Raw genomic sequence first — 57,671 nt, 5'->3', positions numbered from 1 at the left:
TACTTCCACCAGGCAGGTATAAAGTTTAAGGATGATGAGCGTGTTATCGACGTAGTAAAGAACGTAGCGGAGTTTATCACCATGGCCGATGGCAAAATGATATCGGCTTCGCAATTACTTACACAGTTCCTGTTTCCACCTAAAAAGCAACATGGCTTTGTATCTAATTTGAGCGGTGGCGAGAAGAAACGTTTGCAGTTAATGAGCATCCTGATCAAGAACCCGAACTTCCTGATACTGGATGAGCCTACCAATGATTTGGATATTGACACGCTGAATGTGCTCGAAGATTTCCTTACTTCATACACAGGTGTCATCATGATCGTATCGCACGACAGGTACTTACTGGATACCCTGGCAGAACAGCTTTTCATTATGGAAGGTGATGGCAACGTGAGGATTTTCAACGGCAACTATTCATCGTACAGGTTAGATGCTGAAGAAGCCAAGCAAGCGGCAAAACAGAAACCTGTAGCTGTAGAAACACCGAAACCTGTAGTAGAAAAGAAACCAAAACTAAGCTTCAAGGAACAAAAAGAACTTGAAACCATAGAGAAAGAGATAAGCGACCTTGAAGTAAAAATTAAGCAAGCAAACGATAAATTAAACGTGGCGGGTATTGATTCAGCTACGTTAAACAGCATTTTGGCCGATATAAGCACCTACAATAACGCTTTAGAGGGCAAAAGCATGCGCTGGTTAGAACTAAGTGAATTGAACGAAAATTAACGTTCCACGTGGAACATTGTATAAATGTTCCACGTGGAACACGGAGGAAAAGATGTTTAAGAAGTATAATGTTATTGTGGTAGGTGCGGGGCATGCGGGCTGTGAAGCTGCCGCTGCTGCTGCCAATTTAGGTTCGTCGGTATTGTTAATTACCATGAACATGAATACCATTGCACAGATGAGTTGCAACCCTGCAATGGGTGGTGTAGCTAAGGGGCAAATAGTACGTGAGATAGATGCTATGGGTGGTTATTCGGGTATTATAACCGATAAGACCTCTATTCAATTCAGAATGCTTAATCAATCTAAAGGCCCTGCTATGTGGAGCCCGAGGGCACAAAGCGACCGTATGCGCTTTGCCGAAGAGTGGCGTTTAGCGTTGGAAAGAACCCCCAATGTAGACTTTTGGCAGGACACCGTTACCTCTCTATTGGTAAAAGGAAACACCATAAAAGGCGTACGCACTTCAATAGGAATAGAGATAGAAGCCGATTCGGTAGTGCTTACGAACGGTACTTTTTTGAATGGTTTAATACATATTGGCGAGAAAAGATTTGGTGGCGGCAGAACAGGAGAGAAGTCGGCAACGGGTTTAACCGAGCAATTAGTAGAGCTTGGCTTTGAAGCCGGACGTATGAAAACCGGTACGCCACCACGTGTAGATGGCCGGAGTTTGAACTATTCGTTGATGGAAGAGCAGTGGGGCGATGATGTTCGTGGACGCTTTTCTTATACCGAAGTTGAGCAAATACAGGAGCAACGCTGTTGCTGGATCACCTATACCAATAGCAATGTACACGAAACATTGAAAGAAGGTTTTGAGAAATCGCCGATGTTTACTGGTAGGATCAAGGGTCTTGGTCCGCGTTATTGCCCATCAATAGAGGACAAAATTAACCGCTTTGCCGAGCGCGAACGTCACCAGATATTTGTAGAACCGGAAGGTTTAAACACCGTGGAGATCTACGTAAATGGTTTCTCAACCTCGTTACCGGAGGATGTACAGTACCGCGCACTTACCCAAATACCGGGTTTTGAGAACGCGAAAATGTTCCGCCCGGGGTATGCGATAGAGTACGATTTCTTCCCGCCTACACAATTAGGGCTTACCTTAGAAACCAAACAGATCAGCAATCTTTACTTCGCCGGGCAGATAAACGGTACCACAGGTTATGAAGAAGCGGCATCGCAAGGCTTTATAGCAGGTATCAATGCACACCAAAAAATACACGATAAACATGAGCTGATCATGAAAAGATCGGAATCATATATAGGTGTATTGATTGATGACTTGGTAACAAAAGGTACCGAAGAGCCCTACCGTATGTTCACTTCACGTGCCGAACACCGCCTGTTATTAAGGCAGGATAACGCCGATATACGCCTTACACCAATAGCGCATGAGTTAGGTTTAGTGAGCGATGAGCGTTTAGAAAAGGTAAATCAGAAGATAAAAAATTCAGATGCCATAGTAGCTTACAGCAGGAGCAAATCAATTGACCGGGCAAGCGCTAACGGATTACTGGAAGAGTTAGGCACCAGTGCCATCAGTCAAAATGTAAAACTGTTTAATTTATTGAGCCGTCCGCAGGTATCGTTTACTGATCTTAGAAAAGCTGATGAACCATTAAACGATTTGTTAAATGGTTACGATAAAGAAACTATTGAGCAGGCTGAAATAAAAATCAAATATGAGAGTTATTTTGAAAAGGAATTAGATATAGTTGAACGCATGAAGAAAATGGAAGATCGTGAGATCAACCCGGAATTCAATTATCATCAGCTGGTATCGGTTTCAAAAGAGGCACGCGAAAAATTGATGAAGATAAAACCACGCACTTTAGGTCAGGCTTCGCGAATTTCGGGTGTTTCGCCATCAGATATATCGGTTTTAATGGTTCATATTACCAGATAACACTTAAATAATTGATTATCAGTATATTATAAAATATCTTATTAAATCAATTATTTCCGACTTTTAATATCAGCGTTCATAAAAAATAGAAAATGGCTTAAAAGCCCTAAAAATGGCATCAAATAAGAAATACGGTATTTTTAGCAAATTTTTTTGGTTTGCAATCATAATTTTAGGTCTTTACAGCTGCGCAAGCATGCAACGACCGCAGGGTGGGCCCAGGGATCTTACCCCGCCCAAATTATTGAAGGCATTACCTGCAAACATGACCCGTAATTTTAAAGCCAAAGAAATAGAGCTGGAGTTTGACGAATTTTTTAAACTGAGCAATCAGTACCAGGAAATAACTTTGAGCCCCGCTACCGAAAAAGCGCCGGAGTACAAAATAAGAGGGCAGAAGCTGGTTATAGAATTTAAAGACACGCTTCAAAAAAATACAACCTATGTGCTCAACTTTGGTAAGGCCATTCAGGATGTAAATGAATCGAACGTGGTGAAAAATTTTACCTACGTTTTTTCTACCGGTAACCATATCGACTCATTGAGTATTTCGGGAACGGTGACCAACTCGCAAACACAGGAAAAGGAAAAAGACATTACCGTTATGCTGATCCCTGTTGCTAAGGACTCCGTGATCTTCGGTAAAAAGAAACCTTCCATTTTTACCACGACTGATTCATCTGGTAATTTCAGTTTGAACAACCTGCGCGAAGACACTTACAATATCTACGCCTTGAAAGAAGCCAGCCCGAATAAGATCTTCGATAATGATTTAGAGCTGATCGCTTTTCTTAAAAATCCGATCAAAGTAACCAAGGATACATCAAACGTAAACCTGGTGCTTTTTCAGCAGTCGCCCGAAAAATTCAGGTTTATAGAAAGGCGTTTTGATAATGATGGAAAGATCATGCTGTACTTCAATAAGCCGCTTGTTAATCCGTCTGTCAAAATAGTTTCGCCGCCGGCACTGAATGATCAGAAGATAGTGGACATCAATACAACCCGAGATTCGGCACTTGTATTTATGCGCACTATGGATTTTGATTCGGTAAAGATAGCCGTGTTTGAAAATAATAAGCCGTTGGATACTGTTACGTTGCGTAAGAGCCGTAAAGAAAGCTTTCAGAAAGGTGTTACGCTTAAATACAACATTACCGCCGATGGTAAATTAAAACCCGGTACAAACCTCCGTTTTATGCCGAGCATCTATACGGAAAACGTTAATCCTACATTGATCACCCTGAAAGAGGATTCGGCTATGGTAACTAATTTCACCGTCAGTAAAGACACTTCAAACGTTCGTGATTTTACCTTAAAATACCGATGGAAACAGAATGCCAAGTACGAGCTTACTTTTAATGAGGGAGCCATAACGGATATATTCGGTAACAAGAATAAAAAACAGGGTAAACAATTTACGATAGATAAACCCGAAAACTACGGTGTACTTACCCTTAAAGTGAAAGTACCCGAAGCAGGGAAAAACTATGTGGTACAAATATTCCGCGATGAAAAGAGCGTGCTGCGAAGCGACGTGATCACCAAAAACTCATCTATAGTATACGGCAATTACCCAACGGCAAAGTACCGCATAAAAGTGATATACGATACCAATAAGAACGGCAAATGGGATAGCGGCAGTGTAAAGCAAAAGCTTCAGCCCGAGCATATTTGGATATCAGATAAAGAGATAACCCTGCGCCCTAACTGGGAAGCTGAAGAAAGTGTGGATATACCTAAAGAGCCGGCTACTCCTTAAACCAGCCGGAGTACATGATATAATTATTGGGCAGTCGTTTTAATAGCTCGCGCTGCTCATCAGTTATGGGCTTAATTTTTTTTGCCGGTGTACCTGCGTATAAATAGCCTGATTCGCATATAGTACGTTCAAGTACCACGGAACCGGCCGCTATGATCACATACTCCTGTACATCGGCATCGTCCATTACAATGGCTCCCATGCCTATCAGTACATGATCGTGGATGGTACAGCCGTGCACTATCGCATTGTGCCCTACAGAAACGTTATTTCCTATATTGGTAGGCGCCTTTAAATAGGTGGCGTGTATTACCGCGCCATCCTGTATATTGGTATTATCACCTATCTTAATATAGTGTACATCGCCCCTTATTACGGCGTTAAACCATACCGAACAATTATCGCCCATTACTACATCACCTACAATGGTAGCGTTCTCAGCAATAAAACAATCGTTACCCCAGGTTGGGTTTTTATCTTTAACAGGTAATATTAAGGGCATATTTTTTATTATTTAATAAGCTAATTATTGATTTACTGAAGCTATTGCAGCTAACAAATTTTTATTATGTTTGATCAATATATAAGCGGAAATAGCTCAGCTGGTAGAGCATCAGTTTCCCAAACTGAAGGCCGCGGGTTCGAATCCCGTTTTCCGCTCATAATTAAAATACAGTATCCTCTAATACAGCCGCGTGTTCAGGATAATCCGTAGTATAATGCAGGCCCCGGCTTTCCTTACGCATCATGGCCGATTTTACAACCAGGTAGGAAACCTGTATCAAATTACGCAACTCGCAAAGCTTTACCGATAGTTTGGTGCGCTTATAAAATTCCTCTGTTTCTTCATATAATAAACCCAAACGGCGCATAGCCCTATCCAACCTGAAATCAGAACGTACAATACCTACATAGTCATTCATCAGTTTCTGCATTTCGCGGATGTTGTGGGTAACCAAAATATCTTCGTTTGATAGTTTAACCCCTTTTTCATCCCAATCAGGGATACCTACAGGTAATGTTATTTCCTCGAATCCTTTAATGGCATCATCATAAATACGATGGGCAAATACCAAAGCTTCTAATAAAGAATTAGAAGCCAAACGGTTAGCCCCATGCAAACCTGTAGACGAGCATTCGCCGCAGGCATACAAATTAAGGATGGATGAACGGCCAACATGATCAACCAATACTCCACCACACATGTAATGACAGGCCGGTGCAACGGGGATCATATCCTTGGTCATATCTAAACCTATATCCAAACACTTGGCATATATATTAGGGAAATGATTAATAATATCCGCTTTGCTGCGATGGCGAACATCCAGGTAAACGAAATCTTCACCCGATTTTTTTATTTCAGAGTCGATAGCGCGGGCCACAATATCACGTGGTGCAAGTGAACCACGTTCGTCATACTCATACATAAACTCTTCGCCATTGGTACGTTTTAATACACCGCCAAATCCACGTACCGCTTCTGATATTAAAAAGGAAGGATACTCACCCGGGTTATATAAGGCAGTAGGGTGAAACTGGATGAACTCCATATTTCTCACTTTTCCTTTAGCACGATAAACCATGGCTACACCATCACCGGTAGCTATGGTAGGATTGGTAGTTACCGAATAAATATGCCCCGCACCACCAGATGCCATTACCGTTACCTTTGATAATATTTTTTCAACCACATTAGTGACTGTATTAAAGGCGTAGATGCCATAGCATTTAATATCGGTAGATGATTTATCAACAAACTCGCCCAAATGGTGCTGTGTTATCAAATCTACAGCGAAATAGTGCGTAAGTATTTCAATATTAGGGTTTTGATGTATTTGTTCGAGTAAGGCACGTTCTATTTCGAACCCGGTAATATCTTTATAATGTAGTACACGGAACTCTGAATGGCCACCTTCTTTTGCCAAGTCATAAATACCTTCATTTGTCATATCGAAATTGGTACCGTACTCAATAATTTCATTGATGCGTTCTGGCCCTTCATTAACTACAATCTCCACAACCTGCGGATCGCATAACCCATCACCGGCGATCAGGGTGTCTTTTATATGTTTTTCAAAAGAATCCTCTTTTTTATCCACAACTACGGCGACGCCTCCCTGGGCATACTTAGTGTTAGATTCGTCCTCGTTCGACTTTGTAACTATCAGAACTTTACCATGTTTTGCAGCCTTAAGGGCAAAACTCAATCCTGCTATACCCGATCCGATAACAAGGAAATCCACATTTTTAGACATAGAATTTATATAAACTGTGTAAAAGTAGCACAAGTGTTAACAAGCCGTATAAAAGATGTTAATTTTGTGTAAGTAAAAAAGGAAAAAAACTCAAACCCGTGGATAACTCCTACTTTTGTACACAAATGGAACAATCTTTAAGCAACTTATAAGCGCTTTGCACTACGAAACTAACATTTTTAACACACGAATTTTATTAACAAAAACTGTTTTAAATAAAAAGTTGTTTATCACAGCAATCTAATATTCAGCATATTCAAATATGGAAAACTGTGTAAAAATGTTAATAATTATGGAAAACTGACATTTACACCATCTAAAATCACGAGTTTTAAACAAAATCAACACCCTAATAAACAATAGCTTTTTCTTATATTAAAAAGTAGTTGTTATTATTTACAATGTGGAAATGGATACTTTTGAAGAAATAAATATGAAGGGATTTGTGGAGGAAGAAATTGACCCCACCCTTGATCTGTTTGATGAAATTGAAAAATTAAAAAAGGAAAAAAATGCTGTTATTTTGGCTCACTACTATCAGGACGCTGATATTCAGGATATTGCAGATTATATCGGCGATAGTCTCGGATTATCACAACAGGCTGCAAAAACCGATGCCGACGTTATTGTATTTGCCGGCGTACACTTCATGGCCGAAACAGCAAAAATTTTATCGCCAAACAAAAAGGTATTACTGCCCGACGTAAAAGCCGGTTGCTCGCTGGCCGACAGCTGCCCGCCGCATTTGTTTAAAAAGTTTAAGGAGCAGTATCCTGATCATTTGGTGATCACCTACGTGAACTGTACTGCCGAACTTAAAGCATTGAGCGATATTGTTTGTACCTCCAGCAACGCGGTACAAATTGTAGAAAGCCTGCCTAAAGAACAGAAGATAATTTTTGGCCCCGATAAAAATTTAGGTGCCTATGTGGCTAAAAAGACAGGCCGCGACCTGGTATTATGGAATGGTGCCTGTATGGTGCACGAGATATTTTCGAGAGAAAAAATCACCAAACTGAAGGAACGTTACCCGGAAGCTAAATTACTGGCACATCCTGAATGTGAGGAGGTTATATTGCAGATGGCAGATTATATAGGATCTACCACCGGTATATTAAAATATGCTACCAGCCGCCCTGAAAAGGAATTTATAGTAGCTACCGAAGCAGGTATTTTACACCAAATGCAAAAGGATAACCCGGATAAGGTATTTATACCGGCCCCGCCGAACAATGCCTGCGCGTGTAACGATTGCCCGCACATGAAAAGAAACACGTTAGAGAAATTGTACCTGTGCCTCAAAAATGAATCGCCGGAGATATTTGTACCGGCAGATATTATAGAAAGAGCCGTAAAACCAATTGAAAGAATGCTGGATATATCAGCACAGTTGGGATTATAATTTTTTTTTGGATTACACCGATTATTTGAGTGATTGCACCGATTGGAAAATTTGCATTGCGAGGTACGAAGCAATCGCGAACAATACAGAGCGGATTTGTACAGCGACGTGATTGCTTCGTACCTCGCAATGACAATAAATAATATAAAAAAGCACCGATCCTTTTTAAAGAATCGGTGCAATCACTCAAAAGAAATCTGTGTAATAAAAAAATTAAATAGCTTTAGCCAACCACAGTGAAGCATTTAAATGTAATGCCGGGTGAGAGGTAAACCCTGACGGTGAATCGCCCGACCAGCCATTGAAAAGGTTATCGTTAGGGTCGCCGGTGCCATCGTCAGATGGTGAACTGTCGCCTACAAATACTACCCTGCCGCTTCCATAAGTAGCAAGAAGCGCCATTACACCTGTACTGCCGTTTAAAGTACTGCTGTTACGCCAAAACAAACCTTGTACGGTTGAATTTTGCGCGGTAAATAATGTAGCTGTGGTACCATTGTAAAAAGCCAGTTTTGATGCTGTACCGGCAGCGCCGTTCAATACCTTTTGCGCATTGGCATTAGTACCGGTATATACCTTGGTTGACGGACCTTCACTGATGTCGACATAATCAACATTAAAGCCAAATGGTTTATTATTGTTGATACCGTTGTTGCTCATCAAATCATTCCAAACACGCGGCGAATCGTAGCCATCGCCGTCCCTGTCAGATGGATTGTAGCCATTAGCATCGGTACCGGCTGTAGTAGCAGCGGTATGGTCGGCTACCATAAATAAGCCACCGCCTGCTGCTACGTAGTTCATAATTGCAGTTTTTTCGGCCGCGGTAAATAAACGGTTTGGCTCAATTACCACATACACATCATAATTGCTCAAATCTTGCGGATTAGATGAATTACCATAAGTAATAGCTGTACCCACAGGTAAGCTCTCTACCAGTTCGCCTTTTTTAACCAGGTCAACTGCCCAGGCCGACATAGCGCCTTTCCAATAGGTTTCTGATGTAGAAGCGGTAATACCGGTATACGATGGAGTAGGTATACGCTGTGCTTTTATTTCAACCGTTGTACCGCCTGTATAAGTAGGTACATTTTCGGTACCGTCGGCATCAATTAGCCAGTCGGCGCTGCCGGCATTCTCATATTTGGTAGCATCAAACAAGAATTTTTTACCGGTGATGATGGTACCGCCGCCTGTGCCGCCATTATCATTGATAACAATATCATCAAAGTTCAGGCGGTTGCTGCCACCGCTTAATTTGCGTATTTCTAAACGTACATTACCTGTAACCGAAAGTGTGAACGATTGCGATTGTAAGGTAGTGGTTGAGGTGATATTGCTGCCGGCTTGTGCCCAGCTGCTGCCCCCGTTTTGCGAGTACCAAAGGCCCCAGGTGCTGGCGCCATCGGTACTGTAAATGGCATGTTTTATGATAACTGTGCTTGCGCCCGATGTTACATCGAAAAGCATGGTTATTTTACCGGTATTACGTACACGGGCCGACCATGTACCTGCTTTTTTATCGGCTGCTGTGTTACCGATAAGTGCGTCGAACAAGTTCCATGATGTACCTGTGATGGTAACATTATCACCGCTGGCCGAGCCTGCCGGTGCCACATCATAAGCTGATTTTGGGCTGGTTGAGCCTACTTCAAAACCCTGGTTTAGACTAACCGCTTGTGTTTTTAATTTGGTTTGAATAGCAGCGGGTTCATCAGCTGTTGCGGCAATATTATTTTTTTGGCACGATGTAAATAATAAAGCGCCCGCAATAAGTGTAAAAAATGGTTTTCGGAGGTTTTTTAATTGTTGCATAGAGTAAATTGATTTTAATTAAATTGGTTTGTTATAAATAATAGTTAAAGTTGTATATTAAAAATTTAACTTCTGTTTATTATATATTAACTTATTATTACGTAATGCATTGATTTATAGTTATTACTCGGTACTCATAATGAACCTTAATTATTGGTGTAAGCTTTTGTATTTTTGCAGATATTTTATTGATAAGCATGTTTGATAATAAAGAAACAACCAACATACAGCAGCTGGGTGAATTTGGCCTGATAGATCATTTAACCAAAAACATAAAAATTAAGCAACCGACAACCATAAAAGGGGTGGGAGACGATGCCGCGGTGCTTGATTATGCCGGTAAAAAAATACTGGTATCAACTGATATGTTGTTAGAAGGTATCCATTTTGATTTAGCTTATACCCCTTTAAAGCACCTTGGCTATAAGGCGGTACAGGTAAATTTGAGTGATATTTATGCCATGAACGGTACGGCTACACAGGTAACCATATCGTTAGGTTTATCAAGTAAATTTCCGCTGGAAGCTGTGGAAGAATTATACGAAGGTATTTACCTGGCTTGCGAAAAATTTGATGTGGATATTGTGGGCGGCGACACTACGGCATCAAAACAAGGTTTGGTAATTAGTGTAACCGCTTTAGGTTATGCCGATGAAAACGATGTTGTGTACCGTAATACTGCCGAAGAAGGTGACTTGCTTTGTGTATCGGGCGATTTGGGTGGTGCTTACACCGGTTTACAATTATTGGAGCGTGAAAAGCTTGTATATTTAGAGAACCCCAATATTCAGCCTGATCTGGAAGGGAAGGATTATATTATAGAACGCCAGTTAAAACCTGAAGCTCGCCGTGATATTATTGAGTTATTAAAAAGTATAGATGTTAAACCTACCGCCATGATAGATGTATCTGACGGACTGGCATCTGAAATACTGCACATCTGTAAGCAAAGCAACAAAGGCTGTAACCTGTACGAAGAAAAAATTCCGCTGGACCCAATGACTTATGAAACAGCCCGCGAATTTAACCTCGACCCAACAGTTTGCGCGCTAAGCGGTGGTGAAGATTATGAATTGCTATTCACCGTTAAGCAATCAGATTACGAAAAGATAAAATTCAAGATGGATTTTACCATTATAGGCCACATCACTGAGGCTTCAGCCGGCTGCAACCTGATCACCAAATCGGGCACAGTACACGCGTTAAAAGCACAAGGATGGAACGCGTTTACGCCACCTAATGCATAATAGTAAAACCTATTATTTTTCTCCAATTGCAATTATACTTTCGGGTATTACTGCTTGCGTTTTTATAGCAGCATTATCGGTTATGGTATATGCAGCCTACTTATATAATGTGGCTTTAGGGATAATAGTAATTGTAATTTTTGGAGGATTGATATATGGTGTATCAGAAAAGTATATTCGCTTCACTATATGCCTTATTAAGAAAAAACCTGCATTAATATTATTGGAAGAAAAACTTATCGATAACATTAATGATCAGGTTTTTTACTGGAATGAAATAGATTTTATAGGTTACAGTAATGCCTTAAGTGGCTATATATCTATAAATTTAAAAGATAGAGAAACATTTATTTCAAGCATTAAAAATCCCTTTAAAAGGATTTTTATAAAAATAGATAACAAGTTTTTTCGCAATGTAATTTCAATTCAACCGAATATTATAAAATGCAAAAGAGCTGAATTACATAAATCTATTGTAAATGCCCACTTATTTCACAAAAATTAACTCTGTTACTCTTCTCCAATATATTTCTGATCTATCTGCTTATTAGCCTTTGCGCCTAATTTTTTAATTTTTTCGGCAGTGATGGTGAGGTTGCCACGGCCGTCGGTAAGTTTATTTAGGGCTTTATCGTAGGCATCATGGCTCTGTTTTATATTTTTGCCGATGCTTTCCATATCGGTTATAAAGCCTACAAACTTATCGTACATTTCGCCGCTGAGGCGGGCTATTTCGAGTACGTTGCGGTTTTGGCGTTCCTGTTTCCACATGCTGGCAATGGTGCGCAGGGTAGCCAGCAGGGTAGAAGGGCTCACAATCACCACGCGCTTGTCCCAGGCATCGCTAAACAGTTCGGCATCTATCTGTACCGCGAAACTAAAAGATGATTCAATAGGGATGAAGAGAAGCACAAAATCGGGCGAGTTTACCTGGTACAGGTCGTGATAGTTTTTTGACGACAGGTTATTTACATGGCCGCGGATAGATTCGACATGCGCTTTTGAAAATAACCTCCGTTCTTCCTCCGTTTCGCAATTCACCAAACGCTCGTAAGCAATTAAAGATACCTTAGAATCGATGATCAAATGTTTATCATCCGGCAGATCAATTACCACATCGGGCTGATAACGCGTATTATCCAAACCATTCATGCTGGCCTGTATGCGGTATTCCTGGTCTTTAACCAGGCCCGAGCGTTCCAGTACACGTTCTAATATAACTTCGCCCCAGTTGCCCTGGCGTTTATTATCACCTTTAAGGGCTTTAGTAAGGTTTTGCGCTTCGGTACTGATCAGCTTATTCAAATCCATCAGTTTGGTGATTTCACCCCGTAGTACATTGCGCTCATCAGATTCTGCTTTGTAAACCTTCTCCACCTTATCTTCAAACGCTTTTATATTTTCCTTAAGCGGATTTAAAAGGATATCCAGATTAGTCCGGTTAGTTTCAACAAACTTTTGCGATTTTTCGTCGAGGATCTTATTGGCTACATTTTGAAATTCGAGCTGAAATTTCTGCTGTATTTCCTGGATACTTTTTTCCTGATCGGTTAAGCGTTCGCGTTGTGCTTTAAAGGTTTCTTCGGCTTTGGCTATGCGGTTTTTTTCGGTAAGGAGCTCCTGGTTAAGCGAGTTGATCATGTCCTCAAGCCGGATACGCTCATTATGTAAATTACGGTCGGCTTTATCCCTTTCGGCTGTAAGGCCAACTGAACGCTCTTCGGCCCTGGCTAAATTTATTTTAAGCGTATCGTTTTCATTTTTTAGGCGGAGCAATTCATCGGCACTAATGGCATCGATAGCCGCGGGCTTTTTAATAAATAAAAATACAGCGATGAGCAGTACAATTATGGCAGCGATGAGTAAAACGGCAGATGTCATTTTGATAAAAATATTAGCAAAACGAAGTTAGCATTTTTTAGTATTGCTAAAAATAAAAATTGCGCCTAAGCGCAATCAGTATGTTTTTAAGAAGAATTAGGAGTGATGATAAAAGCTATTTAGCTTTCTCTATCCTTATGCCTACATCGTTAACTTCGTGCAGCGGGTTATCGCGCATATTTTGTTCTATCTCAAAATGATAACTGCCCTTGTTAGGGAATTTATGGCCTTTTTCTAACGTAAAACGATAGGTATACAGGTTGCCCGAACCCGCGCCCAGCCATTCACCATCGGGGTTGGCCAGCTTAAATTCGTAACGGATGGGTATTGGTTTCTGGCCATGTTCCGACCAGTAAACGATAACGAATATGTTAGAATATTTGTAATCTGCCGTTACCCTCAAATTAAGGAAAACATTGTATGTATTGGCCGGATCATCAATTTTTACATCGTATTTGATACGGCTTACGTACGACCAGTTATGGTTAGGTATCTCCTTATTATCATCAATTAACGTATTCGGATCGGCACAGCCCACCCATAAAAAACAGATCAGTAATAAAGAAAAACTTAAAACTCTTGTCATGGCTGTTTACCCGGCTGATCGTTCTTGTTTTGGTTATTATTAGGGTTGGGCCTGTTAGGGCGATGACGCCTGTTATTACGGTTTCCGCCTTCATTTTTTGGCGCTTGCGCGCCATCTGCTCCACCCGCCTGCTGTTGTTGCGGCGGTCTTGGCGCACGCGGTTGCTGCTGACCCGGGTTATTCTGTTGCGGTTTAGCCTGATCAGGTTTTTGTCCCCCATTGTTTTGTGGTGGACGGGGCTGCCCGCCTTGCTGCTGCGGTTTTGGTTGATTAGGCTGTTGCCCACCGCCGCCTTGCTGCGGACGTTGTTGACCCGGTTGCTGCTGACTGCCCGCGTTTTGAGCGTTAGGTTTTTTATTTTTATTGCGGTTTTTGTTCTTGTTTTTATTACGATTGCTTTCGTCAAGGCGGGTTAAACTATCTTGCCCAACAACGTTTTCGTAATCTAATACTTTTACCGGTTTAGTTTCAATTTCAACTTTTTCGCCCAGATCAGGAGGTGTTACCCCATCGCGGTTCATTTGCTGAATTTCTTTAACACGCGATATATCCAGCGGAATCCACGATTCTTCCCTTGGGTAGCTGAACCACATCAGCTTTTTAAATATATCCGTTTTTTGTAAACGGGCATCGCCTTTTTCGGTACGCAAAACGTTCACATTATCGGGGATGTATTTAAGCGCATCCATGTAGGTATCCAGCTCGTAGTTAAGACAGCATTTCAGTTTGCCGCACTGGCCTGCAAGTTTAAGTGTATTTAACGATAGATTTTGGTAGCGTGCCGCCGAAGTGGATACCGTTTTAAAATCGGTTAACCAAGTAGAGCAGCAAAGTTCGCGGCCACATGAGCCGATACCGCCTAAACGGCTTGCTTCCTGGCGCATTCCAATCTGGCGCATCTCTATACGAATCCTGAAGCTTTCGGCCATTTTTTTGATCAGTTCCCTGAAATCAACGCGGCCTTCGGCCGTATAATAAAAGGTGGCCTTGGTTTTATCGCCCTGGTAATCAACGTCGCTTATCTTCATAGATAAGTTGAGGTCAAGTGCCAACTTGCGCGATTTGTGCATGGTTTCCCATTCCAAATCTTTAGCAGCTTTCCATTTATCTACATCGGTAGGGGTGGCACGGCGGTAGATCTTTTTAACCACATCGGCTTCTTTAACATGGCGCTTAACCATTTGCATGCGCACCAGTTCGCCGGTTAGCGATACGTGGCCGGTATCAAACCCGCCGGTAGTGGTTTCAACAGCCACCAGCTCACCTGCTTCAAGGTAAATATTATCAACGTTTTGATAAAACTCTTTCCTCGAACCTTTAAATTTAACCTCAACAACCGAAAACGGTTTATAATTTGCCGGCATATCCATGTGCGACAGCCAGTCGTAAACATCTAATTTACTGCAACCATTAGTAAGGCACGAGCCGTTACTTTTGCAGCCTGCGGGCGAACATCCTCCACCCGTTGAGCAACTTCCGCATCCCATAATTTAATTTGGTATATAATGAGTCCCCTGGGGGATCGTTTTAAAAAATAGTATTTTAGTAATTTGCAAAGATACATCTAAAAATAAAATTTTAGGATTTGCATTTCGCTCCACATGGTAATGTGCTTTCTCCAGCTCGGCGCTGATGGCCTGCGTGGCCGGCAGCGGCATTACCTTTATCATTTTTTGTGCTGTTTCCAACTCCTGCGCGGGTAAATGTACCAGGCTATCAGCACCTGCCAGCAGCAGGCAGCACTCGCGTATAAAGCTTACGCCGTAGCGTAAAAAGTTCTTTTGATTTTCGCGGCCCATTTTCGATAGTCCATCAACAAAGCCTACAATTTCAATACCCTTATTGGTAATACACATCCGCAGCCATTGCACAAACAACTGGTGGTAGCTTTTGGTATCCTGTTGCAGCATGGAGAGGGCTTCGGTTATGTTACCGTTGCTCAGGTAAGCAATTTCGGCCGCGGCGTTTTCGGTTTGATGATGTTCGGCCAGCATATGTTGTTTAATATCATCGTACCCTAAAACCGGTACTTTTATCAGTTGCGTACGCGACAGGATGGTATTCAGTATCTGATCCTGATTTTGAGCGACCAGCAGAAACAGCGTATTGGGTTGTGGTTCTTCTATTATTTTAAGCAGGGAATTACCCTCTTTATCTAAATATTCGGGCAGCCAAAGGATCAGTATTTTGTATTGCGACTCGAATGGTTTCAGGCTCAGCTTTTTGATGATCTGGTGGCATTCGGCTATATTAATATTGGCCTGTTTGTTTTCTGCATCGAGATAATTGCGCCATATATCGAGGCTGATGTACGGATGGTTTATAAACGCATCGCGCCATTGCTCAATAAAACTAAGGGCGGTATCATCCTTATGCTTCGCGAAAAAGGGGTATGAAAAATGCAGATCGGGGTGCATCAGTTTTTGATACTTACGGCACGACGAACATACCCCGCACGAATCATCGGGCTGCTTGTCTTCGCACGATAAATATTGGGCATACGCCACCGCAAGGGCTAAACTTCCCGAACCTTCAGGTCCCAGAAAAAGCTGCGCATGGCTTACCCGGTTCTCTTTTACCGAGTTAAGCAAGCGCTGCTTTACAGCATGCTGTCCTACTATTTGTTTAAACTGCATTGGTGCAAGATAAAGAATTTTGATGTAGATGTGTGCTATTAGATGTGAGATTTGAGAAAGCCCACTGATTATGAGTTACTATGTAAGCTATATTTTACACATAGTGTACATTAGCTTACCTTTGCCCACAATCTTTTAATTTCATCAATCACCCTAAAATTTGATAAAATGCGTGTAATGGCTTTTGATTATGGTACCAAACGTATAGGCATTGCCGTTACCGATCCCTTGCAGATCATCGCTACCGGGTTGGATACCATACACCCGATGCATATTATTGATTACCTGAAAAAATACCTGTTTACCGAACAGGTAGAGCGTTTTATAGTAGGCGAACCCAAGCAAATGGACAACACGCCATCGCAATCGGCTATTCATGTAAAGGGCTTTGTGAACCTGCTCAAAAAAACCTTCCCCGAAATTCCTATCGAAATGCTCGACGAGCGCTTTACCTCCAAAATGGCCTCGGCCACCATTGCCCAAAGCGGCATGAACAAAAAACACCGCCAAAACAAGGAACTGGTAGATACTATTTCGGCGGTGATACTGTTGCAGTCGTGGATGGAAAAATTATAAATTGTATATATTTATACTATGGAAAAACAAAGCGTTTTTGAAGAAATTAAACACGTAAATGATATAGGGCAGGAATATTGGAGTGGAAGAGAGCTTTTTAAGATTTTAGAATATATTAAATGGGACAAGTTTCTTAACGTAATAGATAAGGCAAAAGAAGCCTGTAAAAACTCCGGACAAGATCCAAATGACCATTTTCCCCGGGTGGAGAAAATGGTAGGAATAGGCTCGGGAGCCAAAAGAGATGTTGGTGATTTACACCTTACACGATATGCCTGTTATCTTATTATTCAGAATGCTGATCCTGCAAAAGAGGTTGTTGCGCATGGGCAAACATATTTTGCTGTTCAGACCCGCAAACAGGAAATATTGGAGCAAAGTTTTGAACAGCTGCGCAATGAGGATGAAAAGAGACTGTATTTACGAAAGGAAATGGCGGAGCATAATAAACAATTGGCTGATGCAGCAAGAGATGCGGGTGTTATACAGCCGTGGGAATATGCCGTTTTCCAAAATCATGGTTATATGGGTTTATATAACGGATTAGGTGCAAAAGAAATTCATGCTAAAAAGGATCTGAAAAAGAATCAAAATATACTTGATCATATGGGTAGTACAGAACTTGCAGCAAACTTGTTCAGGGCTACGCAAGCAGAGGAAAAACTAAAGCGTGAAAAAATAAAAGGAAAAGACAATGCCAATAAAGCTCATTATGAAGTTGGGCAAAAAGTAAGACAAACAATAAAAGAATTAGGTGGAACGATGCCTGAAGATTTGCCTGTTGAGGGTAGTATAAAAAAGATTGATAAGGGAAAAGATAAGCCCGGAATTGGCTAAAAATACCATTAAAATCAAAATGCGTACATTTGTGCCATGGAAATCCTGGATGATAAGCTTCAGAGCTACCTTGATGTACATTGCGATCCGGAGCCGGAAGGTTTGCAAAAAATTAACCGCGATACTTATGTGAAGGTGTTAAAACCGCACATGTTATCGGGGCATTACCAGGGTAGGGTGCTCAGTATGCTCAGCAAAATGATGCAGCCGAAGCTTATTTTAGAGATTGGCACATTCACAGGATATTCGGCCATTTGCCTGGCTGAAGGACTTGCCGAAGGTGGTATATTGCATACCATTGAGGTGAACCGCGAAATGGAGGAAATGATAAGTTCACACCTTAAATCCACAAATGTGGAAAATAAAATCAAGGTGCATTATGGCCCCGCAGAGCAAATAATAGCCGATTCTGACTATAAAAACATCGACATTGTATTTATTGATGCCGATAAACAAAATAATTTTACGTACTTTCAGTTAATAATAGACAAAGTAAGATCCGGAGGATTAATAATAATTGATAATGTTTTGTGGAAAGGAAAGGTATTTGGTGACGCAAAAGACACCGATACCGAGAGGGTCCGCAAACTAAATGAACAAATAAGTGTTGATGAAAGGGTTGAAAAATTAATTCTACCCGTTCGCGATGGCTTACTGCTCATCAGAAAAAAGTAAATTATGAAGAAACTCTTATTTATTGCCCTATTCTCAATATCAGCCCTGGCTGTTTCTGCTCAAAATAATACTTCACAATCATACATCGATCAGTTCAAAGATAATGCCATAAACATTATGCATGAAACAGGTGTGCCCGCAAGTATCATTTTAGCCGTAGCCATGCACGAATCAGGTAATGGTAACAGCGCTATCGCTAAAAAACTGAACAACCAGTTTGGTATAAAAGGCTACAATACTGTAGTGTATTATAAAAACAAAAAGAAGGTTCGCACATCCTACAAAAAGTACGAATCGGTTTGGGCATCGTTTGCCGATTTTGCCCGTGTAATGACCGAGCGTAAGCAATTTAGCCACTTGGCCGATAAATTTACGCAGTACGATTATAAAGGCTGGGCCAAAGGCATACAACGCAGCGGCTATTGCAGCAGCAAAAGATGGGCATCGCAGGTAATGGCTATTATTAACCGTTACGATCTGGACGAACTGGATAAAACTCCCGAGCCACAAGCGGCAGCTCCTGCCACCAAAGAAATAGCACAAAATACCGATAAATAAAAAACTTTAATTTTGGCATCTTTACCGTTGCTATAATTAAAGCCTTTCTATGCGTAAAATACTTTATTTATTAATTGTTTGTGTTGCGTTTACCGCGTGCTCATCGCGCAAAAAGGGTATTAGCGGCAAGCAGGCATCACGCAATAATAAAAGTATCCAAAAGGCAAACCGCGATGCTATTGACAGCTACGCGCCATACACCGCCCAGCAATATATCGAGAGGTTTAAGGCCATTGCCATTAAAGAAATGAACCTGTATGGCATCCCGGCCAGTATCACACTGGCACAGGGCCTGTTTGAATCGGGCAACGGTAATGGCGAACTGGCCAAAGTGGCCAATAACCATTTCGGGATAAAGTGTACCTCCGACTGGACAGGCAAAAGCTATTATAAAGACGATGATAATGTGAACGACTGCTTCAGGGTGTATAATAACCCCGAAGATTCTTTTCGCGACCATTCCGAGTTTTTAAAGCGCAAGCGTTACGCCAAGTTGTTCGAGCTGGATAAAGACGATTACGAAGGCTGGGCTTATGGCTTAAAGGCTGCCGGTTATGCCACCAATCCTAAATATCCGCAGTTATTGCTTACGGTTATTAAACGATACAGCTTAGATCAGTACGACAGGCCGGAGAACGAACTGCAAAAAATAAAACGCGAAGACCGCGTACTCACCGAAATCAATGATAACATTGGCCAGGCCGCAAAAGACTCTATAATTGAAGTTACCCCGGTTATCAAAATATACACCGTACAGCAGGGCGATACACTATTCAACATATCAAAACGTTTCTCACTTACTGTTGATGAACTTAAAGCGCTGAACAACATGGCCGACAATAATATAAAAATTGGCCAGAAGCTTGTTATAGCTCCATAAAAGCTGTTAATTACTGTTAAATTATATGAGGAAGCTTTTGCAATCGGTTAGCTTTGGCCGCATAATGAAATTATGGCTGCTGCTACTGCTTTGTACCTCATCTACCGTGTTTGCCCAGCAAAAAACGATTGAAGGGATTGTGTTTGATAAAGGCACAACAGATCGCATTGCCAAAATCAACGTTTTAAATACCAATACCGGCAAGGCCGTTTATAATAACCTTAAAGGCGAATTTTCAATAGCGGCCAGTATAGGCGATGTTTTGATATTTACCCGCTTGGAATACTATCCCGATACGGTTAAAGTACAAAACTTCGGCTCAATGGCGGTTTACCTAAAACGGAATGCCATACAGCTTAAGGAAGTAAACATACGCGATACCCTGTTAAGTCCGCAAAAATGGCTGGCTGCCACCAAAAGCGACTATACTAAAATATACGGCTCGCTGGCTTACAAAGATTTGCTGAGCACATCGCCGGGCAGCGGGGCGGGTTTAAGTATTGATGCCTTGTACAATGCCCTTAGCCGCAGTGGCCGCAACGCTGCGCATTTGCAGGAAATCATAGATGCAGATTTTAAGCAGAAGGAGATAGATTATCGCTTCAACAAAACGTATGTAAGCAATATCACCGGGCTAACCGGCATGCAGCTTAACGATTTTATGTTTAAATATCGCCCGGGCTATTACCAGGTGAAAACAGCCAGCGAGTACGAGTTCATCAGATCAATCCGTAACAATCTTAAACGGTATTTGCGCAACCCGAGGGCGTTCGCTATCGCGCCGTTATTGCAATCAAAATGAGCTTCAGGGTAATTGTAGTGCCGTTTTTAAATGTAGAGGCAATGGCTTTGTTCCCGTTCATATTGGTGAAAAACAAAGAAATGGCGGCCGATAAAACGCTGATCAATCACGAATTGATACACCTGAAACAGGAGGCCGAGTTGCTGGTGATCCCATTCTACATATTGTATCTTTTAAATTACATTGCCAATTTATTTATCTACCGTAATCATAATAAAGCCTATCTTAATATAGTTTTTGAGCGCGAAGCATATAGAAACGAGAAAAATTACGTTTACCTCAAGCAGAGGGGTTTGTGGTTTTGGCGTTTCTGTTTCTGAACAATATGGCTAAATTTGCTCCGTATCACATTGATACGGTTGAGTTTTAATTGGGTAATATGATAAAAACCGTTACTAAGCTTTTATTTACAATACTACTTGCAGGCGCCGTACCGGCTTTAGCGCAGGTAAAAGACACCCTTAAAACGGATAGTGTTAAAATAGATACCGGTTTATTGAACCGGTACCGTATCGAATCGCGCAGGAACGCGCTCCCTACCCGTATTCGCCCGGTTGAACTGGTGCCCGAGTACATTCCGCTCAACATGCCCGAATACAATATCAGCCATTGGAAGAGATGGTTCACCGTGGCATTAAACTTTAACCAATCGGCCTTTAGTACCAACTGGAGCGCGGGTGGTGTAAGTGCCGTGGCTGTGGGTACCAATGTTATTATGAAAACGGAATATAATAAAGCGCCATTTTCATACACCTCGGAGGTTAACTTTTTGTACGGCCGCTCAAAAAACAAAGGCCAGGGCGCGCGTAAAACCAACGACAGGCTTTTTATAGATAATAAACTGGCCACGCAGATGTCGAAAAGCTGGTTCTTCTTCGGGTCGTTAAGTATAGAAACCCAAGTTGATAAAGGTTTTCAGTATCCCGATCCTAATCCGCCGGTAGTAATATCGAAGTTCTTAGGCCCCGGTTATATCACCGAGTCGGTGGGTTTTGAGTATAAGCCAAACCGCTATCTTGACGTACGTTTAGGTACAGGTACAGCCCGCCAAACCCTGGTATTAGATACCGCGCTATACCGTACGCAACCGGGCAACTATGGTGTTACGGTAGGTAAAAGGGTACGTAACGAGCTGGCTTTTCAGGGTATAGCCACGTTTGATAAGGATATTATGCAAAACCTGCACCTTAACTGGCGCTACGCGTTATTCATTCCGTACGGCCGTCCGCTCGATTTTACCAACCACCGTTTGGATGTTACGCTGATAGCCCGTGTGAACAAGCTGATAAACGTTACCATAAACGGCACGGCGCTGTATAATAAAGATACCTCTAAAAAAATACAGGGTACCGAGGGGCTTGCATTGGGTGTAATGTACCGTTATCCGTAATTATCGCGTTTAACTCACCGGCATAACCAATAAACTCACAACTAAATTGTTAACTTTGCATCCTCTAAAATTGAGGTAATATAATGTTTGAAAATCTTTCGGATAAACTCGACAGGGCGTTCAAGGTCCTAAAGGGTCAGGGCTCTATTACAGAAATTAACGTGGCTGAAACCATGAAGGAAATACGCAAAGCCCTTCTGGATGCCGACGTAAACTATAAAACCGCTAAAGCGTTCACTGACGACGTTAAGCAAAAAGCGTTAGGCCAAAACGTACTTACTTCTATTTCGCCGGGGCAGTTGCTCACCAAGGTAATGAATGATGAGCTTACCGAACTGATGGGCGGTACTACCTCTGATATCAGTTTTCCGGCTACGCCAACTATCATCCTGATTGCGGGTTTGAACGGTGCAGGTAAAACCACCTTTACCGGTAAACTGGCCAACTACTTAAAAACTCAAAAAAACAAAAAGCCTTTACTAATTGCAGGCGACGTTTACCGCCCCGCGGCGATAGACCAATTGCAGGTATTAGGCCAGCAGATAGGCGTACCGGTTTATGCCAACCTCGAATCAAAAGACCCTATAGCTATTGCCAAAGAAGGTATAGCCTTAGCTAAACAGAACGGTAACAACGTAGTAATTGTAGATACCGCCGGCCGTTTAGCTATTGATGAGGCCATGATGGTGGAGATTGAGCAGGTAAAAGCCGCTACTAACCCGCACGAGATATTGTTTGTGGTAGATTCCATGACGGGGCAGGATGCTGTGAACACCGCTAAGGTGTTCAACGACAGGCTTGACTTTACCGGTGTGGTGTTAACCAAATTAGATGGTGATACCCGTGGTGGTGCCGCGTTGTCAATTAAATCGGTAGTAAACAAGCCGATCAAGTTTATTGGTACCGGCGAAAAGATGGAAGCATTGGATGTTTTCCACCCTGATCGTATGGCATCGCGTATTTTGGGCATGGGTGACGTGGTTTCGTTGGTAGAGCGTGCACAACAGCAGTTCGACGAGAAACAAGCTGCAGAACTACAGAAAAAGATCCGCAAAAATAAATTCGACTTTAACGACTTCTATAGCCAGATACAGCAGATCAAAAAAATGGGTAACATGAAAGATCTGATGGGCATGATACCGGGCGTAGGTAAAATGATGAAGGATGTAGAAGTTGATGATAATGCCTTTAAAGCGATTGAAGCCATCATACAATCAATGACACCGTCTGAAAAAGAAAATCCGGATAGCATTAACCAAAGTCGCCGTACACGTATAGCCAATGGTTCGGGTACTGATATTGCCGAGGTGAACCGCCTGATAAAGCAATTTGAAGATATGCGTAAAGTGATGAAACAAATGAGCAACCCCGCAGCCATGGCCAACATGATGCGCCGGATGCCGAAAGGATAACCACTGCTGCAATAAAATAGGAAGCCTCTGATTTATCAGGGGCTTTTTTTGTGCTTTTAAATGAAAGTGATATTTAAAAAGGATTTGTTATTTTCATCCCCATATACATGACAACCTCAAACTCAACCAACAAATGCAGCAATTGCGGCGGTACGCTCGTATTAGACGCCTTGCAATCAATAAATAAGTGTAAATACTGTGGCAGCGAGTTTAGGCAGAATGAAAGTTTTGAATTTAGCGGGAGTGAGTTTCAGCCGAACGAAAGTTTTGTATTTAAGAGTGTGCAAATTACTATTGATAACAATACTGAAGTTCAGGTGGATGATACCCGCCGATTTTTTAACCCGGCAAATGTGAAGCCTCCATCGAGGGTAACTGTTTTTAGAGATTTTGCCTTAAAGGGACTTCTCTTTTGGGTCATCTATTCTATAATAACGAGAGGGTTTTTTCCGGTTATTTGGGGTAAGCATTTTGAGGGCGATTCAAGCTATTTCAATAATATATTTATTAGCAAAATTGGAGAAGAGCTTTGGTTTGCACGGGGTTTTATTTGTATCCTGATTGTTCCACTGGTGTTATCAATAACACAATATCCAAAGATTCTGGCTAAGTTTAATACAAACATGGAAAAAATAAGGCAAGCGCAAATTGATCGTTTTACATCGATATAAGTGTTAACCTGTATACATCGGTAAGTGAATCCCTAATTTTTCAAATCAAAACTTTCTACCATGAATAAATACTGTTTTGCCCTGTTACCCCTGTTGTTTGTGGCCGGGGTAAAGGCCCAGGTGCCCGGTGCGGCTATAGATGTGCAGCATTATAGTTTTAACCTGGTATTAAATGATGAAAATAACAGCATAAAAGGGAAAGCGGTAATTGATGTAACCGCTTTAAAAAACACCCCGGAGGTATCGTTCGACCTCATTGCTAAAAAGGGAACAGGCAAGGGAATGGTAATAAGCGCCGTAACCGAAAACGGAAAGGATGTTAAGTTTGAGCAAGGACCGGATGCGGTAAAGATCTTGTCGCCCATCGCTTCGCAGAGTAAACACAGCTATATTATCGTTTATGAAGGCATCCCGGCCGATGGACTGATTATCTCTACCAATAAATACGGCAAGCGCACCTTTTTTGGCGATAACTGGCTTAAGCGTGCCCGCAACTGGCTGCCATGTGTAGATGATGTGGCCGATAAAGCGACTGTTGAATTTACCGTTACCGCGCCTGCCCATTACAGCGTTGTGGCTAATGGCGTAAAGACCCAAGAAACAACCACCGGGCAAACCAAACTAACACAATGGAAAGAAACCGCGCCCATATCAACCAAAATAATGGTGATTGGCGTGGCCGATTTTGCCGTAACGCAATCTGGTACGGTGAATGATGCTATCCCGGTTTATTCTTACGTTTTTCAGCAGGATAAGGAGGCCGGGTTTAAAAGCTATGCCTGCGCTAATGAGATACTGCCGGTATTTATAAAAAAGGTTGGTCCGTACGCTTATAAAAAGCTGGCCAATGTACAATCGAAAACCATTTTCGGCGGAATGGAAAACGCGGGCGCTATCTTCTATTATGAAAATTCGGTATTGGATAAAGCTATTGAAGCATTGGTGGCGCACGAAATTGGTCACCAATGGTTTGGCGATGCCGTTACCGAAAAAAGCAGCAAGGATGTTTGGCTAAGCGAAGGTTTCGCCACCTTTATGTGCAATTATTACCACGAATATAAGTACGGTGTTGACAGTCTGAACAAACGCCTGATGGTCGATAGAAAAACCATCTTCAATTTCGAGAAAACTAGGCAAACACCGGTGGTAGATACCACGCAGGAGAAAGACCCACTAACGATACTTAACCCCAATGCTTACCAAAAAGGAGGCTGGGTATTACACATGCTTCGCCGGAAGATAGGGGAAGATGCGTTTTGGAAAGGCCTGAGAGCCTACTACGCCAAATACATGAACAAGAATGCCGATACCGATGATTTCCGTACCGAAATGGAGCAGGCAAGCGGCACCGATCTTAAACCGTTTTTTAAACAATGGCTGAATACGCCCGGTCATCCGCGTGTGGGGGTGATGTGGTCGTATGATGTAAAAAGGAAAAAGATCAGTTTAAATATAGATCAGAGCAATGCCCATACGTACGATTTAACCGTGGAACTTAAAATTGATAAAACGCTGCACAAGTTTAAGCTGAATACCGATTTTAAGGACTACGTGATACCTTATCCCACAAAACCTAAAAGTATAATTGCCGACCCTAACGTAAACTTACTGGCCGAATTTGGCGTGCAGGAAATGGTATCGCCCGCAAAAAAATAACGGGCTTGTTGGCAAAAATCTATATCTTTCGCTGTAAATAAACTTTATTACAGTGTTAGTTAAAACTTTTGGCAGCGCGGTTTACGGTATTGAGGCTATTACGATAACTGTTGAGGTAAACATTGCAGCCGGTACTAAATATTTTATTGTAGGCCTGCCCGATAATGCAATTAAGGAAAGCTATTTCCGGATAGAATCGGCACTTAAAAACTGCGGTTATAAGATGCCCCGCCAGCAGGTGGTGGTAAACATGGCCCCGGCAGATATCCGCAAGGAAGGTTCGGCATACGATCTTACTATCGCTACAGGCGTATTAGCCGCGTCGGGACAAATAGAATCAGAAAACCTAGATAAATACCTCATAATGGGCGAGCTATCGCTTGATGGAGGTTTGCAACCCATAAAAGGCGCTTTGCCCATATCCATACAGGCACGTAAAGAAGGCTTTAAAGGCTTCATACTACCCAAACAAAACGCCCGTGAGGCGGCCATAGTGAACGATCTGGAGGTTTACGGCGTGGAAAGCATTAAAGAAGTGATAGGCTTCTTTAACGGCGATATCAAACTTACCCCCGAAGTAGTTGATACCCGCGACGAATTTTACAATAGCCTGAGCAAATACGATAGCGACTTTAGCGAAGTTAAAGGCCAGGAGAATATTAAACGGGCCTTGGAAATTGCCGCGGCAGGAGGCCACAATGTGATCCTGATCGGTCCGCCGGGGGCAGGGAAAACCATGCTGGCCAAAAGGCTGCCATCCATACTGCCACCGCTAAGCCTGCACGAATCCTTAGAAACAACCAAGATCCATTCGGTCGCCGGTAAACTATCAGCAGCCGATGCTTTGGTAACCCGCAGGCCATTCCGGTCGCCGCACCACACCATTTCAGATGTTGCCCTTGTTGGCGGTGGCGGAAACCCGCAACCCGGTGAAATTTCGCTGGCGCATAATGGCGTATTGTTCTTGGATGAATTGCCCGAGTTTAAACGTACTGTGCTTGAAGTAATGCGCCAGCCGCTGGAAGAACGCCGTGTAACCATATCACGCGCCCGTTTTACGGTTGATTACCCATCGAGCTTTATGCTGGTGGCTTCCATGAACCCATGTCCTTGCGGCTATTATAATCACCCCGAAAAAGAATGCGTATGCCCGCCGGGCATGGTACAAAAATATATGGCCAAAATTTCGGGTCCGCTGCTGGACAGGATAGACCTGCACGTAGAGGTTACCCCGGTAAACTTCAGCGAACTATCATCAGACCGCTTGGCCGAAAAGAGTGAACTGATCCGTGAGCGGGTAATTAAAGCGCGCGATATACAAATAGAACGGTTTGGCGAAAGGCCCGATCTGCACGCCAATGCACAAATGAGTCCGCAAATGGTACGCGATATTTGTAAAATAGACAATGCCGGGCAAACGCTGCTCAAAAAAGCGATGGAAAAGCTGGGGCTTTCCGCCCGTGCTTATGACCGCATCCTCAAAGTAGCCCGCACCATTGCCGACCTTGCCGGAAGCGAAGATATATTATTAGAACATTTAGCCGAAGCCATTGATTTCAGAAGCTTGGATAGAGAAGGTTGGGCAGGGTAATAGCTACAGCAACTAAATTTTTGTTTGGAATGAGTTGTCTTGCTTTTTAACAGAGAATTACCGGTTAATCAAATGAAAAAGTTTTTACTGTTTATTATTTGCTTAAGCCTTGTTGCGTGCGACAACAGAACCGACATAGAAAAGGTGATAACCGACACGACAAACCGCGGTTACTGGATAAGAATGGGTATGGATTCTACCGGCCATTATAAGGATTTCTTTGATCGCTTTGAATTTTACAAGAACGGAAAATATACAATATTCAGTTCAACAGATTTTCACAAAAAGGGCGATGAGTTTAGAATAGGAATAGATGAAACATATAGCTACGATTGGCAATACAACACTATCGACAGCGTATTAACCATCGGCGGGCTCATTTATAAGATTGATAAAGCTTCGAGCGATTCCATTTTGATGAGTGGCTGGCATTATAAAGGGAAATATATTTTTTTGAAACGTTACGAATAAAGGTATAAACTAACTTTTTAAAAAATAAATAGGTGTCGCTAAAACAATTATACCATTTTGAAACTTATAGTTAGTTTTACAAGCAACAATACCACAAAACCCACAATGACTACCCCCTCTAAAAAGATCATTATTTTTGATGATGATGAAGATATACTGGCTATATGTAATTACGTATTGGAAGAAAACGGCTGGGATATTACCACCTATAACAACTGCAATAACATTGTAGAAAAAGTAGCTGCCACTATGCCCGATGTTATACTAATGGACAACTGGATACCCGATGCCGGGGGGATAAAAGCCACGCAAACCTTAAAAGCTACTGAAGAACTGAAAAATATTCCCGTGGTTTATTTTTCAGCAAACAGCGATATCCAAAAACTGGCCGAAACCGCCGGAGCCGAAACCTGGCTGGCCAAACCCTTTGATCTGGGTGATTTAGAACGCATCATTACAAGTGTGATTAAACAGTAATTCATTTATCATATAAAAAGAAAGGCGCTCCTGTATTCAGGAACGCCTTTCTTTTTATATTTTACATAGCGCCTGGTCCGCCCGGACCGCCGCCACCCGGGCCTCTGTCGCCCCTGCCACCTCTGAAATCGCGGGGTTCATCGCTTGGGGCTTTGCCTGCAAATTTTTGCAGACGTAAGCTAAAGGTAAGCAAAAAGTAACGGCCAAGTTTGTTAACATTGGTTTGCGTGGTAATGTTACCCACGTCGGTACTTGAAAAGCCTGTGTTTTGGTTAAATAAGTCGAACCCTTGCACACGTACGGTCGCCATATTGTTTTTCAGGAAACGGCGTTCAACATACACGTTCAATATGTTAGGGTTTTTAATTGGCACGCTGTATCCGTAGTTTAATGAGCGGGTAAAGTCGTAGCTTAAAGTCCAGTCTTTCCAGAAGTAATTTTTACCGTTAACACCCAAGTTAAGCGTACGCACATTGGTGTTTTGGTTAAACAACGGGTTGCTGTTTAACGAGTTGGTTGTTTTGTTGATAGAATAGCTGGTGTTTACCTCGGCATCAACAATATCGGTAAAGTTGGTACGGAAACGTATACCCGGACTAACGATCAAACTTTTTGATATATTCTTCGCGATGGCCGACGATACGTTATTGCTATCGATAGAACCCGAGAAACCGATGTTGTTGGTGTACGATACGTTACCGTTGATAATAAGGGTATACTTACGCTGCGCCCATGGTTTCGAGAACAAACCGAATGCGCTGGCTTGGTAGTAGCCATCGGCATTAGTATAGGTAGTTAAGTTAGTGTTCTGGAAGTTTTTAAGACTCGGGTTAGCGCTAAGTACACTCTGGCTAAACCTAACCGGGTAAGTGATGGTAGAGGTTACTACCTTATCATTAGTTTGCGTGAATGACAAATTACTGAAAAATACATTGCCTGTGTCAAAGCTGGCATTGCGATACCTTAAGTTCAAACGGTTGCTGAACGATGCATCCAAATTTGGATTACCCTGAACGGGGTAAAGTGCGTTTGAAAGATCGACCACCGGCTGTAACTCGTTAAACTGCGGCTGATCGGCAGAGCCATTGTAGTTAAAGCTTAATGATTTTGCACGGGAGAAATTATACGTAAAACGGGCCGTAGGCACAAAATTAAAACCTGTTACACGGGTATTGGTATTGTTGGTGATAGATTGACCATCAAGCACCGTAGGCTGGCCGCCAACACCTAACGTTAAATTGTATTTGCTTTCTATTAAGCGGTAGTTGGCACCAAACAGGTTGGTAGTAAAGGTATAATTATAGTTGTTGCTTAACAGCGCGTATTGGTTAAAGTTATCCTGTAATCCGCTGGTAATATCAAGCGTATCGGTTCTTTTATCGCTGGTGGTATACGAGTGGTTAAAAGCATAGTTTAACTCCAGGAACGATACCTTGCTTAATGGCTCCATATACGACAGGTTAGTACCGTAAGTAGTGGTGCGGCTGTTGGTGTTAATGCGTTGGTTTAACGGCGATGTTGGTACGCCTGCGGTATAGTTATATATCGGGTTATCAAACTGTGTGTTCTTTGTAGAATTGAACGACATGTTTACGCTGAAGTTACGGCCACGTGAGTTAAACTTGTGGTTATACAACGCGTTCAGGCCAAAATTTGGCGATGTTGAATTGGTTACCGAGTTTACATTATAAGCGAGATTGGTACTATCGCCACGGGTTGACAGTACATCATCAATGCTATTAACATCATTTTTTGAATACGAGAACGATGGAACGAACTTAAAGTAGTTCATAGAATCGAGCCTGTACTCAATATTGAAATTGAAACGGTGATTTATCACCCCACGATCCTGGTTACTGGTAGAGTTACTGGTACTTGGGTTTACAAATTTGTTGATCTGTAATGATGTTGAGTTAGTGAAGGTGCTATTATCGTTAAAACTGTAGCTCCCGTAAACCGACACCTTTTTACCCCATTCGTCTCTAAAGTTTAAGCCGATAGATTTTGAATTGGTGATACCGTTGGCGCCTGTTGTTTGGCCGCTGCCTTGCAAGGCGTTACCACGACCACCGCCGCCACCACCACGGTTGCCGCCACCGCCGCCAACACCGCTGCCGCCTGAGGCAGAAGTAAAGTTGAACGTATTTACGTTGGTGTTATTCAGGTTACCCATAATAGATACCTGCTGATCGCCATTGAAACGGTAATAGTTTACCAAGCCGATGTGCCTGTTATCATTACTAACGCCCGGATTGCTGGGTAAAGCATCGCTGCCATCACCGGCTGTAGCCTGTAAAGTATAGCCGTAGTTTTTATCCTTACGGATGTTGATGTTCAATATCTTGTTAGGCTCGCCGGTTTTAATGCCGGTAAGGTTGGCCTGGTCGCCGTAATCGTCAACAATTTGTATGTTATCGATAATATCGGCAGGCAGGTTTTTGGTAGCCGATAAAACATCACCACCAAAGTAATCCTTTCCGTTAACGCGCACTTTGGTAACCGATTTACCTTCGGCGCTTACGTTACCGTCTTTATCCACATCTACGCCGGGCAGCTTTTTAAGCACATCCTCAATAGGCGCGTTGGCGCGTACCGGGAAGGCGCTCACTTTGTATTCAACCGTATCTTCTTTTACGGTAACGGGCGTTACGCCCACTACGCTTACCCCGGCTAACTGGTTGCTTTGCATTTGCAGCACAATAGTACCCACATTGGCGGGTTTGGTATCGGCATCAAGCGTAAAGTGTTTTAAAAGGGTTTGGTAGCCTATTGATGATATGGTGATATTCAGCTTGGTGCCTTTTACTGATGGAAAGGTGAACTTACCATCAACATTGGCTGCAACAACGGTGCTGTCGCCTTTATCTGATGTTAGTTTAACGCTGGCACCGGGTACCGATAGCTTGGTAGAATCGAGCACCGTTCCGCTAACTTCCCTGCCCGATTGAGCAAAGGTGCGGGGTGTAGCGAGGCAGATAACTGCCATGATAAGTAATAGATATTTCATATATGGTTTAGCAAAGTCTACTGTATATTTTGCAGTAGAGACAACAATTATTATACAAATGTTTAACTATTAAATGTTAAAACAATATGTATACATAGCATTGTTACATAGGCCTGTAGGCCATTTTTGCTACTGGATATGGCGAAAATTAACCGGATATGTCATTATTTGACCTATACAAGGCTTAATTGGCCACATTTAATATTAAAACAGTATTAAATAGGTGTGTTTATCACAATTTAACAATGTTGTTACCATGTCTGCACTCATTGCCATAGTGTTTTATACCGCCTGCATTTTAGTTCAACGTTGTAACATCCGTATTAAATTATGTACGATAGCAGGGAAGAGGGTAGCATCGGCGAAAATGCCGTAAGCGGTTGGTTAAGTAATACGAAAGTATGGTTAATAGCAATATTGCAACCAATGTGTGTTGTAAAAGAGGTTGTTACAATTGCTGCTAACAAGAGCAATCCACACGTGTTGGTAAAATAATAAACAATAGGTTGTAACAAAGCGTGGGTGGTGTGCGTTAAAGTTAAATTACATCGTCACAATATTAACCTATGGCTAAAAACAGAGCATCGTTGCACTCACGGGTGCACAAGTGGATCAACACGATCGGATTCAGGCTAAATGCCTCGCAAACGGGTAAAGATAACGTTACCACGAACCATTATTTTTTTGAAACTTTTAATTTTATTGAAAGCGAAAAGAACAACGATCATTCAAAATCGAAGTTCCTTTGTTTTGATATGTATGGCGAAAAGATGAACGTAAAGTCATTGCTTGATCTGCAATCGGCGTTTTTCGATAATATCAGTCAGCTTAAGTAAGCAAGGGATTTAAATTCTTCGTTTTAATGTTATGATCACCCTTTCAAGAACCTTATCATGGTATATTTCAAGCAGCAAGGTTCGCTGGTCGCGTGACCGGAGCAAATTGTCTATTTGTTCCAGTGTCATTTCTGTAACGGGTTTAAAGTTGATAGATACGATCTGGTCATCTTTTTCAAGCCCTATATCATAGGCCGGCGAACCGGGCTCCACCCGGCTAATGATCACCACTTTGTGATCCTTGCCGCTGCCAAAGTATTCAAGTCCGCTCATGTCGTGCTCAAAAGGCTCTTTAAAACCCCGGCCCTTTTTTAAGTACATGGCGTTGCCGGTATAATCAAATACTATCGTAAACCGCTTTAAAATATCCATCCCCAAATTACCATCGCGTGCAATAGAAGGCCTTGTATTGGTATTCTTATCGCCGGGCATGGAGGTAAGCACATCCTTAATCTTATAATTGCCAAGGTCAACCTCGGCCACCCGGCTTATAAAACCGCTGATCGGTCCGTTTAAACCAATACCCAGGTTGGCTGCTATAAACTTTTGCGGTAACCCTTTATTCTTAATAAAATTATCCAGCGAGATAGGATGGCCTGCACCAAGGTCAATAATGAGTTTGTTGATAGACAATGTACCGTCGGTAAGCTTCACTATGGCATCCAAATAAGGCTTTTTTTCTTCAACGGTGATAGGTATGCGGGTGCCTTTCTTAAGCATTTTAATATCCGCAGGCCTGCAAACGGTAACGGTGCTATCGCTAAAATTTATTTTAACCGCCAGGTTATTAAAAAATTCATATCCCAATAAACCATGAATAGGCATACCTACATAGCTGCTTAAATTGAAATGGTCTTTTTTTAATATAGCGGCCGATACCGCGTAGCTTTTTAAGCCAGGGATATCCACGTTGAGGGGTGGTGTTACAAAAGCCTCGGCATCGCCGCCCTCGCCAAGTCCGGGAATCTTTACGGTTCTTTTATTGGTAAGATGGATAGAATCAACCAAATTAGGCTCGGTGATGAGCATAAGGCCTACGCCGGTATCTAAAATGAAATTATACGGGCCTGCGTTATTAATGTGGAGTTGTATAACCAGCATGTTGCGCACATGCTTAAAGGGCATGGTTACCTTCCTGCGGCCTTCTTCCAGATCAAAATACTGGGCGTTGGCTGTAGTAAAACAAGCACATAAACAACAAATAAGAAAAATAAAATGCAGTATGTGCTTACCGGTAAATGAACGGGTTAGCAAGGCTTTATAATTAGTATTTAAATTTACGATAAATACTAATTATAAAGCAATTTATATTATTGCCATCTCAGCATCTCAAATAAACCACGTCATTGCGAGGAACGAAGCAATCTCTAAGCTATACAGAGCGGATCTTCAAGTCGGGGATTGCTTCGTTCCTCGCAATGACGCGTTTTTTATGTTAGTTTCTTCCGTCAGCAAACAGCTTCGGGCGAAAGCGGGCAGAACTGTGGTGGCCAGGAGCGCAATGGCGGGCATAGGAACTTGTTGCACGTGGGGAGGAAGTGAGCGGCGAAGCATGGGGCAAAAGTTCCAGCCCTAAGTTCTGACTGCTTTGCAGGGCAACGGCCTTGTGCGGCAAAGAAGCCTATTGCTGGACAAGGGTTTTGTTACTTTTGCCCTCAAAAATAATGGGGCACTGCGCCCAAGAGCAGACTGATGTTAATTACAGCACAAGCACAGCCTAAGTAGAGATTGCTTCGTGCCTCGCAATGACGTGATTTATATACAGTAAGCACAAAACGCAACGAGATTGCTTCGTACCTCGCAATTGTAAAGGTTATATAATTCGGTAACAAGATTAGCTTTAAAAAAAGTTAGTCACCATGCGCATCAACACGAATGACCTCACCCTTAAGCGGAACTATCTTCAGACCTATCGTTTGCTGATCAAAGAATACGAACAGGTAAAAGCAGGGGAGCATCCAACTTTCAAATTAGCGAAAGACTTCTACAGCGCCCATCATACTGACAGGCGGAGCTTTCTGAAGTATTATAACCGTTATAAGCAATCAGGCAACGAAGAAGACCTGCTGCCTGGAAGGCGGGGGCCAAAGTATAAGACCCGCAGGCCGTCGTTAGCCGATGAAGCTTTAGTACTCGATATCCGCTCCAGAGGTTGCAATAAGTTTGAAATATCCGATGAGCTTAAGCAAAAATCAAATAACTTTAAGCCGTCACCTTCTGGGGTATATAACATCCTGAAGCGTTATGGCAGGAACCACTTAAAGCCGGCAGACAAGGAAGTTAAACGCAGGATCATCAAAGAGCGCATGGGACAATTAGGCCATATCGATTGCCATCACCTGAGCAGGACCATCATTCGGGGTCAACACCGCAAGCTTTACCTGCTTTGTGTCATTGATGATTACTCGCGGGTGGCTTTTGCAGAAGTGATGGAAGATATTACAGCACTTACCGCCATGTTTGCAGCTATGCGCTGTATGCGGATGATCCGTGAGAAGTTCGGCATCCAGTTCGAGGAGATCATTGCTGATAACGGCCCCGAGTTTGGCCCTGCAAACAGTCAGAACAAACGCAACCACCCTTTTGAGCGGATGCTGATGGAAACCGGTATCAAGCGCCGCTACATTCAGCCCTACCGCCCACAAACCAATGGAAAGGTGGAACGCTTCTGGAGAACACTCAAAGAAGACCTCATCGAAGAAACCGACTTTGACAGCCTTGAAGAGTTCGAAGATGAGCTGGTACAATACCTGGTGTACTATAACTGGGAAAGACCCCATCAGGGGATCGGAGGTAAAAAACCTATCGATATGATCACCCTAAACAACAAATCATAAATCAACTAATCTGTCCTCGAATTAATAAACCCTTACAGCAATGACGCGATTTTTATAAAAGCAGAACGCAACGAGATTGCTTCGTGTTTTTGCAGCGATGACGATAGTAAATAATAACGCGTTAAACAGATTACGCCTTCTTATCATCCTTACACTCATCCTTATCCTTATTGACATCATCGTCACATTTTAAAGCGCCTTCCAATTCGGGGTTTTGTGGTGGAATTTCTTTAACATTTCTTTCTACCTCGGTTTGCTGTACATGTACAGCATAGTCGGCCGGCTCAATGTGGCTGCCGTTGGCTTCGGCGTAAACCTGGGTAAACTCGGCTCCGATGTAAAGTATGGCGGCCGTGTAATAGATCCACACCAAAATAATAATGATAGAACCCGCCGTACCATAAGCCGAACCCTGTGCGGTATACTGAATATAGTTACTGATAATGTACTGGCCTAAAATAAATAAAAGCGCGGTGAAGATAGCACCTGCACGTACGTCTTTCCACTTGATCTTAACATCGGGCAACACCTTAAAGATAATGCCGAATAACACGGAGATTACCAGCAAGGTAATACCGAAATTAATAGCGAAGATGATAGTCCGGCCAACGACTGCCGATATGGAAGACCCCAGTACATGTGGCAGGAATTTAGTGATCTGGTCGCTGAAAGCACTGATAACGACGCTGACCAACAGCGATGTAAGTAACAAAAATCCTAAGCTGACTATGAGCGAGAAGGAAAGGAAGCGGTTTTGGAGCATCTTGACCCAACCCTTTTTCGGCTTGGCCTTTACCCGCCATATTATGTTCAACGAATCTTGGATCTCTAAAAATATACTGCTGGCACCCAATAGCAAGGTAACAATACCAACAGCAAGACCAATACCGCTTTTACCTTCAATATCCTGACTTTTAACGGTTGCTTTTATTTGGTCGGTAGCCTTGGCGCCTACATATTGCTCTATTTGTACATAAAATGTATCCCTGTTTTTTTTATCTTTTAAAAAGATACCGGTAACAGACAATATCAATATCAGCAATGGTGCTAACGAAAATATGGTGTAGTAAGCCAATGAGGCGCTAAGCTTTAAACCGTTATCGTTACCAAAACCGCTAAATGTGGCCAGGATAACCTTCCAAAACTGTTTAAGATATTCTTTACTAAATATTTTCATATACAGGCATTGTGTTGATGTTGAATAATAGAACTTACTCGTTAAGCAATTACGCGCGAAAATTGTTTAGCAATTTTGATGCCTTTATGGCCAAAAGCCCAATATTCATGCATATTGCAACAGCACCGTTACGCTTACAGGTCCTCAAACGGAATATCAAGCAAGCCGAATTTATCCCACCCTTTAAAATCATAATGCCACCATTCGGATGGGTATACGCTGAAACCGTTAGCTTCCATTACCTTTTTTAACAACTCGCGGTTATGCAGTTTTTGGGGCGAAAGCGGACCGTAATTGGCAGCGGCTTCCTTTTTAAAACTATCGTAACCGGTAGGCATATCCAGTTCTTTGCCGGTTTTAAGATTGATGAGGGTAAGATCAATAGCGCAGCCCCGGTTATGGCGCGAGCCCTTACGGGGATCGGCCACGAAGGTGGTATCTTTTGCAACTTCGTAGAACTTTACCGTGATGGTGTACGGCCGGTAGCCATCAAATATTTTTAAGCCAAGGCCAAGGGGCTTTAAATCGGTCTGTATTTTTTGGAGCGATTTGACCACCGGCAAGCGCGCGAACGCCCGTGCCTGTTTATACACCGGCTGCCCGGTAAAATTGTTTTTTGTAGCATAGCGGATGTCGAGCACGATGCCGGGTATGTACTTCTTTATTTCAATTAGTTGGTTATCCGGATTGGCTTTTATTTCGGCAGCGTATTTTGCTGGCGATGTTATTTTGGAGACATCAATAAACTTGTACTGTTGCGCATACACCGGCAGCCCGATGGTCAGCAGCAAAAAGTACAGCAATTGTTTCTTCATAAATTATAAGCTGGAAACGATCAGCAGGTCGAGATCTTTACACGGGATGTTGAAGCGTTCGCCAATGTGTTTATTGGTTAAGTGGCCCTGGTAAATGTAAACCGCGTTGCGCACCCCGGCCTTTTGCCATATCACATTTTTAATGCTGCCGTGTTCGCCGATATCAAGCAGGATAGGCGCGAAGATATTGGTAAGCGCATAAGTAGCCGTACGGGCCACACGTGAGGCTATGTTGGGCACGCAATAATGAATTACATCATACTTGCGGAAAACAGGATGGGTATGGTTGGTTACCTCTGATGTTTCAAAACAGCCGCCCTGGTCAATACTTACGTCGATGATCACCGAATCGCGCTTCATGCGGCTCACGGTTGATTCGGAGATGATACAGGGACTGCGGCCATCTTCGGCACGTAAAGCCCCAATGGCCACATCGCAGGTGGTAATGGCCTTTTCCAAAACAATAGGCTGCACTACAGATGTAAATACCCGGTTGCCGATGTTGTTTTGCAGTCGGCGAAGTTTATATATCGATGGGTCGAACACCTTTACCTCGGCACCCAATGATAGGGCGGTGCGTGCGGCATATTCGCCAACGGTACCCGCGCCTAATATTACAATTTCAGTAGGCGGAACACCGGTGATACCGCCCAGCATCAGGCCTTTACCTTCAAAAACGTTGCTTAGGTATTCGGCTGCTATCAGTATGGAGGTCGCGCCCACAATTTCGCTCATGGCGCGTACTACGGTAAGCGAACCGCCTTCATCAAGCAGATGTTCAAAACAAAGAGCGGTTATTTTTTTATTGAGGAGGGCTTGCAGGCTCTCGGCCTTCATGGTGGCTATTTGCAGGGTTGAAATGAGCAGCTGACCGGGTTTCATCAACTCGATTTCGGCCGGGGTTGGCGGCGCTATTTTGATGATCACATCGGCCTCGTATACCGTTTTAGTGTCGTATACAATTTGCGCGCCTTGCTCGCTGTAATCCTTGTCTAAAAAGTTGGCAGCTTTACCGGCATTGCTTTCCAGTATTACATCGTGCCCGTTATTTACCAGCAGGGCCACCGAAAGCGGGGTTAGCGGAATGCGGTTCTCCTGGAACGAAACCTCTTTAGGAATACCGATGTAAAGTTTGTTTTTCCTGGTTTTTACTTCCAGCATTGATTCCTGGGTTTGTCTTAGCGCCTGCCTGGCTACATCAGAAAACCCACTGTATTTCCCTGAACTCATTACGTATCAATTTCTGGATGATGAAGATAAGGAAAAAACGCAAATCGCGCTCAAATGTTTTCAACGTTTATCAGCCTCGGTCCGTCGTTTTGCGCGGTGATGCTTACACGGGTATAATGGTCGGGTAGCAGATCGGGTATTTTTTCGGGCCACTCAATAAAGCAGTAGTTGCCCGAGTAAAAGTATTCTTCATAACCCATATCCAGCGCTTCCGACTGTTGTTTTAGCCTGTAAAAATCGAAATGGAAAATATTATTGCCCCCACTGCGATACTCGTTAACAATAGAAAAAGTAGGACTGGTAACCTGTTCATCTACACCTAGCGCGGCACATAATTGTTTAATGAGCGTTGTTTTACCCGCGCCCATGTCGCCGTAAAACAAAAATATTTTATTGGTACCGGCCTCGGCCAGTAATTGCGTTGCCGCTTCGGGCAGGTTTGATAATGAGTTGGCGGTAATTAGCACGATAGCGTTGTTTTTACAGTCATTGATTCTTTTTGCCCATGCAAAGTTTAGAAGCAATTTATAGGGTCATCCTGAGCTTGTCGAAGGATCGCGCGCAGAGGCCTTCACCCACGCACCCTTCGACAAGCTCAGGGTGACAAGCCTCACTTCTGTGCCGCATGGGTTTTAAACCCGCAATGACGGGTTAGCCGCAAAAATAAATCAAAGTTTTTGAATGATCTATCTCAAATCATTCCATTCACTTCTTAATTTATGCTGTATAACTAAAGGCTCTTGTTCAAGGCTGAATATCCCCGAAAAACGCTTGGCATCAAAACCCTTTTTTGAGGGTCTTTTTGCCAGCGTTTCTTTCAGAATATCGATATCTTTTTGGCTCTTTAATATGAATAATAGTGCCATCCTATAAATTCTATTTCGGTCCGTAAGTAACCACCGGAATAATCATTTCTTCTAACGAGATACCGCCGTGCTGGAAGGTTTCGTTATAAAAATTCACAAAGTGATTATAATTATTAGGGTATACAAAGTAACCATCGCTTTTTGCGAACACAAAGCTTGAACTTACATGCAGCTTGGGCAGCATGGCATCGTGCGGGTTACGAACATGGAATACCTCTTTTGGGTTAAAATTAAGGTTGCGACCTTGCTTGTAACGCAGATTGGTATTGGTGTTTCGGTCGCCGATGATTTTGCTTGGATTTTTAACCTTGATGGTACCGTGGTCGGTAGTGATCACTACGCGCACTTGTTTTGAGGCCAAGAACTTCAACAAATCAAACAATGGCGAATGCTCAAACCATGATAACGTTAAAGAGCGGTAAGCGGCATCGTCGCTGGCCAGCTCGCGGATCATCTGCATATCGGTACGGGCGTGCGACAGCATATCCACAAAGTTGTAAACTACCACGTTCAGGTCGTTAGTCATGTAATTGCTTATCGACTCGTTAAGCGACCGGCCCTCGTCAATGTTCAGTATTTTATGGTACGAGAACTTGCAGTCCTTACGTAACGAACGTTTGATCTGGTCTTCCAGGAAATCGGCCTCATATAAGTTCTTACCGCCTTCATCCTCGTCGTTCTGCCATTTTTCGGGGAAGCGTTTTTCCATATCCAAAGGCATCAGGCCCGAGAAGATGGCATTACGCGCATATTGTGTAGCCGTAGGCAAAATACTGAAATAAGTATCCTCTTCCTCCAAACGGAAATACTCTGATATAATAGGGTTGATGATCTTAAACTGATCGTACCTTAAGTTATCTATCAATATAAAGAAAACAGGGCCGTTGCCATCAAGCTTAGGGAATACTTTTTTCTTGAACAATTGCGGCGAACTGGTTGGCGCGGTATCGGGGTTTTTAACCCAGTTGAGATAGTTCTTTTCAACAAACTTGCAAAACTGTACGTTGGCTTCGGCTTTTTGCAGGGTAAGTATCTCGTGCATCCCGGCATCTTCCAGGCTTTCCAGCTCCAGCTCCCAGTAGATCAATTTTTTGTACACATCCACCCATTCCTGGTAGCTCAGGTTATCGTTAAGCGTCATCCCCAGGTTACGGAAATCCTGCTGATAGGCCATAGTGGTTTTTTCGGTCACCAGGCGCTTGTTTTCGGTAAGTTTTTTAATGGTAAGCAGTATTTGCTTAGGGTGCACCGGCTTAATCAGGTAGTCGTCTATCTTTGATCCGATGGCATCTTCCATCAGGTATTCTTCTTCGCTTTTGGTGATCATTACAATAGGCACATCGTTATTGATGTTCTTGATCTGCGTAAGGGTTTCCAAGCCGGTAAGGCCGGGCATGTTCTCATCCAGGAAAACCAGGTCGAAATAGCCCTTTTTAAAAGCCTCAATGGCATCGTTTCCGCTGGTTACGGTACTTACCTTGTATCCTTTTTCGTTTAAAAAAAGTATATGTGGTTTTAACAGATCAATTTCGTCATCGGCCCATAATATTGTTGTATCCTGCATGTTGTTAAATATTTAAGATGCCCTTAACCTTCATTTATATTAAACTGATCAGTTTATAGGTGTCGGGCAGTTTGTAATTCTAAAAAAATTTGATCAAGCCTATAACCGCAAAGCAAAGGTTTTGTTGTTGAATATTATATGGTTTAACAAAAAATAACAAATATAAGATACTTTAATAAAGCATATTTGACACATTTGCAAAGTTTTAAAATTAGCATTGAATAAAAAGAAAATTATAAACGACCCTGTGTATGGTTTTATCAGTATCCCATCCGAGCTGATATTCGATCTTATTGAGCACCCATACTTTCAGCGGTTAAGGCATATTAAACAACTGGGGATGACACACCTCGTATATCCCGGTTCGTTACATACCCGCTACCACCACGCGTTGGGCGCCATGCACCTGATGGATCTGGCTATTGAAACCCTGCGCGACAAAGGCCACGAGATCTCTGCCAAAGAAGAAGAATCTGTTAAGATCGCCATATTGCTGCATGATATTGGCCACGGCCCGTTCTCGCACGCGCTGGAGCATACCATAGTTAAGGAGATCAGCCACGAAGATATATCGGCCATGTTGATGGCGCGTATTAACGACGAGTTTGATAACCGCCTCGAAATGGCGATCAGTATATTTAATGATACCTATCCGCGCCGCTTTCTGCATCAACTGGTTTCAGGCCAGCTGGATATGGACAGGCTGGATTATCTTAACCGCGACAGCTTTTTCACCGGTGTTACCGAGGGCGTGGTAGGTTCAGAGCGAATCATTAAAATGCTCACTGTAAAGGATGACCAGATGGTGGTAGAAGAGAAGGGTATTTATTCGGTAGAGAAATTTTTGGTAGCCCGAAGGCTAATGTACTGGCAGGTGTACCTGCATAAAACAGTAATAGCGGCCGAAGAAGCCCTCGCCAAGATATTGGTACGTGCCCGTGAGCTGGCATTGAGCGGCACCGAACTGTTTTGTACGCCCGCGCTTCGCCATTTTTTATACAATACGATTACTAAAGAGCAATTCATCAGCGAACCGGTACACCTCAAGACGTTTGCCTGTTTAGATGATACCGATATTATGTCGGCAGTGAAGGTTTGGGTTGATAGCGAGGATATAGTTTTGGCTATGTTATGCCGTAATTTGGTTTACAGGCGTTTGTTTCATGTAGAAATTACCAAAACACAGCCCGATGAAAAGGTTATTGCTGAATTGCGCCAAAAGGCGATGGAAATGTATGGTATCAGCGCGCATGAGGCAGCGTACTTTGTGTTTACCGATACCATTTTGAACAATGCTTACAAAGTTGATGACGCTAACATACGCATACTGATGAAGGACGGCAGCGTAAAGGATATTACCTCCGCCAGCGATAATTCGAGCCTGGAAGCCTTGACGAAAACAGTAAAAAAATATATTATTTGTTATGCCAAGCACTTATTATAAATATGAGTGTATGTATAATTTGTTGCTTTAATATTAACATTTAAATTTGTACGATGCAATTTACCGCACAGCAAATAAGCTTATTGTTAAACGGAACGGTTGAGGGTGATGCTCTTGCAGCGGTTGATAAGCTGGCTAAGATAGAAGAAGCCACTACCGGAGCCTTGTCGTTTTTGGCCAACCCCAAGTACGAACCGCATTTGTATACCACAAATGCGTCCATAGTAATTATTAATAACGACTATGTGCTCACCGAGCCTGTAAAGCCTACGCTGATACGGGTAGAGAACGCTTACAGCGCTTTTTCGATACTGCTGGAGCAGTACAATACCATAAAGCTTAATAAGGCCGGAATAGAAACGCCCAGCTTTATACACCCCTCGGCAACCATTGGTAAGGATGTGTATATAGGCGCGTTTGCATACATAGGGCCTAACGTCAAAATAGGCGACAAAAGTAAAATATACCCCAATACATATATTGCCGACAATGTTGAAATTGGTGATAATGTTACGTTATTTGCAGGCGTAAAAGTGTACTTTGATTGTGTTATAGGTAACAATGTCATCATTCACTCGGGTGCGGTAATTGGCAGCGATGGCTTTGGCTTTGCGCCCGCGGCTGATGGCAGCTATAAAAAAGTGAGCCAGATTGGCAACGTTATTATAGCCGATGATGTGGAAATAGGTGCTAATACCGCTATTGACAGGGCCACAATGGGCTCAACCATTATAAGCAAAGGCGCTAAAATTGATAACCTGGTGCAGGTAGCACACAATGTGGAAGTGGGTACCAATACGGTTATTGCCGGGCAGGCCGGCATATCGGGCAGTACCAAAATAGGTAGTAATGCCGTTATAGGCGGGCAGGTTGGTATTGCAGGCCATTTAACTCTTGCTAACGGTACGCAAATTTCGGCGCAAACAGGTGTCAACAGTTCTATTAAAGAAGAAGCAAAACAATGGGGCGGATCGCCTTATTTGCCATATAAAGATTATTTGAGGGCGCACGTTAACATACGCCGCTTGCCCGATATGGAAAAAAGAATATCAGAACTCGAAAAAATAATTGCTGAACTGCAAAAAGCAAACGGCTGATGCGGTTAATGTTAAGTATATGAACATAAAACAAAGAACTATTAAAGGGCCTGTTTCAGTATCAGGCACCGGTTTGCATACCGGTGAACGTGTTACCATGACCTTTAACCCCGCGGCAGAAAACCACGGGTATAAATTCAGAAGGGTAGATATTGCCGGGCAGCCTGTTATTGATGCCGATGTGGATAATGTTACCGATACATCACGCGGTACCACTATTTCGCAAAATGGCGCCAGCGTAAGTACTGTTGAACACGTGCTTGCGGCATTGGTAGGTTTAGAGGTTGATAATGTGCTGATTGATTTGGATGGCCCGGAAATTCCTATTATGGATGGTAGTTCTATCCAGTTTGTAGAGGCATTGATCAATAATGGTTTTTTAGATCAGGATGCTGATCGCGAGTATTACCATATTACCCACAACATTCATTACACCGAAGAAGACAGGAAAGTAGAGATGGTGGCCATGCCGCTTGACGATTACCGCTTTACCTGTATGGTTGATTACAACTCCGATGTACTGGGCAGCCAGCACGCCAGTATCTCTACCATTACCGAATTTACTAAAGAGATAGCCTCGTGCCGTACCTTCTGCTTTTTACACGAACTGGAAATGCTGTTAAAGCACGACCTGATAAAAGGTGGTGACCTTAACAATGCCATTGTTGTTGTTGATAAAGAGGTTGATAATGAAGAGCTGGCGCACTTAGCCAAGCTGTTTAACCGTAAGGACATTAAGGTAGCCCCGCAGGGTATATTAAACAATATTGAATTACGCCACCAAAACGAACCGGCAAGGCATAAATTGCTGGATATGATAGGCGATCTTGCACTGGTTGGTGTGCCGTTAAAAGGTCATATTATGGCGGCTCGTCCGGGTCACGCGGCTAATATCGCCTTTGGTAAAAAAATAAAAGCACTTATTAAAAAAGAAAGAAGCCGCAAATACCAAAAGGTGTACGACCCCAACATGACCCCGGTTTATGATACCGTACAGATCATGAACATATTGCCGCACAGGCAGCCGTTCCTGATGATCGATAAAATTCTGGAGCTGACCAAAACCCATGTAGTAGGTTTAAAGAACGTTACCATGAACGAAGATCTGTTTATGGGGCACTTCCCTGGTCAGCCTTTGTTTCCGGGGGTTTTACAAATTGAAGCGATGGCGCAAACCGGTGGCATACTGGTGCTGAATACCGTTCCCGATCCGGAAAACTACATTACGCTTTTCCTAAAAATAGAAAACGCCAGGTTTAAAGATAAGGTTACCCCGGGCGACACCGTTATATTCAGGTGCGACCTGATAGCGCCTATCCGCCGCGGTATTGCTCAAATGAGGGGAGTTGGCATGGTTGGCTCAAAAATTGTAGTTGAAGCAGAGCTGATGGCTCAAATTGTACGTAAAAAAGCATAATAACAAGCATGATACAACCTTTAGCATATATACACCCGCAAGCCAAAATAGCCGACAACGTGGTTATTGAACCATTTGTTACCATTCATAAGGATGTTGAAATAGGCGAGGGTACCTGGGTGGGCTCAAACAGTGTGATAATGGATGGTGCCCGTATCGGTAAAAACTGCCGTATATTTCCGGGTGCTGTAGTATCTGCACCACCGCAGGATCTTAAATACAAGGGTGAGCAAAGCACGGTTACCATTGGCGACAATACGGTGATCCGCGAATGCGTTACCCTTAACCGCGGTACCGCGCTCGATAAAAATACCACCACCATAGGTAAAAACTGTTTGCTGATGGCCTATGTACACGTAGCGCACGATTGTATTATCGGCGACAACGTGATCATTGCCAACGCGGTACAACTGGCCGGGCACATAAATGTATATGATTACGCCTTCATCGGCGGCACATCTGCCGTGCACCAGTTTGTTGAAATTGGCGCACACAGCATGATCTCCGGTGGTTCATTGGTGCGTAAAGATGTACCGCCTTATACCAAGGCCGGTCGCGAACCGCTGTCATACATCGGTATCAACTCGGTAGGTTTGCGCCGCCGTGGCTTCGCTGCCGAAACCATTAACGAGATCCAGGAAATTTACCGCATCATTTTCCTAAAAAAATACAACGTTACCAAAGCCCTCGATATCATCGAAGCCGAATTTAACCCAACGGTTGAGCGCGACGAGATTGTAAACTTTGTACAAAACTCGCAACGCGGTATCATGAAGGGTTTCGGGATATAATTTGTCTTCGACCGGAATTTATAGAATTTAGGAATTATCTGAATTTTATAAATTCCGGCAAGCTAAAAGCAACTGTCATTGCGAGGTACGAAGCAATCGCGAACATAAAGAGCCGATATGCATAGCTACGTGATTGCTTCGTACTCGCAATGACAGCATTAAAACCAGCTTACATTCTGTAAATTCTTTAATTCTAAAAATTCCGGTTCCGACGAAATGAAGATCACCCTCGAAAACATTGGCCGCCGCTTTAACCGCGACTGGATATTTAAAGGGGTTGATCAAACCTTTACTGCTGGCGAAAGCTATGCCATATTAGGCCCTAACGGCTCGGGCAAATCCACACTTTTACAGGTGCTTAACGGCAGCCTCGCACCATCTTCGGGTAAGCTGAACTATTTTTATGGCGATAAGCCGCTGGAGGTAGAAAAGGTATTTAACCACCTGAGCCTTGCCGCGCCGTATTTAGAACTTATTGAAGATTTTACGCTGACCGAAGTGATCGATTTTCACTTTCAGTTTAAGGCTTACAAAACCGGGATAGATAAAAACGCGGTGATTGATCTGCTGAACATGGCTGCCAGTAAAAATAAACCGGTACGTTACTTTTCATCGGGCATGAAACAGCGCCTGAAACTGGCGCTCGCTTTTTGCTCTGATACCCCAATGCTGATGCTTGACGAGCCAACCTCCAACCTGGATACCCAGGGTGTGGATTGGTATCTCGGCCTGGTGCAACAATTCGCCGCCGGCCGCCTCACCATCATCTGCTCGAACCAGCAGCACGAGTACGATTTTTGTAAACACACATTGAATATTGTTGATTATAAGTAGGGTTGTGGGTAAAGTTGTGAGTTGCGTGTTGTAAGTTGTGTGGCTTACGTTAAACACAATTTGCAATATCTAAAACTCTTATCTCACAACTTACAACACGCAACTCACAACCTCATTTGCATCTTTCCGTGTAAGTGGCTAATTTTGCGCCTCAATATTAAGTTTTTATGGCTAAAGCATCTGAAGTAAAGAATGGTAATATACTACGCTTCAACGGGGAGTTGTTGCAGGTAGAAGAATTTTTGCACCGTACCCCCGGCAACCTGCGTGCCTTTTACCAGGCCCGTATGCGTAACGTTAAATCGGGCAAGTTGGTTGAATACCGTTTCCGTACGGATGAAGAAGTAACCATTGCGCGTGTAGAAACTAATAACTACCAGTATTTATATGAAGATGGCGATTCGTTAGTGGTAATGGATAACGAAACTTACGATCAGCATAATATTCCGAAGGCATTGTTTGGTCCGGCGGTAAAGTTTTTAAAGGAGGGTATCAACGTAATTATAGCTTTTGAAAGCGAAGAGCCTATTATGGGGCAACTGCCTGCATCGGCCGAGTTGGAAGTTACTTACACCGAACCTGCTGTAAAAGGCGATACCTCAACCAACGCGCTAAAATCTGCAACGGTTGAAACCGGTGCCGAAATCCGTGTTCCGTTGTTCATCAACATTGGCGATAAAGTTAAGGTAGATACCGCTACCGGCGCTTATGTTGAGCGTGTGAAAGCATAAGGTTTTTAATAGAAAATATATACAAGAGCGCCCGACACAAGGGCGCTTTTTTTATGGGTTAACATTTTTTGTGAATTTTATTAACAAGGTTGTAACAAATACGCTCAATTGCAATCCAATCAGTTAGTTATACTAAATTCTGTAAGTTATGGCTATGAAATGGACCAATATCCTATCCCGCAAAAAGACGGAAACACCTAAAAAAAAGAAAACAAAAGCCCGCGAATGGTTTGATGCCATTGTGTTTGCAGTGGTGGTATCCACTGTGATCAGGGGGCTGCTTTTCTCGGCTTATGCCATTCCTTCCGCATCAATGGAAGGTACGGAGCTAACCGGCGATTATCTTTTTGTGAGCAAGTTATCTTACGGTCCGCGTATGCCCATGACGCCTGTATCCATTCCTTTCCTGGAATCGCATGTAGGCGGCTTTAAAACTTTTTGGGATGGTGTAAAGCTGCCTTACTTCCGTTTGCCGGGCTTATCTAAAGTTAAAGCAGGCGACATTGTGGTATTCAACTATCCGCCAACACACGATAACGACCCTGTAGATATGCATACTCACTATATAAAACGTTGCCAGGGCATAGCCGGCGATGTGGTGGAGATAAAAGACGCGCAGGTTTACATCAACGGCAAAATAATGCCTAACGCGCCGCAGGCACAAACATCTTACCATGTTATAGTGAACAGCAATGGTATTAATCCTAAGCTGTTAACTGATCTGCATATTGAAGTAACAGGGCAGGCCGGTGATGCCGATTATATAATGATCATCCCGGCGGATAGCTATAAAGAATTTAAGGCTTGCACAGGCGTGGCCTCCATAAGCCCGGTAATTGAACCTAAAGGCGCGCAGGATTTAAGCGTATACCCACAAAGCTCATTATTTAACTGGAACCAGGATAATTACGGTCCGCTTACTATACCTAAAAAAGATTGGACGGTAAAGTTGAACGATTCGACCATGGCGCTGTACAAACAAGCCATTGAGCGTTACGAACACAACATCGTAAGGCAGGAAGGTAAGGATTACTATATTAACAATAAAAAGACTGGCAGCTATACCTTTAAAATGGATTACTACTGGATGATGGGCGACAACCGCCACAATTCGTCCGACTCGCGCTATTGGGGCTTTGTACCCGAAGATCACGTGGTTGGTAAGGCGATGATCACCTGGATGAGCATCGACAGCACCCAAACACCGCTGAAAAAGATCCGCTGGAACAGGATATTGAAACCGATAAATTAATCAAAAAAGATTGTCATTTCGAACGAGGTACGAGGAGAAATCTTCTTCATCAAGCAAATCGCAGACAGGTATGGCGAAGAAGATTTCTCACTCCGTTTCGAAATGACACAGGAACACCTTAAAACTCCAGTTCCAGCAACACCGGGCAATGGTCTGAATGCCTTGCTTCGGGCAGTATAGCCGCACGTTTAATGTGTGGTTCTAAGGGCGCTGTGGCCATGGTATAATCAATACGCCAGCCTAAGTTTTTAGCTCTCGCATTTGCGCGGAAACTCCACCATGTATAGTTATGCGGCTCGGGGTTTACATGGCGAAAGGTATCTATAAAGCCCGAATTAATAAAGTTCTCCATCCAATCGCGTTCGGCGGGTAAAAAGCCGGATGAATTGGCATTTGATTTAGGGTTGTGAATATCGATAGCGCGGTGGCAAATATTATAATCGCCGCATACTACCAGTTTGGGGAAGCGGGTTTTCAGTTCGGCCAGGTAAGCGCCAAACTCATCCAGGAAACGGAACTTAAAATCCTGGCGTTCCTCACCGCTTGAGCCTGATGGGAAGTAAACGCTCATTACCGATACCTCATCAAAATCAACACGGATATTGCGGCCCTCGCGGTCGAAATCGGCAATGCCGCAGCCGTATTCAATGTGGTTCGGGATGCGTTTGGTAAATATCGCGGTACCACTATACCCCTTCTTTTCTGCCGGGAACCAGTAATGCTGGTAGCCAAGCTCCTCAACCAGTAAAAGATCGGTAAGCACATCCGGCGTAGCCTTTATTTCCTGCAAACAAACCACATCGGCATTGGTAGCCTGTAGCCATTCGAGCCAGTTTTTGCTCATGGCCGAGCGTATGCCGTTAACGTTATAGGTAATTATCTTCATGTATATGAGTATCGAACACTGATTTTGAACGCCGAATATCGAAGTATTAAATCAAAAATAAGAATGGAGTTGTGTATTTCACTGTCATCCCGAAACGCAGTGAGAGATCTTCTTCGCAATGCCTGTCTGCTACTTGCCAGTTATATAATTCCGCTTGATAGTAGACTTACGAAGTTTTTAAAACTTCGTAAGTCTTAAAAACCGTACTGGGTTGTCATGGTGAGCACGTCGAACATGTGGGCAAAGGCCACTACACGTAGCCTTCGACGAGCTCAGGCTGACACCAATTGTTAAAAGAAACGTCCAAAATTTCTTTACTTCCCTTCCAACCCCAGCAGCTTATCCAACTGCTTACATTCACTTTTACTGAGCAATTCAACCGTTATCGGGACATCCGCCAGCGGGCGATCATTGCCATCTGTTTTTACCACGGCGATGAGGTCTACCATTTCTATACCTGTAACCACTTCGCCAAATACGGTATAACCCATATCAAGGTGAGGGATACCGCCAACTGCTTTGTAATATTCGCGTTGGCTTAGCGGGATCTTACGACCTTTCAGGCGGGTTTCCTGTACTTTGTCGAGCGCTTCATCGGTAAAGCGTTTGCCCTCTGCAATATAAAACTGCGATCCGCTGGATGCTTTGTCGGGGTTATCGTCCCTCGCGGCAGCCAGTACGCCCTTTTTGTGAAAGATGCTGTCTCTGAACTCTGCCGGAACAGTATAACCTACCGAACCCTCGCCCAGCGCGGCACCGGGTTTGGCATTTTTCGAGTCCGGATCGCCGCCCTGTATCATAAAGTCTTTTATCACCCTGTGAAAAAGCGTACCGTTAAGCGTGCCCTGCTTAGCCAGCTTTATAAAGTTATCGCGGTGCAGCGGGGTTTCGTTATACAGCCTGATGATGCACTGGCCATAACTGGTTTTAATGCGTACATACTGGTTTTTAGGCGGTTTAGCAAAAGCGCAAACCGATATGAACAGCAGCGCGATGGTAGTCAGTTTTTTCATGCCCTAAAATACCTATTCCTGCGGATTATCGATCTCATCAAAATAGTCAACCATCAACGATTTAATGAGCATTTCCTGCTCAAGCAGGGTATAATTAGGAATGGGTTTAACCGCTTTCCAATGCGGCCAGCCATCCTGATCAAGCCCCTCCAGCTCGTAAAAGCCCATTTTGCTGAACAACTTGCAATTAGCAATATGCATCAGTTCTTCCTTTTGGCGCTTGCTGAACTTACGCGGGCCCTGCCCAAGTTCCTGCACACCTATTAAAAACAGCATTACCTTTAAATCAGGCTTCTCATTGTCAAAATCGTCGGCAATGCGTTGCTGTAACTCCTCCCATCTCTTATTTACTTCTGCTGGTTTCATTTGTGGCAAAGATACGCTTAACAACATTGTTACCGTTAAATGATACTTTGAATATTTTATTAATTATCTTTGCAACTTAGTTACATTACTGGTCTTGAAACGTAATTCTAAAAAGATTATCACCTCAGCAATATTACTGATCTGCTTTATAGCGGGCCAGCTAATAGTGTATACGCACCAGCACCACCTCATTAAACAGGCCGATAAGATCAATACGGCAAAAAATCAGCACCAGCAGATCTTTACAGAAAAGTGTCAGATATGTGATGCCATGCACCATACCAGTATGGATGTAGTGCATAACAACTATGCTGTACACTTAACCGCTGCCCCTTATGTATACCATACCGGCGATTTTGATTTTTTAAGTTTCGCGCTTATCCAGTCCGACGGGCTTTCTCCCCCGGTTGCATAACCCATTATGCAACTAACGCTGCTGCTTTTACGCGGCGGCAATTATTTTCTTGAAATACCCTTAAAACACTTTAATGAAACTTAAGCTATTTATAGGCATGCTTTTACTATTGGTACAAAGCATCGCGTTCGCTGATAATATCAATTTAAAAGGCCGTGTAGTTGATGGCAATAATCAACCATTACCGGGCGCCACCATTACCATTCCCGATCTTAAAATATCAACCCAAACCAATGTTGATGGTGAGTTTTCTTTCAAAGCCATACCTAACAGAGGCAAGTTTTTAATACAGATACAGTATGTAGGCTTTAAAACGCTTACGCAGGTGATCGACCTGGCTGGCGGAACCGATTTAACCTTTAAACTCCAGGCATCAGTTATTGAAGCCCGTGAAGTAGTGATTACCGGCACGCCTATCAGCGGCAATAACCGCCAAAACAGCACATCGGTAAGCGCGCTTAACCGCGAAGAATTACTAAGACCTGCAACAAACCTGATAGACGCTTTGGCCAAACAGGTACCGGGCGTATCGCAAATTACTACAGGCCAGGGTATTTCTAAACCCGTAATACGCGGTTTAAGCTATAACCGTGTAGTTACCCTTAACGATGGTATTAAGCAACAAGGCCAGCAATGGGGCGACGAGCATGGCGTGGAAGTTGACCAATACGGTGCCGACAGGGTAGAGGTACTGCGCGGCGCGGCATCTTTACTATACGGATCAGACGCTTTGGGCGGTGTAATTAACTTACTGGAGCCTTTAACCCCGGCCGACGGACAAATTCGTGGTGAGTTTTTAACCAACTACTCTACCAATAATGGCTTAACGGGTTCATCATTAATGCTAACCGGTAACGAAAATGGTTTTGTATGGCGCGGTCGCGGATCATATAAAAACGCGTATTCATTTAAAACCCCTTCGGGATATTTCCCTAACTCGGGCTTTAACGAAACTAACCTGAGCGGTATGCTGGGCCTTAACAAAAACTGGGGTTACTCGCATATCAATTTCTCGTACTATAAAAACAACATCGGCTTTTTTGATCCGGAACCGGGAAGCGGCTACAACTTCTTAAAGGAAGATGGCGAAGCATTTACCGATGCCGATTACAAAAACCGTAAATTATTATTCCCGAGACAGGACATTCGCCATTACAAGATCAACTGGGATAACAATATTATAGTAGGCAGCGGTCACCTGAAATTGAATTTCGGTTACCAGAAAAATCAGCGCCGCGAGCTGGAGGACAGTCTTGATCCATCATTATTCTTCGACCTGAATACTTACTCGGGCGATGCGAAATATTACCTGCCCGAAAGCAATGGCTGGCAGCCCGTATTTGGCGCAAGCACCGAAATTGGCCATAGCGTAAATAAAGGAGCCGAGTTTTTAATACCCGATTATGATACCTATGGCATTGGCGCTTTTGCCTACGCTAAAAAGGCATGGGGTAAAAATACCTTTAACGTTGGTGTACGTTATGATTACCGCAAAAACACCGGTAAAGAACTGCTGGAAGATGGCGAAGAGAAATTCGGCGCGTTTACCAATAAGTTTTCAAACGTGAGCGGTGCGTTGGGTTATACCCACGAGTTTAACGATAAACTGAACTTTAAAGCGAATGCAGGTTCGGCCTTCCGTGCACCAAATCCTGCCGAACTGGCTTCAAATGGCGTACATGAAGGTACCTTCCGCTATGAAATAGGTAACAGTAACCTGTCGCCGGAGAGAAGTTACCAGGCCGATGCAACTTTAGAATATGATGATAAATTTTTAAGCGCAAGCGCGAGCATTTACAATAACTACATCCATAATTTTATTTACTCAAGCCACACACCCGGCGATATAAGGGAAGAAACCGCTGCCGACGGTAGCACCAGCAGCTATGATGTTTACCATTACGGACAGGTAAATGCCAACTTATATGGCTTTGAAGGTAGCCTTACCCTACACCCGGTGAGCTTTATTCACTTCGAGAACGTGTTTGGCTATGTGCACGCGCAAAATACAACGCTTAACAGGCCGCTGGCATTCATCCCGGCAGGTTCGTTGAGGAATACCCTGCGTTTTGAGCCGAACATCCGGGGCTTAAAGCAATCGTTCATTTATGTAGGTATCGATAACTTCTTTAAACAAGGCCGTTTCGATAGCACCTTTGAAACCGCTACATCGGGTTATACCCTGTTAAACGCGGGCGTGGGTACTACCGTTAACCTGGGTAAACAACCATTGAAACTATATGTATCAGGTAATAATCTGCTCGATAAAAAATACTACGATGCGCTTAGCCGTTTGAAAGCCGGTCGCATCAGTACAGAGGATCCAACTTTTGGTATTTACAACCCGGGCCGTAATATTACGTTCGGTGTTTACTTGCCGTTCTCTATAAAATAAAGCTAATATAAAATACCCCTGTTAGCAGCATCATTTCCTGTAAAAAGGAATGATGCTTTTTTGTTTGTAAACATTTTTAAAGCTATAGTGTATAATTATTATGTACAGAAAACCCGCCCTGCTGATCCTGTTCCTGCTGATCAGATTTGCCGCGTTTGCGCAGCCCGATACCATCTCCATTACGCTGGATAATGTTCAATACCCGTACCCGGTAAAATTTATGCCGGTAAACACCGACGGACAGGATCTGCGGATGGCCTATATGGATATTGCCCCGGCCAATGCCAACGGTAAAACGGTAATGCTGTTTCATGGCAAAAACTTCGGCGGCTATTACTGGACTAATGTGATCAAGGCGTTTACCGCCAAAGGCTACCGTGTGATAGTGCCCGATCAGTTGGGTTTCGGTAAATCGTCAAAAGCGTTTATCCACTACAGCTTTCATAAACTGGCGCGGCTAAACAAACAACTGCTGGATACCCTCGGCATAAAAAAGACCTACATTATGGGGCACTCCATGGGAGGCATGCTGGCCACGCGCTTTACGCTGATGTATCCCGAAACGGTAGAAAAACTATTGCTCGAAAATCCGATAGGCCTGGAAGATTACCACGCCTTTGTACCTTACCTGAGCGCCGAAGAGCAGTACAAAACAGAACTGAAGACAACGCCCGAAAGCGTAAAGAAATACTACCAAAACTCCTACTTTACTCAGTGGAAATCTGAATACGATTACCTTGTTAAGATAGGTGCCAACGTAAGCAAAAGCGCTGATTTTCCGCGGTACGCGAAAGTGGCGGCATTAACTTATGAAATGATCTACGAGCAGCCCGTTTGCTACGAGTTCGGACTGATAAAAGTGCCGACGGTGCTTTTCATCGGCTTAGAGGATAATACCATTGTAGGCAAGGGTCTGCTTTCGCAGGCAGAACAAGCCAAACATGGCCAATACAAAATATTAGCCCCCGAAACCGCAAAAAAGATCCCGAATGCAAAACTGATCACCTTTGAAGGCGTAAAACATATTCCGCATATTGAAGAGCCTGAGAAGTTTTTAAAGGCCTTGGAAAAGGAGTTGTAAGTTTCTATCCCAACCATCTGCTTTTATCATTTAATACAGGAAGGTAATAGTTAAAATCTTATGCTTCAAAAAATAGTACAGTAAACTCCTGCAGCCAAATCAGACCGTGATTTCTTTCTGTGATTGGGCGAACATAAATTGTACTTTTGAAATATTATGTCGATGCAATAAACCGCTATCGGTATAATCCATAAAAAACACTATGAAGAAACTCTTTCTATTGGATGGCATGGCCCTTATTTACCGGGCTCATTTCGCGTTAAGCAAAAACCCGCGTTTTACTTCGGGCGGATTAAACACTTCGGCTGTGATGGGCTTTACCAACACCCTGCTCGATGTGCTTAAAAAAGAAAAGCCTACCCACATGGCCGTGGTATTTGATACCGATGCGCCAACCGAACGCCATACCGATTTTGAAGCATACAAGGCACACCGCGAGGCAATGCCCGAGGATCTGTCGAAAGCATTGCCCTATGTAATTAAGGTAATACTGGGTTTCAACATTCCGGTAATTACCAGCGATGGTTACGAGGCCGATGATATTATAGGCACCCTTGCCAAAAAAGCCGAACTAAAAGGTTACCAGGTTTATTGCATGACCCCCGATAAGGATTTCGCGCAGCTGGTATCAGACAATATCCGTATTTACAAACCGGCCCGCATGGGTAACGAAATGGAAATACTGGGCGTAAAAGAAGTATTGGCCAAATGGGAAGTGGAACGTGTTGAACAGGTGATAGATATTTTAGGCCTTTGGGGCGATGCCGTGGATAATATACCGGGCATACCGGGTGTGGGCGAAAAAACCGCCAAAACGCTTATCAAACAATATGGCTCTGTTGAAAACATTATAGCCAACAGCCACGAACTGAAGGGCAAACTGAAAGAGAACGTAGAGAACTTCGCGCAACAGGGCCTGTTATCCAAAAAACTGGCTACTATTATACTGGATGTTCCGGTGGAACTGGATGAGGAAGGCCTGGAAATTTGCGCGCCGAGTAAAGACCTGCTGGAGCCTCTGTTTGCCGAACTGGAATTCCGTACGCTTGGTCGCCGTGTATTTGGCGATGAGTTCAGCATCACCGAAATGAAGGCGGCATCGGTACAAACCGATTTATTTGGCAACCCGGTTAACGGCGGCTATACCAGCCTAACGGTAAACACTACCGAAATTTCAGAGCCCGAAGTTCCCGTCAACATAAAAAACATTAATACGGTTGAGCATACCTACCATTTAGCGGATACACCCGAAAAGCGAGCCGAACTGATAGCCATGCTTAAACAACAAAAGGATATTTGCTTTGATACCGAAACCACCGGTACCGATGCCAACTTTTGCGAACTGGTAGGTTTATCATTCGCGGTAAAACCGGGCGAGGCCTGGTATGTGCCGGTACCGGCTACCGAGCAGGAAGCAAAAGCCATCGCGGCCGAGTTTAAAGAGGTATTGGAAAATGAAAACATTGGCAAAACAGGCCAAAACCTAAAGTTCGATATCCTGATGCTGAAATGGTACGATATTGAAGTAAAGGGCAACCTGTTTGATACCATGCTGGCGCATTACGTGATCGACCCGGATACCCGCCATAATATGGATATCCTGTCGGAAAATTATTTGAACTATTCCCCTGTTTCCATTACCACGCTTATCGGTCCCAAAGGCAAAAATCAGGGCAACATGCGCGATGTGGAGATAGAAAAGATAAAAGACTACGCTGCCGAAGATGCCGACGTTACCCTGCAACTGCGCGGCGTTTTCGAACCGCAGATTAAACAGGTAGAAAGCGAAAAACTGATCAATGAAATTGAGCACCCGCTGGTGTATGTACTGGCTGATATGGAATACGAAGGTGTACGCATAGATCATGATACCCTGCGAGATTTCTCCAAACTACTGGAAACTGATATCGCCCAGCTGGAAAAGACTGTATTTGAAAAAGCCGGTGTAAAGTTCAATATCGCGTCGCCAAAGCAATTGGGCGAGGTGCTGTTCGAGAAACTATTGCTCGACCCTAAAGCTAAAAAAACTAAAACCGGCCAATATCAAACCGGAGAGGATGTACTGCTTGCCCTTGCCGCCAAAAGCGATATTGTGAGGGATATACTGGATTTTCGCCAGTTGCAAAAGCTAAAATCAACTTATGTGGATGCCTTGCCGCAAATGGTGAACCCTAAAACGGGTCGCGTACATACCTCCTATAATCAGGCCATTGCGGCTACAGGGCGCTTAAGTTCTAATAACCCTAACCTGCAAAATATCCCTATCCGTACCGAACGTGGCCGTGAGGTGCGTAAGGCCTTTATTCCGAGGGATAGCGGGCATACCATTATCTCTGCCGATTATTCGCAGATAGAGCTGCGCATTATAGCCGAAATCAGCAAGGATGCCAACATGATGGACGCTTTCATCAAGAACATCGATATCCACACCGCTACCGCGGCCAATGTTTATGGCGTAGCGGTTGAAGAAGTTACAAGCACGCAAAGGCGCAATGCCAAGGCGGTTAACTTCGGTATTATTTACGGGCAGTCGGCATTTGGTTTATCGCAAAACCTGGGTATTCCGCGTAAAGAGGCTGCCGATATTATTGAGCAATACTTCGCGCAGTTCCCGGGCATAAAAACCTACATGAGCGATACCATGAACTTTGCCCGCGAAAACGGCTTTGTAACCACGCTAATGGGCCGCAGGCGTTACCTGCGCGATATTAATTCGGCCAATGCTACCGTGCGTGGCTTTGCCGAACGAAATGCCATTAACGCCCCCATACAGGGTTCGGCGGCAGATATGATCAAGATAGCCATGATTAACATTCATCGCGAGCTGAAAGCGCAAAAGCTGGATGCCCGCATGACCATGCAGGTGCATGATGAGTTGGTGTTTGATGTACCGCACCACGAAATAGAAATTGTAAAACCGATCATCATGCACAACATGAAAACCGCCATCAAAACCGAAGTGCCTATTATGGTAGAAATAGGCTCGGGCAATAACTGGCTGGAAGCGCATTGATAAAATAATTTTCGGAGAAAGAGACATTCCTCTCTCCAGACATACGAAGTTTTAAAAACTTCGTATGTCTTTCGCCATCCTTCACTGTCATGCTGAGGAACGAAGCATCTGTTGGCTACTTTTAAAGCAAAGATTCTTCTTCGCCATACTTATCTGCGATAGATGCTTCGTTCCTCAGCATGACAGTGGGGAGTGGTTGTGAGCCATCGTCATTTTACCTTCAAGTTCAAAAGGGAATTAAAATTCTCGCAATTGTAAAGGTCAAGTAATTCGGTAACAGAATTAGCTTTATGTTATAAAGCTAAACGTTATGCGAAACATTAACAATGATCTTACATTAAAGCGGAATTATCTTAGCAAATATCGATTCCTGATCAGTG

The 57,671-nt window shown here is 43.3% G+C and carries 51 protein-coding genes and 1 tRNA gene (1 of these 52 running past the window's edge); 34 read left to right on the top strand and 18 right to left on the bottom strand.

Annotated elements, in window-relative coordinates; all coding sequences use genetic code 11:
- From ABD894_RS24205 to ABD894_RS24195, 3 genes are all read left to right on the top strand, one after another.
- Nucleotides 1-729 carry the 3' end of an ABC-F family ATP-binding cassette domain-containing protein gene (locus tag ABD894_RS24205; protein WP_345213672.1) on the top strand. The gene continues 1,140 nt to the left of window position 1, outside the view, so only the last 729 of its 1,869 coding nucleotides appear in the window; its start codon lies off the left edge, out of view; it ends in the stop codon at nucleotides 727-729.
- Nucleotides 730-781: 52 nt separating this feature from the next.
- Entirely contained in the window at nucleotides 782-2,644 is a 1,863-nt protein-coding gene (gene mnmG / locus ABD894_RS24200) for a tRNA uridine-5-carboxymethylaminomethyl(34) synthesis enzyme MnmG (protein WP_345213671.1), read from the top strand.
- 196 nt (nucleotides 2,645-2,840) lie between these two features.
- Nucleotides 2,841-4,403 carry an Ig-like domain-containing protein gene (locus ABD894_RS24195; protein WP_345213670.1) on the top strand — a complete coding sequence of 521 codons (1,563 nt, stop codon included), beginning with the start codon at nucleotides 2,841-2,843 and terminating at the stop codon, nucleotides 4,401-4,403.
- Here ABD894_RS24195 and ABD894_RS24190 read toward each other — a convergent pair.
- Nucleotides 4,393-4,905, bottom strand: coding sequence for a gamma carbonic anhydrase family protein (locus ABD894_RS24190; RefSeq protein ID WP_345213669.1), 513 nt, complete (start codon nucleotides 4,903-4,905; stop codon nucleotides 4,393-4,395). The two genes, ABD894_RS24195 and ABD894_RS24190, sit on opposite strands and share 11 nt — an antisense overlap.
- An 85-nt stretch (nucleotides 4,906-4,990) precedes the next feature.
- On the opposite strand from ABD894_RS24190, the gene ABD894_RS24185 reads away from it, so the two are divergent.
- Nucleotides 4,991-5,063, top strand: a tRNA-Gly gene (locus ABD894_RS24185).
- 5 nt (nucleotides 5,064-5,068) lie between these two features.
- Here the strand turns inward: ABD894_RS24185 and nadB are convergent.
- Complete coding sequence (nadB, locus tag ABD894_RS24180) at nucleotides 5,069-6,661, bottom strand: L-aspartate oxidase (RefSeq protein ID WP_345213668.1); 1,593 nt, start codon at nucleotides 6,659-6,661, stop codon at nucleotides 5,069-5,071.
- 409 nt (nucleotides 6,662-7,070) lie between these two features.
- Here nadB and nadA point away from each other — a divergent pair, with 409 nt between their 5' ends.
- The gene (nadA, locus tag ABD894_RS24175) at nucleotides 7,071-8,063 is read left to right on the top strand and encodes a quinolinate synthase NadA (RefSeq protein WP_345213667.1); all 993 of its coding nucleotides are present in this window, start codon (nucleotides 7,071-7,073) and stop codon (nucleotides 8,061-8,063) included.
- 213 nt (nucleotides 8,064-8,276) lie between these two features.
- Here nadA and ABD894_RS24170 read toward each other — a convergent pair whose 3' ends face one another.
- Nucleotides 8,277-9,878: a hypothetical protein gene (locus ABD894_RS24170; RefSeq protein WP_345213666.1), complete on the bottom strand. Its 1,602-nt coding sequence runs from the start codon at nucleotides 9,876-9,878 to the stop codon at nucleotides 8,277-8,279.
- A gap of 197 nt (nucleotides 9,879-10,075) precedes the next feature.
- Here ABD894_RS24170 and thiL point away from each other — a divergent pair, with 197 nt between their 5' ends.
- Entirely contained in the window at nucleotides 10,076-11,125 is a 1,050-nt protein-coding gene (gene thiL / locus ABD894_RS24165) for a thiamine-phosphate kinase (RefSeq protein WP_345213665.1), read from the top strand.
- Complete coding sequence (locus tag ABD894_RS24160) at nucleotides 11,118-11,630, top strand: STM3941 family protein (protein ID WP_345213664.1); 513 nt, start codon at nucleotides 11,118-11,120, stop codon at nucleotides 11,628-11,630. The genes thiL and ABD894_RS24160 overlap by 8 nt, the downstream gene beginning before the upstream one ends.
- Nucleotides 11,631-11,635: 5 nt before the next feature.
- Here ABD894_RS24160 and ABD894_RS24155 read toward each other — a convergent pair whose 3' ends face one another.
- The 4 genes from ABD894_RS24155 to ABD894_RS24140 all read right to left on the bottom strand — a co-directional run bounded on the left by ABD894_RS24155 (nucleotide 11,636) and on the right by ABD894_RS24140 (nucleotide 16,228).
- Nucleotides 11,636-13,006, bottom strand: coding sequence for a DNA recombination protein RmuC (locus tag ABD894_RS24155; RefSeq protein WP_345213663.1), 1,371 nt, complete (start codon nucleotides 13,004-13,006; stop codon nucleotides 11,636-11,638).
- 115 nt (nucleotides 13,007-13,121) lie between these two features.
- Nucleotides 13,122-13,592 carry a gliding motility lipoprotein GldH gene (locus ABD894_RS24150; protein WP_345213662.1) on the bottom strand — a complete coding sequence of 157 codons (471 nt, stop codon included), beginning with the start codon at nucleotides 13,590-13,592 and terminating at the stop codon, nucleotides 13,122-13,124.
- Nucleotides 13,589-15,079, bottom strand: coding sequence for a PSP1 domain-containing protein (locus ABD894_RS24145; RefSeq protein WP_345213661.1), 1,491 nt, complete (start codon nucleotides 15,077-15,079; stop codon nucleotides 13,589-13,591). The genes ABD894_RS24150 and ABD894_RS24145 overlap by 4 nt, the downstream gene beginning before the upstream one ends.
- Before the next feature lie 3 nt (nucleotides 15,080-15,082).
- A complete protein-coding gene (locus ABD894_RS24140; RefSeq protein ID WP_345213660.1) occupies nucleotides 15,083-16,228 on the bottom strand; it encodes a DNA polymerase III subunit in 1,146 nt (381 codons plus the stop codon).
- Between the two features lie 168 nt (nucleotides 16,229-16,396).
- On the opposite strand from ABD894_RS24140, the gene ruvX reads away from it, so the two are divergent.
- The 14 genes from ruvX (at nucleotide 16,397) to ABD894_RS24070 (ending at nucleotide 28,224) form a co-directional block, all read left to right on the top strand.
- A complete protein-coding gene (ruvX, locus tag ABD894_RS24135) occupies nucleotides 16,397-16,804 on the top strand; it encodes a Holliday junction resolvase RuvX (protein WP_345213659.1) in 408 nt (135 codons plus the stop codon).
- A gap of 18 nt (nucleotides 16,805-16,822) precedes the next feature.
- Nucleotides 16,823-17,641, top strand: a complete 819-nt coding sequence (gene dinD / locus ABD894_RS24130; protein ID WP_345213658.1) for a DNA damage-inducible protein D — start codon at nucleotides 16,823-16,825, stop codon at nucleotides 17,639-17,641.
- A gap of 36 nt (nucleotides 17,642-17,677) precedes the next feature.
- Nucleotides 17,678-18,316, top strand: a complete 639-nt coding sequence (locus ABD894_RS24125; protein WP_345213657.1) for an O-methyltransferase — start codon at nucleotides 17,678-17,680, stop codon at nucleotides 18,314-18,316.
- Between the two features lie 3 nt (nucleotides 18,317-18,319).
- Entirely contained in the window at nucleotides 18,320-18,874 is a 555-nt protein-coding gene (locus ABD894_RS24120; RefSeq protein WP_345213656.1) for a glucosaminidase domain-containing protein, read from the top strand.
- A gap of 49 nt (nucleotides 18,875-18,923) precedes the next feature.
- A complete protein-coding gene (locus ABD894_RS24115) occupies nucleotides 18,924-19,754 on the top strand; it encodes a glucosaminidase domain-containing protein (protein ID WP_345213655.1) in 831 nt (276 codons plus the stop codon).
- Between the two features lie 25 nt (nucleotides 19,755-19,779).
- Nucleotides 19,780-20,556: a peptidase associated/transthyretin-like domain-containing protein gene (locus tag ABD894_RS24110; RefSeq protein ID WP_345213654.1), complete on the top strand. Its 777-nt coding sequence runs from the start codon at nucleotides 19,780-19,782 to the stop codon at nucleotides 20,554-20,556.
- Nucleotides 20,553-20,876 (top strand): hypothetical protein, encoded by a 324-nt coding sequence (locus ABD894_RS24105; protein WP_345213653.1) that lies wholly within the window; start codon nucleotides 20,553-20,555, stop codon nucleotides 20,874-20,876. Before ABD894_RS24110 ends, ABD894_RS24105 begins: the two co-directional genes overlap by 4 nt.
- 59 nt (nucleotides 20,877-20,935) lie before the next feature.
- Nucleotides 20,936-21,946, top strand: coding sequence for a DUF3078 domain-containing protein (locus ABD894_RS24100; RefSeq protein WP_345213652.1), 1,011 nt, complete (start codon nucleotides 20,936-20,938; stop codon nucleotides 21,944-21,946).
- 83 nt (nucleotides 21,947-22,029) lie between these two features.
- A complete protein-coding gene (gene ffh, locus ABD894_RS24095) occupies nucleotides 22,030-23,358 on the top strand; it encodes a signal recognition particle protein (RefSeq protein WP_345213651.1) in 1,329 nt (442 codons plus the stop codon).
- 107 nt (nucleotides 23,359-23,465) lie between these two features.
- Nucleotides 23,466-24,029: a TFIIB-type zinc ribbon-containing protein gene (locus ABD894_RS24090; RefSeq protein WP_345213650.1), complete on the top strand. Its 564-nt coding sequence runs from the start codon at nucleotides 23,466-23,468 to the stop codon at nucleotides 24,027-24,029.
- Nucleotides 24,030-24,089: 60 nt separating this feature from the next.
- Nucleotides 24,090-25,685 (top strand): M1 family metallopeptidase, encoded by a 1,596-nt coding sequence (locus tag ABD894_RS24085; RefSeq protein WP_345213649.1) that lies wholly within the window; start codon nucleotides 24,090-24,092, stop codon nucleotides 25,683-25,685.
- A gap of 52 nt (nucleotides 25,686-25,737) precedes the next feature.
- Nucleotides 25,738-27,276, top strand: a complete 1,539-nt coding sequence (locus ABD894_RS24080; RefSeq protein WP_345213648.1) for a YifB family Mg chelatase-like AAA ATPase — start codon at nucleotides 25,738-25,740, stop codon at nucleotides 27,274-27,276.
- Nucleotides 27,277-27,348: 72 nt separating this feature from the next.
- Nucleotides 27,349-27,747: a hypothetical protein gene (locus tag ABD894_RS24075; RefSeq protein WP_345213647.1), complete on the top strand. Its 399-nt coding sequence runs from the start codon at nucleotides 27,349-27,351 to the stop codon at nucleotides 27,745-27,747.
- A gap of 105 nt (nucleotides 27,748-27,852) precedes the next feature.
- Nucleotides 27,853-28,224 (top strand): response regulator, encoded by a 372-nt coding sequence (locus tag ABD894_RS24070; RefSeq protein WP_345213646.1) that lies wholly within the window; start codon nucleotides 27,853-27,855, stop codon nucleotides 28,222-28,224.
- A 61-nt stretch (nucleotides 28,225-28,285) separates the two neighbouring features.
- Here ABD894_RS24070 and ABD894_RS24065 read toward each other — a convergent pair whose 3' ends face one another.
- Nucleotides 28,286-31,210 (bottom strand): outer membrane beta-barrel protein, encoded by a 2,925-nt coding sequence (locus ABD894_RS24065; RefSeq protein ID WP_345213645.1) that lies wholly within the window; start codon nucleotides 31,208-31,210, stop codon nucleotides 28,286-28,288.
- A gap of 587 nt (nucleotides 31,211-31,797) precedes the next feature.
- Between ABD894_RS24065 and ABD894_RS24060 the strand changes: the two genes are divergently transcribed.
- The gene (locus ABD894_RS24060) at nucleotides 31,798-32,067 is read left to right on the top strand and encodes a hypothetical protein (protein WP_345213644.1); all 270 of its coding nucleotides are present in this window, start codon (nucleotides 31,798-31,800) and stop codon (nucleotides 32,065-32,067) included.
- A gap of 9 nt (nucleotides 32,068-32,076) precedes the next feature.
- Here ABD894_RS24060 and ABD894_RS24055 read toward each other — a convergent pair whose 3' ends face one another.
- On the bottom strand, nucleotides 32,077-33,321 hold the full coding sequence (locus ABD894_RS24055; RefSeq protein WP_345213643.1) for a PDZ domain-containing protein: 1,245 nt from the start codon (nucleotides 33,319-33,321) through the stop codon (nucleotides 32,077-32,079).
- Between the two features lie 605 nt (nucleotides 33,322-33,926).
- Between ABD894_RS24055 and ABD894_RS24050 the strand changes: the two genes are divergently transcribed.
- Complete coding sequence (locus ABD894_RS24050; RefSeq protein ID WP_345213642.1) at nucleotides 33,927-34,904, top strand: integrase core domain-containing protein; 978 nt, start codon at nucleotides 33,927-33,929, stop codon at nucleotides 34,902-34,904.
- A gap of 130 nt (nucleotides 34,905-35,034) precedes the next feature.
- Here the strand turns inward: ABD894_RS24050 and ABD894_RS24045 are convergent, their stop codons facing one another.
- The 6 genes from ABD894_RS24045 to porX form a co-directional block, all read right to left on the bottom strand.
- Nucleotides 35,035-36,081 (bottom strand): YihY/virulence factor BrkB family protein, encoded by a 1,047-nt coding sequence (locus ABD894_RS24045; protein ID WP_345213641.1) that lies wholly within the window; start codon nucleotides 36,079-36,081, stop codon nucleotides 35,035-35,037.
- Between the two features lie 134 nt (nucleotides 36,082-36,215).
- On the bottom strand, nucleotides 36,216-36,896 hold the full coding sequence (locus ABD894_RS24040; protein ID WP_345213640.1) for a M15 family metallopeptidase: 681 nt from the start codon (nucleotides 36,894-36,896) through the stop codon (nucleotides 36,216-36,218).
- A gap of 3 nt (nucleotides 36,897-36,899) precedes the next feature.
- Entirely contained in the window at nucleotides 36,900-38,126 is a 1,227-nt protein-coding gene (locus ABD894_RS24035) for an alanine dehydrogenase (protein WP_345213639.1), read from the bottom strand.
- 50 nt (nucleotides 38,127-38,176) lie between these two features.
- Nucleotides 38,177-38,593, bottom strand: coding sequence for a tRNA (adenosine(37)-N6)-threonylcarbamoyltransferase complex ATPase subunit type 1 TsaE (tsaE, locus tag ABD894_RS24030; protein ID WP_345213638.1), 417 nt, complete (start codon nucleotides 38,591-38,593; stop codon nucleotides 38,177-38,179).
- A 219-nt stretch (nucleotides 38,594-38,812) separates the two neighbouring features.
- Entirely contained in the window at nucleotides 38,813-38,992 is a 180-nt protein-coding gene (locus tag ABD894_RS24025) for a hypothetical protein (RefSeq protein WP_345213637.1), read from the bottom strand.
- Between the two features lie 10 nt (nucleotides 38,993-39,002).
- Complete coding sequence (gene porX, locus ABD894_RS24020) at nucleotides 39,003-40,556, bottom strand: T9SS response regulator signal transducer PorX (RefSeq protein WP_345213636.1); 1,554 nt, start codon at nucleotides 40,554-40,556, stop codon at nucleotides 39,003-39,005.
- Nucleotides 40,557-40,773: 217 nt separating this feature from the next.
- Here porX and ABD894_RS24015 point away from each other — a divergent pair, with 217 nt between their 5' ends.
- The 7 genes from ABD894_RS24015 to lepB all read left to right on the top strand — a co-directional run bounded on the left by ABD894_RS24015 (nucleotide 40,774) and on the right by lepB (nucleotide 48,122).
- Nucleotides 40,774-42,000, top strand: a complete 1,227-nt coding sequence (locus tag ABD894_RS24015; RefSeq protein WP_345213635.1) for an HD domain-containing protein — start codon at nucleotides 40,774-40,776, stop codon at nucleotides 41,998-42,000.
- Nucleotides 42,001-42,053: 53 nt separating this feature from the next.
- On the top strand, nucleotides 42,054-43,097 hold the full coding sequence (gene lpxD, locus ABD894_RS24010; protein WP_345213634.1) for a UDP-3-O-(3-hydroxymyristoyl)glucosamine N-acyltransferase: 1,044 nt from the start codon (nucleotides 42,054-42,056) through the stop codon (nucleotides 43,095-43,097).
- A gap of 19 nt (nucleotides 43,098-43,116) precedes the next feature.
- Nucleotides 43,117-44,514, top strand: coding sequence for a bifunctional UDP-3-O-[3-hydroxymyristoyl] N-acetylglucosamine deacetylase/3-hydroxyacyl-ACP dehydratase (locus tag ABD894_RS24005; protein ID WP_345213633.1), 1,398 nt, complete (start codon nucleotides 43,117-43,119; stop codon nucleotides 44,512-44,514).
- Between the two features lie 8 nt (nucleotides 44,515-44,522).
- Nucleotides 44,523-45,305: an acyl-ACP--UDP-N-acetylglucosamine O-acyltransferase gene (gene lpxA, locus ABD894_RS24000; protein ID WP_345213632.1), complete on the top strand. Its 783-nt coding sequence runs from the start codon at nucleotides 44,523-44,525 to the stop codon at nucleotides 45,303-45,305.
- Between the two features lie 216 nt (nucleotides 45,306-45,521).
- A complete protein-coding gene (locus tag ABD894_RS23995) occupies nucleotides 45,522-46,139 on the top strand; it encodes an ABC transporter ATP-binding protein (protein ID WP_345213631.1) in 618 nt (205 codons plus the stop codon).
- Nucleotides 46,140-46,306: 167 nt separating this feature from the next.
- Nucleotides 46,307-46,870 carry an elongation factor P gene (efp, locus tag ABD894_RS23990; RefSeq protein WP_345213630.1) on the top strand — a complete coding sequence of 188 codons (564 nt, stop codon included), beginning with the start codon at nucleotides 46,307-46,309 and terminating at the stop codon, nucleotides 46,868-46,870.
- Nucleotides 46,871-47,018: 148 nt separating this feature from the next.
- The gene (gene lepB, locus ABD894_RS23985; RefSeq protein ID WP_345213629.1) at nucleotides 47,019-48,122 is read left to right on the top strand and encodes a signal peptidase I; all 1,104 of its coding nucleotides are present in this window, start codon (nucleotides 47,019-47,021) and stop codon (nucleotides 48,120-48,122) included.
- A gap of 118 nt (nucleotides 48,123-48,240) precedes the next feature.
- On the opposite strand, the gene ABD894_RS23980 is transcribed toward lepB, so the two are convergent.
- The 3 genes from ABD894_RS23980 to ABD894_RS23970 all read right to left on the bottom strand — a co-directional run bounded on the left by ABD894_RS23980 (nucleotide 48,241) and on the right by ABD894_RS23970 (nucleotide 50,387).
- Nucleotides 48,241-49,008 carry an exodeoxyribonuclease III gene (locus tag ABD894_RS23980; protein ID WP_345213628.1) on the bottom strand — a complete coding sequence of 256 codons (768 nt, stop codon included), beginning with the start codon at nucleotides 49,006-49,008 and terminating at the stop codon, nucleotides 48,241-48,243.
- 314 nt (nucleotides 49,009-49,322) lie between these two features.
- Nucleotides 49,323-50,021 carry a peptidylprolyl isomerase gene (locus ABD894_RS23975; protein ID WP_345213627.1) on the bottom strand — a complete coding sequence of 233 codons (699 nt, stop codon included), beginning with the start codon at nucleotides 50,019-50,021 and terminating at the stop codon, nucleotides 49,323-49,325.
- A 12-nt stretch (nucleotides 50,022-50,033) separates the two neighbouring features.
- Entirely contained in the window at nucleotides 50,034-50,387 is a 354-nt protein-coding gene (locus ABD894_RS23970; RefSeq protein ID WP_345213626.1) for a hypothetical protein, read from the bottom strand.
- A gap of 94 nt (nucleotides 50,388-50,481) precedes the next feature.
- Between ABD894_RS23970 and ABD894_RS23965 the strand changes: the two genes are divergently transcribed.
- The 4 genes from ABD894_RS23965 (at nucleotide 50,482) to polA (ending at nucleotide 57,291) form a co-directional block, all read left to right on the top strand.
- Nucleotides 50,482-50,802: a hypothetical protein gene (locus ABD894_RS23965; RefSeq protein WP_345213625.1), complete on the top strand. Its 321-nt coding sequence runs from the start codon at nucleotides 50,482-50,484 to the stop codon at nucleotides 50,800-50,802.
- Between the two features lie 73 nt (nucleotides 50,803-50,875).
- A complete protein-coding gene (locus ABD894_RS23960; protein ID WP_345213624.1) occupies nucleotides 50,876-53,197 on the top strand; it encodes a TonB-dependent receptor in 2,322 nt (773 codons plus the stop codon).
- Nucleotides 53,198-53,297: 100 nt separating this feature from the next.
- Entirely contained in the window at nucleotides 53,298-54,278 is a 981-nt protein-coding gene (locus tag ABD894_RS23955; protein WP_345213623.1) for an alpha/beta fold hydrolase, read from the top strand.
- Between the two features lie 202 nt (nucleotides 54,279-54,480).
- Nucleotides 54,481-57,291, top strand: coding sequence for a DNA polymerase I (gene polA, locus ABD894_RS23950; RefSeq protein WP_345213622.1), 2,811 nt, complete (start codon nucleotides 54,481-54,483; stop codon nucleotides 57,289-57,291).
- Nucleotides 57,292-57,671 lie beyond the last annotated feature (380 nt).

The sequence above is a fragment of the Mucilaginibacter gynuensis genome, from assembly GCF_039541195.1.
Taxonomy (GTDB): domain Bacteria; phylum Bacteroidota; class Bacteroidia; order Sphingobacteriales; family Sphingobacteriaceae; genus Mucilaginibacter; species Mucilaginibacter gynuensis.
This window is presented reverse-complemented; position numbering and strand designations above follow the sequence as displayed.

Coding starts and splice junctions, on each gene's coding strand:
- mnmG (WP_345213671.1), top strand. CDS start 782: ATGTTTAAGAAGTATAATGTTATTGTGGTAGGTGCGGGGCATGCGGGC.
- ABD894_RS24195 (WP_345213670.1), top strand. CDS start 2,841: ATGCAACGACCGCAGGGTGGGCCCAGGGATCTTACCCCGCCCAAATTA.
- ABD894_RS24190 (WP_345213669.1), bottom strand. CDS start 4,905: ATGCCCTTAATATTACCTGTTAAAGATAAAAACCCAACCTGGGGTAAC.
- nadB (WP_345213668.1), bottom strand. CDS start 6,661: ATGTCTAAAAATGTGGATTTCCTTGTTATCGGATCGGGTATAGCAGGA.
- nadA (WP_345213667.1), top strand. CDS start 7,071: ATGGATACTTTTGAAGAAATAAATATGAAGGGATTTGTGGAGGAAGAA.
- ABD894_RS24170 (WP_345213666.1), bottom strand. CDS start 9,878: ATGCAACAATTAAAAAACCTCCGAAAACCATTTTTTACACTTATTGCG.
- thiL (WP_345213665.1), top strand. CDS start 10,076: ATGTTTGATAATAAAGAAACAACCAACATACAGCAGCTGGGTGAATTT.
- ABD894_RS24160 (WP_345213664.1), top strand. CDS start 11,118: ATGCATAATAGTAAAACCTATTATTTTTCTCCAATTGCAATTATACTT.
- ABD894_RS24155 (WP_345213663.1), bottom strand. CDS start 13,006: ATGACATCTGCCGTTTTACTCATCGCTGCCATAATTGTACTGCTCATC.
- ABD894_RS24150 (WP_345213662.1), bottom strand. CDS start 13,592: ATGACAAGAGTTTTAAGTTTTTCTTTATTACTGATCTGTTTTTTATGG.
- ABD894_RS24145 (WP_345213661.1), bottom strand. CDS start 15,079: ATGGGATGCGGAAGTTGCTCAACGGGTGGAGGATGTTCGCCCGCAGGC.
- ABD894_RS24140 (WP_345213660.1), bottom strand. CDS start 16,228: ATGCAGTTTAAACAAATAGTAGGACAGCATGCTGTAAAGCAGCGCTTG.
- ruvX (WP_345213659.1), top strand. CDS start 16,397: ATGCGTGTAATGGCTTTTGATTATGGTACCAAACGTATAGGCATTGCC.
- dinD (WP_345213658.1), top strand. CDS start 16,823: ATGGAAAAACAAAGCGTTTTTGAAGAAATTAAACACGTAAATGATATA.
- ABD894_RS24125 (WP_345213657.1), top strand. CDS start 17,678: ATGGAAATCCTGGATGATAAGCTTCAGAGCTACCTTGATGTACATTGC.
- ABD894_RS24120 (WP_345213656.1), top strand. CDS start 18,320: ATGAAGAAACTCTTATTTATTGCCCTATTCTCAATATCAGCCCTGGCT.
- ABD894_RS24115 (WP_345213655.1), top strand. CDS start 18,924: ATGCGTAAAATACTTTATTTATTAATTGTTTGTGTTGCGTTTACCGCG.
- ABD894_RS24110 (WP_345213654.1), top strand. CDS start 19,780: ATGAGGAAGCTTTTGCAATCGGTTAGCTTTGGCCGCATAATGAAATTA.
- ABD894_RS24105 (WP_345213653.1), top strand. CDS start 20,553: ATGAGCTTCAGGGTAATTGTAGTGCCGTTTTTAAATGTAGAGGCAATG.
- ABD894_RS24100 (WP_345213652.1), top strand. CDS start 20,936: ATGATAAAAACCGTTACTAAGCTTTTATTTACAATACTACTTGCAGGC.
- ffh (WP_345213651.1), top strand. CDS start 22,030: ATGTTTGAAAATCTTTCGGATAAACTCGACAGGGCGTTCAAGGTCCTA.
- ABD894_RS24090 (WP_345213650.1), top strand. CDS start 23,466: ATGACAACCTCAAACTCAACCAACAAATGCAGCAATTGCGGCGGTACG.
- ABD894_RS24085 (WP_345213649.1), top strand. CDS start 24,090: ATGAATAAATACTGTTTTGCCCTGTTACCCCTGTTGTTTGTGGCCGGG.
- ABD894_RS24075 (WP_345213647.1), top strand. CDS start 27,349: ATGAAAAAGTTTTTACTGTTTATTATTTGCTTAAGCCTTGTTGCGTGC.
- ABD894_RS24070 (WP_345213646.1), top strand. CDS start 27,853: ATGACTACCCCCTCTAAAAAGATCATTATTTTTGATGATGATGAAGAT.
- ABD894_RS24065 (WP_345213645.1), bottom strand. CDS start 31,210: ATGGCAGTTATCTGCCTCGCTACACCCCGCACCTTTGCTCAATCGGGC.
- ABD894_RS24060 (WP_345213644.1), top strand. CDS start 31,798: ATGGCTAAAAACAGAGCATCGTTGCACTCACGGGTGCACAAGTGGATC.
- ABD894_RS24050 (WP_345213642.1), top strand. CDS start 33,927: ATGCGCATCAACACGAATGACCTCACCCTTAAGCGGAACTATCTTCAG.
- ABD894_RS24045 (WP_345213641.1), bottom strand. CDS start 36,081: ATGAAAATATTTAGTAAAGAATATCTTAAACAGTTTTGGAAGGTTATC.
- ABD894_RS24040 (WP_345213640.1), bottom strand. CDS start 36,896: ATGAAGAAACAATTGCTGTACTTTTTGCTGCTGACCATCGGGCTGCCG.
- ABD894_RS24035 (WP_345213639.1), bottom strand. CDS start 38,126: ATGAGTTCAGGGAAATACAGTGGGTTTTCTGATGTAGCCAGGCAGGCG.
- ABD894_RS24025 (WP_345213637.1), bottom strand. CDS start 38,992: ATGGCACTATTATTCATATTAAAGAGCCAAAAAGATATCGATATTCTG.
- porX (WP_345213636.1), bottom strand. CDS start 40,556: ATGCAGGATACAACAATATTATGGGCCGATGACGAAATTGATCTGTTA.
- lpxD (WP_345213634.1), top strand. CDS start 42,054: ATGCAATTTACCGCACAGCAAATAAGCTTATTGTTAAACGGAACGGTT.
- ABD894_RS24005 (WP_345213633.1), top strand. CDS start 43,117: ATGAACATAAAACAAAGAACTATTAAAGGGCCTGTTTCAGTATCAGGC.
- lpxA (WP_345213632.1), top strand. CDS start 44,523: ATGATACAACCTTTAGCATATATACACCCGCAAGCCAAAATAGCCGAC.
- ABD894_RS23995 (WP_345213631.1), top strand. CDS start 45,522: ATGAAGATCACCCTCGAAAACATTGGCCGCCGCTTTAACCGCGACTGG.
- efp (WP_345213630.1), top strand. CDS start 46,307: ATGGCTAAAGCATCTGAAGTAAAGAATGGTAATATACTACGCTTCAAC.
- lepB (WP_345213629.1), top strand. CDS start 47,019: ATGGCTATGAAATGGACCAATATCCTATCCCGCAAAAAGACGGAAACA.
- ABD894_RS23980 (WP_345213628.1), bottom strand. CDS start 49,008: ATGAAGATAATTACCTATAACGTTAACGGCATACGCTCGGCCATGAGC.
- ABD894_RS23975 (WP_345213627.1), bottom strand. CDS start 50,021: ATGAAAAAACTGACTACCATCGCGCTGCTGTTCATATCGGTTTGCGCT.
- ABD894_RS23970 (WP_345213626.1), bottom strand. CDS start 50,387: ATGAAACCAGCAGAAGTAAATAAGAGATGGGAGGAGTTACAGCAACGC.
- ABD894_RS23960 (WP_345213624.1), top strand. CDS start 50,876: ATGAAACTTAAGCTATTTATAGGCATGCTTTTACTATTGGTACAAAGC.
- ABD894_RS23955 (WP_345213623.1), top strand. CDS start 53,298: ATGTACAGAAAACCCGCCCTGCTGATCCTGTTCCTGCTGATCAGATTT.
- polA (WP_345213622.1), top strand. CDS start 54,481: ATGAAGAAACTCTTTCTATTGGATGGCATGGCCCTTATTTACCGGGCT.